The organism is Brevundimonas sp. (genome assembly GCF_027484365.1).
Lineage (GTDB): Bacteria > Pseudomonadota > Alphaproteobacteria > Caulobacterales > Caulobacteraceae > Brevundimonas.
In genome coordinates, this window is the sequence record NZ_JAIXTC010000001.1 from 1 (window position 1) to 46,158 (window position 46,158).

Genomic DNA, 46,158 nt, shown 5'->3' on the forward strand with positions numbered 1-46,158 from the left:
GACGCGCCAGTTCGGGTTGAACCGGTAGCCCAGACGCGCGAACGCGGCCCAGCCGTCGTTCACTTCGGCGTTCCAGTTCACGCCGTTGCCGGACGCTTCCAGGTTGATGTCGTCGATCTGATGGTAACCGGCGTCGATCGCGCCGTACCAGCCGTCCGGCTCAGCCGAAGCAGCGCCAGCGGACAGGGCGAGAGCCGCCGCCGCGCTGGAAGCCAGGAACAAGGTCTTGAAACGCATGGGTGTGAGCCCTCCGCAGCCATAATTGATCATTGCGGCGGTCTCACCGCCTTTCGGGGTCATAACAGCGTTGCCGCAGGAGGTCGATAGGTTCCGGAGGCCTTCGACCGCTCAAACTGCAAGCGTGACGTTGAAGCTACAGGAGAAATCGGCGGCCGGGGTTTCACGAACACCGTTCTGTCCGCCGTCTCCTCCGGAGCGGCCGTCCCGCTATCTCGACGCGCCGAAGCCCGCTATGCCCGTGTGGCATGATGGGGACCATCAACGAATGATCGGGCCGAGCGCGACCATAGGGGTCTTCACCGCCACGCGGGCGGAGTACGGACTGCTGCGGCCTGTGCTTGCCGCGATGGAAGCCTCGGCGACAATTCGCCCGCTTCTGATCGTCGCCGGGGCCCATCTGTCGTCCCGGCATGGCGCGACACTGGCGGAAATCGAGTCGGACGGACGGCGGCCTGCGGCCCGTGTTTCCTCGCCCATGGCGGGCGATGACGGCCTGTCGGCGGCCAGGGACATGGCCGCGACGCTTGCGGGCTGCGCCGAGGCCTACGCGGCGCTGGATCTGGACGCCGTGATGATCCTGGGCGACCGGACCGAGGCCCTGGCGGCGGCGGCGGCGGCGGTTCCCCTGGGCCTGCCCATCCTGCATCTGGAGGGCGGACACCGGACCGCCGGCGCGGTCGACGATGCGATCCGCCATGCGATCACCAAGCTGGCGGCCCTGCATTTCACCGCCGCCGAGCCCTATCGCCGCCGCCTGCTGCAGATGGGCGAGGCCCCCGGGCGGGTCTTCACCGTCGGATCCACCGGCGTCGACAATCTGAAGGCCTTCGGCCCCAGCACGCCGGCGGAGGCCTCTGCATTGACCGGCCTCGACCTTCCGTCCGGCTTCCTGCTGGCGACCTTCCACCCCGAAACCCTGGGCGCCCTGTCGCCCAGCGAACAGATCCAGGTCTTCCTCGCCGGTCTGGCGAGCGTCGAGGGTCGGGTCATCCTGATCACCCTGCCGAACGCCGATGCCGGGGCGGGGGCGATCCGGGACGCCATCGCCGCCTTCGCCGCGGCACGGCCGGACAGCGTGCGGATCGCAGAGTCGCTGGGTGCGCGCGGCTATGTCGCCGCCCTCACCGCCTGCACAGCCGTGATCGGCAACTCGTCCAGCGGCATGATGGAAGCCCCGGCCGCCGGCGTGCCCGTCGTCAACGTCGGAGATCGCCAGGCCGGGCGGCTGCGCAGCCCCGCCGTGATCGATTGCCCGCTGGACGCCGGTGCGGTGGCCGCCGAGATCGCCCGCGCTCTGTCACCCGATTTCCAGGCCATGGCGCGAAGCCAGCCCGCCCTGTTCGGCGACGGCCATGCCGGAGAGCGGATCGTGTCCATACTCGAGGCGACGGATCTGAAGGGGCTGGCCCGAAAGCCCTTCGTCGATCTGGACGGGATCCAGGACTGATCTAGCGCCGCACGCTGTCCAGCGGTCCGGCCGCCTCGCCCCGGACATAAGGCCACAACGCCTCGCAGACGGCGAAGTCGAAGGTCGTGTCCACGTCCCAGCCCCGTTCGGGCGGCATCACATAGGCCAGTGTGTCCGGACCGACGAAGGTGCGTCGCTCCAGCAGAATTTCCGGCCGCCCGACATAGACGGCTCCGTTGACGACCACCGGTTCGTCAGGACGCGGCGTGTCCGGACGGAACAGTCCCTCCGCATCCACGCGGCCGTAGAAGGTCTGGGGTTTCAGCACGGGCGAGACTCCGATGACTGCGGAAGCTCCGCTGCCGTGGCAGAGTTCGACCGCCGCATCGATGTCGGCGCCGAGCCGCAGGGGTGACGTCGGCTGCAGCAGGACGACATAGTCCCAGGTCCCGCCGATCGTCTCCAGCGCATGGGCGACGGCGTCGATGACCGAGGCCTGGGCCCCAGACAGGCTGGCGGGACGGCGGAACGGCGGCGAAAAGCCCATTTCGGTTGCGACGACCGCCACCGCGTCGTCGTCCGTGGAGACGACGACGCGGTCCAGCACCCGCGATTCAAGACAGGCCTCGAGGGTCCAGGCCACCATCGGCCGGCCGGCCAGCGACCGAACGTTCTTGCCGGGAAGCCCCTGGGATCCGGCGCGCGCGGGAACCAGGCCCAGAACCCGCCCGGCGGATTCGCCTTCGCCTATCATGTCCGTCTCCGTGACGCGCCAGTAAGGGTCCTTTAGACTCTGATTCGGACGGTCCGGGCGCAATCACGCCGCCGGACAGCGTCCACAGCGGGCGGCGGGTCTTTCGTGGACGTCGAGGCGATCAATCAATCCCTGAAAGGCCGGCGGGTGCTGGTCACAGGCGCAGGCGGCTTTATCGGCAGCAGGCTGTGCGAATGCCTTGTCGAGGCCGGGGCCGAGGTTCGCGCCCTGGTGCGATACACGTCCGATGGCGAGGCCGGCTGGCTGGACCGCTCGCCGATCCGGGGCGAAATCGACGTCCGGCGCGGCGATCTGGCCGACCGCGACAGCGTCCATGACGCGATAAGGGACCGGGAGGTCGTATTTCACCTCGGCGCCCTGATCGCCATTCCCTATTCCTACCTGGCGCCCGAAAGCTACGTCCGGACGAATATCCTCGGCACCCTCAATGTGTTGCAGGCGGTGCGCGAGCTCGGCGTCGGGCGTCTGGTGCACACCTCGACGAGCGAGGTCTACGGCTCGGCCCAGTTCGTGCCGATGACCGAGGCCCATCCGCTGGTCGGCCAGTCCCCCTACTCCGCGTCCAAGATCGGTGCGGACAAGCTTGCCGAGAGCTACCACCGCTCGTTCGGAACGCCGGTCGTGACCCTGCGCCCCTTCAACACCTTCGGTCCGCGCCAGAGCGCGCGCGCGGTCATACCCGCCATCACGGTCCAATTGCTCGCCGGTCGGCCGATCAAGCTGGGCGACACGCGTCCGACCCGCGATTTCGTCTTCGTCGACGACACCGTCGAGGCGTTCCTGAGGGCCGCGACCGTCCCCGGGATCGAGGGACTGACGGTCCACACCGGCGGGGGCCGCGAGATCGCCATCGGCGACCTGCCCGCCATGATCGGGACCGCCGCCGGACTCCCGGTCGAGGTCGAGGCTGATCCGCAGCGGATGCGTCCGGCCGCCAGCGAGGTCGAGCGTCTGCATGCCGACGCTGCTCTCGCGAAGGAAAAACTGGGCTGGACGCCCTCGATCACCGTCGAGGAGGGCCTGGCGCGCACCGTGGCCTTCATTCGCGACAATCCGACCCTGTACCGTCCGGCGGAGTACGCGGTGTGACCCCGGCGGGAGACATCGCCGGGAACCTCATGGGGGCCGACGATCCCCTGCTGGACGCGATCGCCCGGCTGGACGCGGTGCGGCGCAAGCTGATCGTGGTCGTCGACGGGGACAGAAAACTGGTCGGTAGCGTGACCGACGGCGACATCCGTCGCGGCCTGCTGCGTCGCCTGCCGATGGATGCGCCGATCCGGGAGGTCATGAACACCGCGCCGGTCGCGCTGCAGGTCGAGGGGTCCGACGTCGTCGCTCTTCAGCGGCTGGAGGAACGGGGCGTCACCCTGGCGCCGCTGCTCGACCGGTCCGGCCGGGTCGTGGGTCTCTATCCCGACACGGTCGGCACGCCCCGCGCGCGGGACAATCTGGTGGTCATCATGGCCGGCGGGCGCGGGGTCCGGCTGGCCCCTCTGACGCAGACCTGTCCGAAGCCGATGCTCAAGGTCGCAGGCCGCCCGCTGCTGGAAACCATCATCGAGCGGCTGAGGGCCCAGGGCTTCAGCCGTTTCCGGCTGGCCGTGAACTACCTGGCGGAGATGATCGAGGACCATTTCGGCGACGGCGCGTCGATGGGCGTCGAAATCGAATATCTGCGCGAGGACCATCCTCGCGGCACGGCCGGCGCCCTGTCGCTGGTCCGCGATCCGATCACCCGTCCGATGCTGGTGATGAACGGCGACGTCCTGACGCGTATGGCGTTCGGCGGCCTGATCGATTTCCACGAAGAGCACGGGGCCCGGGCCACCCTGTGCCTGCGCGAACACCAGTTCCAGGCGCCGCATGGTGTGGCCGAGGTGGACGGCGTGCGGATGACGGCGCTCCGCGAAAAGCCGACCTTCCGCTGGCTGGCCAACGCCGGCGTCTATTGTCTCGACGGATCGGTGCTGTCCCGCATCCCGGCGCACGGCCCCTACGACATGCCCGAACTGCTGGCCGGCCTGGCGTCCGACGGAGAGATGGTCGGTGCCTATCCAATCCACGAATACTGGCTCGACATCGGCCGCCCCCCCGACTTCGAGAGCGCCCAGACCGATTTCGGCGCGGTGTTCGCCGCCGATTGAGGCGGGCCGTGGCTCCGGCGCATCCCCGGCTCCGTCATGGATGACGGAACCGCGCTGGGGCCTTGACCTCCGTTCCCCCCCGGCTCATTCAGCCGTTTGCTCCGGCCTGCGGCCGGGCTTGGACCGCGAGAGTACAGGACAGATGGTTTCAGGCGCGATCGCGCGGCATTCCCGGGTTGTCGGCGCCCTCGTGATGCGCGAGATGACGACCCGTTACGGACGCCAGGGCCTGGGTTTCGCCTGGGTGATCGGCGAGCCGTTGGTCTTCTGTTTCGGCGTCCTGATCCTGTGGACCGCCACCAAGCCCGCCTATGAACACGGTGTCCGGCTCGCCCCGTTCGTGATGACGGGCTACATGTCCCTGATCCTGATCAGGCATTTCCTGTCCCTGCTTTCCTCTGCAATTCAGGCGAACCTCGGCCTGATGTATCATCGCCAGGTCGCCCCGCTGCATCTGCTGTTCTCGCGGATTGTGTTGGAGTTCGGCGGCGGCACGGGTGCCTTCATGGTGGTCTACGGGATATTGCTCGTGCTCGGCCAGGTGGAGCTGCCCCATGACTATCTGAAGCTTTACTGCGGCTGGCTTCTGCTGGCCTGGACAGCCTCCGGATTTGCCCTGGTCATGTCCGGCCTCGCGATGCGCTACGAAATCATGGAACGGCTCGTGCCGGTGATCAGCTATGTTCTGATCCCGATCTCGGGAGCGTTCTATATGGTGTCGTGGCTGCCCGCAGTCGCGCGCGAATACGTTATGTACATTCCCTTCGTGCACGGGATCGAGATGATCCGCGCCGGGGTGTTCGGCGAGTTCGTCCCGACCTACTACGACGCCCCCTATGCGCTTTTCATCGGCGCGATCATGAACATTATTGGTCTTTTGATCATCTCGTCCTCGCGCGACCGCATCGAAGTCGAATAAGAACAAACTGCCCGGAACAAGACCCCCGAGGGGTCCAGACGGATCGAATATGGCCGAAGCTCAAATCAACTACCTGGGTCCGATACCCGAGGCGCTCACCTTCAGGGAGGAGCGCAAGCCGTGGTGGCGTCGGCTGCCGGTCGGCTTCCTGATGGTCGTGGCCCTGCCGACCCTGCTGGCGGCGATCTATTATCTGCTGATCGCCACGCCCCGCTATGTGTCGGAGGCGCGCTTCATCGTCAGGGCGTCAACCCAGTCTCAGCCTTCGGCCATCGGCATGGCCTTGCAGGGCGTGGGACTGTCAACCGCCCCGTCCGACGCCTTCGCGGTCCACGAGTACATCAAGTCGCGCGACGCCCTGCGGGAGCTCGGTCGCCGCTATGACATCGGGGCCATCCTGAATCCGCCGGGCGCAGACGCCTTCTCCCGCTACCCTCGCCTGTGGGACAGCCGCGGCGAGGAAGGGCTCTACAAGGGATTCAACCGGTTCGTCGTGGTCGGGTACGACTCGACCACCGGCATCTCGACGCTTCGGGTCGAGGCTTTCCGGGCCGAGGACGCCCGTCAGATCAACCAGGCCCTGCTCGCCTCCGGCGAACAGCTGATCAACCGTCTGAACGAACGCGCCATGGGCGATGCGGTCACCGAGGCCCAGGCCGCACGGGACGAGGCTCGCACCCGCGTAACCGACATTCAGCAGCAGTTGACCGCCTTCCGTAATCGCGAGGGATTCATCGATCCCGAACTGGCGGCCCGCGAGAGCTCGTCCCTGATCGGCGGCCTGATGGCGACGGTCGCACAGCTGCACGCCGATCGGGCCCAGCTCGTCGGCGAGGCCCCGCAAAGCCCCCAGCTGCCGATCCTGGACGGTCGCATCGCCGCCTATGAGCGCCAGATCGCCGCGGAGCGCGCCAAGGTCGCCGGCGCCTCGACCTCGCTGGCGCCGCGCGTCGGCGTCTATACGGATCTGGAACTGCAGCGCGAACTGGCCAACCGCGAACTGGCCGAGGCGACCTCGGCCCTGCTTTCGGCCCAGCAGGAGGCTCGGCGCCAGAAGCTGTACCTTGACCGGATCGTGAATCCGAACCTGCCCGACAAGCCGACCCTGCCGCACCGCTGGACCGCGATCCTGACCATCTTCGCCTCCGCCATGCTGATCTACGGCGTGGGCTGGCTGGTCTGGGCCGGCGTGCGCGAACACCGCCAGGACTAATGGCCGACGCCGCCAACGATATCGTCGAGGCGCCCGGCCTGCGGGTCTCGCACCTTGGAAAGACGTTCCACGGTGCGACCAGGCCGGTGTTCTCCAACATCGACTTCACCGTGGGGCGGAGCGGACGGCTGGCCATCCTCGGCCGTAACGGCCAGGGCAAGTCGACCCTGATCAAGATGCTGGGCGGCATCCTGCCCCCGACCGAGGGCGAGATTGCCTGGAACATGACATCATCCTGGCCGATCGGCTTCGGCGGCGGCTTCCAGGGCAGTCTCTCGGGCCTGGACAACATCCGCTTCCTGGCCCGTCTGTATGGTCGCAACTATCAGGACACCCTGGAGCGGGTGGATAATTTCGCCGAACTGGGCCGTTCGCTGCGTCTGCCCGTGAAACACTATTCGTCAGGCATGCGGGCCCGTCTGGCTTTCGGCCTGTCCCTCGCCATCGAATTCGACTGCTATCTGATCGACGAACTGGTGGCCGTCGGCGACGCCCGGTTCCAGCAGAAATGCCAGGAAGAGCTGTTCACGCTCCGCAAGGACCGTGCCTTCATGATGGCCTCGCACGACGTTCACATGGTCGCCCACTACTGTGACCGGGCGATCATCATCGAAAGCGGCAAGTGCAAGATCTTCGAGGACGTCCAGGAAGCGGTTGATATCTATTCCTGGCTCAGGGCCGCCTGATGTCCGAGGCCGGCCTGTGCGTTCTCGTCACGCCGTCCGCTGCCGGAAGCGCATGGCAGGAGGCGCTCATCCTGCGCGCTCACCAGCTAGGATGGGGCGTAGGCGACACGGGATCAGATAGCCCGGCGCCCCCCGTCGGCGGCCTGGTGTTCGCCCACAGTCACGCGGCCATGCTGGACTTCCCGCATTCAGCCCGGGCGGTCATCGTCGACACCACCGCGACCGACCCGGTCGATCCAAGCCAGCCCGGCACGCCCGAAGCGATCATGATCCGCTCGCACATGCTTGCGGAGGCCGAGTCAGCCGCAGCAGGCGGCGCCGTCGTCCTGAACGCAGCCCGCTATGTGCTCGACTTTCCGGCCCTTGGCAGGGTCGAGCGTCGTGAGGGCTCGCCGTACCGGATTCACCCGTCCGTTTCGGAATCACCCCTGGCCCTGTTCGACGAGACCGCTCCGGGAACCACGGCGAACTGGCATCCACGCTGGTTCGCCTACAGCGGCGGCTTCGAGGGTTCGGTTGACGAGCCCCGGATCGACATGACCGGCAGGATGCGGCCGATGGTCCACGGCCCCTACATCCGCCTCCCGGCCGGACGCTGGAAGGTGGACCTGGACTTCACTGTCGACCCCGAAAAGGCGCACGCCCCCCTCCTGTTCGAATGGGGCTCAGGTGCGGATTATTGTCGCATCATGGCGGAGATCCGGTATCGCGGCGTCTACAACGTCAGCCTGGATCGCATCTGGCCCGAAGCCGATGCCGCACAGTTGCGCATCTGGCCCGCCCATCCGGTGTTCGAGGGTCAGTTCGGCTTCCGGGGTTGCCGCGTGACCCGTATGGCCATGGATGACCCCGCGCCGCTGACCCCCACCGACCGGATCGTCGACGCCGGGGTCATCTAGGCCCGACCGTTGCCGCAGACCGGCAAGCGAAGGCCTGGCGGGCCGACACCGGGCTTTTCCGTGGATGCCGCTGTGCGGATTTCCAAGTGACACCAATCCGGCTATCGGAAATTCCTGTCGTCGGGCGATAGCGTGTGCGGGCCGCACGCATTTCATGCTCTGGACGGCCGCCAACGCTTTCGGGCATTAGGGAACGCAATGAAATCTCCGGCCGTCCGCTATCTAGCGCTGTTCCTGCTGTTGACGATCTCGATCTTCAGCGTCCTGGCGACGCCGTGGGCCGAACGCGTGTTCGTGCTGCCCTTCACCCAGATGCTCGTCGACCTGTGCGCCCTGTTGATCGGTCTTTTCGATAGCCGGGTCGAGACCATGGGCGACATTCTTCGGTTCAACGACGGCCTCGGCGCTGTGCAGGTCCTGAGGGGGTGCAATGCGGTGGAGGTCTGCGCGCTTCTGTGCGCCGCTATCCTCGCCTTCCCGGGCCGCATCCAGTACGGCCTGATCGGCGCAGCGGCCGGGATCGTCGCGCTTCAGGTCATAAATCTGTTCCGGATCATCAGCCTTCTGTACCTGTCCCGGGGCTCTCAGCCGGTGTTCGATTTCTTCCACAACTACGTCTGGGACGCGATGATCGGGCTGGAGGGTCTGCTGATCTTCTTCCTCTGGACCCGGTGGCAATCGAAGCAGGCCCCGGCCGTGACGAGCAAGGGCGTCGATCAATGAGCCTCTTCGCCCGATTTCAGGCCAGTACGCCCGAAGAGGCGGCCCGGCGGAGATTCGCGATCTGGGCCTGTGCGGGGCTGATCCTGTTCCTGCCGTCCTGGTGGCTGTGGGGTGCCGATCTCGCCGCACAGATACTCAGGCCTCTGGCCGGCCTCGTGATGAGCCTCCTCGGCCTGACAGGGCGGATCGATGTCTCGCCGCAAGGCGATTGGTCGATCGGCACCCGATTGACCCAGGCAGGACAACCCTTTGTCTACGAGATGTCCGCCACCACCCTGAGGCGGCTGCTGCTCGGCTTCCCTCTGGTCGCGGCCTTCATGATCGCTCCGCCCCGCACCGAACGACCGTGGCGCGCTGCGGGCGTCTCCATCGCCGTGCTGAGCCTGATGTTCGCGCTCGGGGTCGTCGCGGTCGTCTGGGGCGACGTCGGTCCGGGGCTTCAGCCGGACGCCGCAGCCGCCACCGCCGCCCAGGCGGTCGTCGGTCGCTTCGACCAGTCTGCGATTCCCGGTGTCTTGGTCCAGATCGCCGTCGTGGGCCGTTACCTCGCCCTTTCGATCGCCCCGTTGCTGGCGGCCGCCATGTTGTGGGCGATGTTGAACCCTGCCGGCTTCCGGACCCTGGTCGCGGAAATCACCGAATAGCCCGGCAGGTCGTCACCCGGTCGGGAGGCTTTCCAGAACAAGCGGTCCGCTTCCTTCATAGGCGAACGGACTTTGCAGCAACGACAAGGGGCCCAGCCGACCGTCCTTGTCAGAGAGGATCGCCCCGCCCGCAGGCAGGGGCCAGTCGATCCCAAGATCCGGGTCGTTCCATGCGATCCCGTCTTCGGTCGCCGGATCGTAGGGCGCCGAAACCTTGTAGGAAACCGTCGTTTCGTCGACGAGGGTGACGAAGCCGTGGGCGAACCCGATCGGGATGAACAACTGTTCGCCGGCGTCGGTAAGCTCGACAGCCATGCTCTTGCCGAATGTCGGAGACCCCACCCGGATATCGGCGACATAGTCGAGGATTCGGCCTGCCAGACAGGAGACCAGCTTGGCCTGCGCGCTGGGCGGGTGCTGAAAATGCAAACCCCGGACAGTCCCGGCCCTGGCCGAAAAGGACTGGTTCTCCTGAGGAAAACGACAGTCGATTCCGAGAGCCGCAAGGCGGCGGGCGGAGTAGGTCTCCGAGAACCAGCCCCGGTCGTCCCTGTGGCGAAGCGGCGGTATCAACAGCAGACGCGAAGGCGTGACGTTCGACCCGTCGCCTGATCTCACGGAGCCGGATCCTGGACGGAAGAGGGGGCGGGCGTGTCGGCGCTTCCGCCGCCCAGGGCCGCGAAGGCGCGATCGAGCGCTTCAATGCGGGCAAAGACCAGACCTCTGGCCGGGGCGGGGGCGGGCGCAGCGACCGCGCCGGGCGTGGAGGCCCCTCCCAGGGCAGCCCCGTAAAAGATGTGGGCTCCGATCTGGCGAACCCGCTCCAGGCGCGCCCCCCATGACGGTCGAACGTAGCTGGCGTGATAGTTGACGGACGTTCCGGGCAGCAGGGTCGCGGCCCGTCCCTCGTACACATCGCGCGCGATCCGCTCGGCTCGAGCCCATTTCACCATATCGACCGGACTACGACCGATGGCGCCGTCGCAAGTAAAGGTGAACTGGCAGGTCCGGCTGTTGCGCTGATAGACGACCTGACAGATGTCGCGGGGGTAGCCGGCGCTGCGAGACCGGTTGATCACAACTTCTGCGACGGCGGCCTGCCCCTCTTCGCTCTCGTTGCGAGCCTCGTAATAGATCGCCTGGGTCAGGCATTCGACAGCGCTGGTGGGGATGCGCGGCGGTGTGGTCAGGTCGAGCCGCGGCGGGGTGTATCCGCGCCCACTGGACCGGATCGGCCTGGCCCCGGGCCTGACCGGCGGCGGGGCGATCGTCGAAACATCCGCAGAGGCCGTGGCAGGGGCAGCGCTCTCAACGGGGGCCGAACGGGGCGACGGCCGCGCGGCGGCGGCCCGCGGCGGCGGCGTTCGCGTCGACGCGGCGGAGCGACGCTGCTGCGGCTCCGACAGACGAGCGCCCTCCCCCGAACGCAGCATCTCGAGCATGCGGGCGTTCAAGGCCCTGCGACGGTCAGCGTCGGACGGGGCAGGCGAGGTTGCAGAGGCGGAGGGCGCGACGGGGTCCGGACGCACCGGTACGGCGGCGCCCTGTGCGCCGGCGGTCCAGAGCACAGCGGCCAAGCCGCAAATCGCAACCGTCGCAACAACTAGCTTCAAGGCCAACCCCGTTGCAGGCCTCATATCAGCCGGATGTATGATGTCCAAGCGGAGCCGACCGGTCGCCGTCAACCTCTCCGGCTCACCGGGTCTCGATTCTTGGTTCAGGGCGGCCTAAGAGGCGGAATGACCACGCGGCGGCCCGGGTTTTCACTGATCGAGGCGCTCGTCGTTCTCGCGGTGGGCGGCATGGCGATCGCCATCATCTTCACCATCGGCGTAAAGGCCGGCGACACCGGCTTCAGCCTCGGCCGGCGGGCCATGTCCGCGGCTGAGCGGGACATCGCGATCAGCGATCTGCGCGCCTCGATTCGAAGCCTCACGGTTCGGCCGGGCGCCACCTTCGACCCGGCGCTCGACCGCGCGATGGTGGGAGAACCCCGTCGCCTCGTGGCCGAGGTGGTCATGGAACGCGCGACCCAGTGCGCGCCTCTGGGCTGGGCCGGGCCCATGACCCTGACCATTGAGGAGGTGGACGGCGGGACAACGCTCTTCTGTGAGGCGGCCGGCCGCAAGATTTCTCTGCTGACCGGAAACCCGAAGGACGCCGAGTTCCGCTATTCACGGGACGGCCAGACCTGGTCGCCGTCCTTCACCAATGCGCCGACGCCGGCCGATCGCCTGAACGAACCGCGCCATGATGCGGTCGTCGTGCGCTTCGCGGGATCTGTCGACGTGATTGAACGCGCGGACTCAGGATGGCCGAACAAGTGGGTGAGACTTGATGGCGCCTTCTGACCGTTCGATGCGCGCGGGCTTCGCCCTCCCGGCGGTGCTCGCCGTCACCGGCGTGGTGACGCTGATCTTCCTCGTCGCCATCACCGCCCTGACCAGCCTCAACGCGGAAACGGCCGCCGCGCGGTCGCGGGTGCGGTTTCTGCAGAACGCGCTCACGGTCGAGGCCGGGGCCGTCTATCTGGCCACGACCGAGCCGTTGGACACACGCAGCATTCGTCCGGGCCGAACACGACTTCTCGGCGACCGGGACAGCGGGGCGACCACGCCGGATTCGTCGCCCGAAGTGCGTCTCGACGGCCGTCCCTACGCCGTGACCGCCGGCGCTCCGATGACCCTCCGCCTTCAGGACGAGGCCGGCTTGCTCAATCTGGCCAAACTCGACGCCAACGGCTTCACGCGGTTCATCACGAAGCTCGGCGGCAACGGTCAGACCGCAAGAGAGCTTTTCAGTCGATACCGGGACTACACGGACAGCGACGAACTCAGACAGCAGAACGGGGCGGAAGCCCCGGACTACGGCGCGGCCTTCATACCCAACCGGCCACTGGCCCGTCCCGGGGAATGGCTTTCGATCCTGGGGGCCCGCGACGGCATCGATGCGCGCAGATGGCGGGCGCTCCGGCCGACCGTGATCAGCGAATCCGCGGTCGGGACGATCAACATCAACACCCTGACCTCCGAGGCCTTGCAGGTGACCTTCGACATGACGGAGAGCCAGGCCGAAGCCGCCATCCGTGCCCGCGAAGCGATACCGTTCATCGGAGTGGAGGAACTGGCTGCGGCATCCGGTGCTCCGGTCGTCGGGGACGGGGACATGATCTACACCTTCCCCTCCGGCCGGCTCGTGTACGTGATCCGAGACGCGACGTCCGCTTGGGTTTACAGAGGCCGTATCAGCCTCACACCCGCCGACCTGGAAAGACCCTTCTGGATCGATCAAACGGAACTGTTCGAGGCCGCCGGGCGGACGACAAGCGACACCACAGATGCACCTGAGCTTCCTTACTCCGCCCGTCGTCAGACTTCGCGCTGACGGGTCTTTCGAGACGCTCCACGAGGGCGGCCTGCTGGGTCGTCTGAGACCGCCTGTCGTGCTTCTGGCGCGCAGCCTGTGCGCGTTCAAACTGTTCGAGGCCGGGGCGATCCCGGCGAACCGGCGGCGCCAGGCCGCGCGTCTGCATGCGCGCGTCGCCGCCCCCTACATCATCGCGGGTACGGCGCTGGTGAAGGCCGGTGCGGATTTCGGCGTCTGGTGGTGGGACATCGAACACAACGCCGGACCGATCCAGGCCCGATACGGGACGAAGCGCGTCGCCGTTCGCCCGGAGAGCCTCGCCCAGCCTCCGGCCAACGGCTGGCGCGTCGTCAAACTGGACGAAGGCTACGAGAGCCAGCTCTGGCGCGCCGGTGATCTGATCGCATCGGCCTGGCGGCCGTCCAGGCCGGATGCCGGCGGCTGGGCGGCCTTTACCCGGCTCCAGCGCGGCGACACCCCCGCAGAGGACTCGCCGCCGGCTCCCCAGAGCCTGCCCATAGCCTACGACAGTGAGGCCTTTTCCATCACCCGGATGGAGATGTCGCGGGATCAGCTGCTGGCGCTCGCCGGCGGCGGTTTCGTTTTCGCCACCCTGGTGCTTGCGGCCTTCTGGACCGGACAGGCCGCCACGCTCCAGTCCCGAACTAAGGCCATCGCGGCCGAAACGGACGCCGTTCGACAGGCCGTGGCCACGCTCCCGCAGGCCGGAGATGTGCAGGGAGAGCGCCGCAAGCTGATCGGCTACCGGACGCTGGAGGAACAGACCAATCCGCTGACGGCCGCCGGGGCTGCGGTCACCGTGCTCGCACTCCAGGACCTCAGCGCCTCCCAGCTTTCGGTGGAGGAGGATGTGCTGACCCTGACCCTGCCGTACGCCGCCGGCCGGCGGTCCGATCAGCTGGTCGAGGAATTCGAAGGGTCGGGATATTTCTACGACGTGCGGCCCAGCACCGACGCCGCCCGCACGACCTACAAGCTCGAGATGAAGATCCGGGAAGACGCGGCGCCGCTCACTGTACTCGAATGAAGCGGCAGGTTGCGTCCTCGGTCCGCAGCTTCATGATCACCGTCTCGCCGCTGAGCAGGTTGACCGACGAGGGGGAGCACACCCCGCCCTCGTCGATCTTCAACGCCGGAGCGATCGTGTAGCGCCAGGGCTCGCGCAAGGCGATGACGCGCTGACCCGCCGCCGGATCGAGGGTGGCCGCCGGGTCGATCAGTTCCAGCGGCAGGCCCGTGCGATTGGCCTCGCGGCGCATGGCCGAGACGTCGCGCTGAAATTCGAAGAAGACGGCATGGGCGGTGGCCTGATCCAGCATCCGCGAGGTGTTGGGCATGATGATCGCCGTCGCGAGGCCGAACAGGGCCAGCACGACAAGCATTTCCATCAGGGTCACTCCGGGCCGTCGTGCGGCCCGGCGATCCCTGTCAGCGAGGCTGATCAGAGGTGACATCCGCATTGACGCCCTCGCCGCCTTCCTGTCCGTCGGCGCCGTAGCTGATCACCCTCGGGCGCAATTCCGGCGCGCCGGGTGCGTTCGTGGCCGACGCGGGGGGCGCGACATAGACGTAGGGGCGAGCCCAGGGGTCCGCCGGCAGGGCCTTGTCCAGATACGGGCCGTACCAGCCTGTAACGACCGCGGGATCGGCCTGCACCAGCAGGGCCAGCCCCTCTTCCTGGGTCGGCAACCGGCCGATATCGAGACGCATGGTCTCGACCGCCGCCTCGAGGGAGCGGATCTGGAGACGGGCCGTGTTGGTCTTGGATCGGTCCAGCTGGGCGAACAGCCTGGGGCCCACGACCGCAGCGATCAGGGCGATGATGGCCAGAACAACCAGAATTTCGAGAAGGCTGTATCCGGAGCGTCGACGACCCCGCGTCCGTCCGCCGGAGCCGGCCGGAATTTCGCGTTCGACCGCCTGTCGAAGTCGCGTGGAGCGAGTGATCAGCAACACGTTTCCCCTTCCAATCCGAGTTGTTAAGCCCCCAGACCGGCTGCTATAGCTCAGGCTTCCGGGACGGTCGATGCAAAATACGGCGTGTCGCGAATGCGGACTGACGGTAGGCCTTTGCCCGGATTTCTTCTCGCTTTTCAGACGTCCGTTAGCGGTTGGTCCGGCGACATCCAGCGACGCCTGGCGCGGACTACCCCGCGTGAGCGCCTGTTGCTGATCGGTCTGGCCGCGGGCGCCTTGATCTATGCGCCCATCGCAGCCGCAGGTTGGCGTGCGGAGCAGGAAGACCTCTATATCGAAGCACTCGCCGAACGAAGCTCGGCCCGGATCGCGGCAGCGGCGGCCCGCCGCGTGGCGAGCGCGCCGATCGACGACGCGGCGCTTGAGGACATGCGCGGTTGGGGCTTCGAGGGAACCAATCTGGACGTGATCAAGGTCCGGATCGAGCAGCGACTGACCCAGGCCGCCGCCACTGCGGGAATCGTCAATCCGCAAATCGCCTTCAACGAAGAGGTCGAGGTCGCGGGCCCCACCTCCTGGTTGCGAGCGGACATCGAGGCCGACCTGGTCTGGTCTCCGACCTTCACCTTCCTCGACGCCATCGCGGGCTGGCCGGAAGGCTTCCGGGTCGTCGGTTTCGAATATGACGGCTACGAACAGCCGGCGGACCCGGCCAGCGCCTCTGGCGATGAGGACGCCGCGGCTGCCCGACGTCCCCGCTCGGGTCCGCCGAAGCTTCGGCTTGCCCTGGCATTCCCCCTGGCGGACACGATCGAGGCGGAAGCGCCATGAGGTGGGCCGCCATCCTGATCCCGCTGGTCGTTGCGCTCAGTTTCGTGCTCGGCTCGCTGTTCCCGGCGCCGCCGCCCGAACCCCTCGGCGTCCGTCGCGGCGGAGGCCCTGAGGGCACCGGACTGGTGCTCCGCCCGGGCGAGAGCACGGTCGGCGCCGTCCGCGCCCTCCGGACGCTTCTCTACGACCCCCCGCCGCCTCCGCCGCCGCCCCCCCCTCCGCCGCCGCCACCGCCGCCGGACGTGTCCATCGGTTTCCGCCAGGGGTTGCGGGGGATCAGCGAGGATCCCGAGACCGGAGTGTACGCCGTTCTCGTCCAGAACCCTTCGGGCGGCAGTCCCCAAGTTATCGCCATAAAGACTGGCGATACCTACATCGACGGGTGGCGAGTCAGTCAAATTTCACTAAACGCCGTTACCCTTTCCAAGGGTCGTGAGACACGCACAGTGCGTCTCTACGGCGGGGACGCGAGACCGTAATGATCCAGTTCAGCCAGGCCCGGACGCCGTCGAGGCGGAACCCTCTCGCCGCCGTCACCGTCTGCTTGACGCCGCTTCTGATGCTCGGTGGCTGCGCGGCCTTTCCCACCTTCTCCACGACCGCAGACCGTCCTGCGACCGCGGTGATCGGTGATACGGCCCAGCCGGTCGGTCTGGATCCGTCGTCGAGCGAGGTCAGACAGCCGCAGTCCCTCCAGATCCCGCAGGACGGTGCCCGGGCGGCGCCGCCCCAGGTTGCGGCGACGGAAGCCCAGATCGCGGCGCTCGTCCCGGACGAAATGGTCGACGCGACCCTCGTTCCGCAACCGATTCCGCAATTCATCGCCTCCGTCTTCGGCAACCTGATCGGCGTTCCCTACAGCCTGTCGGCCGAGGCCGCCGGACGCAGTGAAGTCATGGCCGGTGGGACGGGCGGGACGATCAGCAAGCGCGAGCTGTTCAGACTGACCCAGCGGGCGCTCCAGGAATATGGCCTGGAAGTCCAGATCGACGGGCAGTTCGTCAGGATCGGGGGCGCCCAGGCCGGGGCGGCAGGGTCCGAGATCGTCCGTGGGCGGATCGCTCCCACCGGCGGCGGCCGGGTCGTCCAGTTCTTCCCCGTACAGACGATCGAGGTCTCGGCCCTTGAAGGACTGATCCGCGACCTGTTCCCGACCGACAGCCGGGCGCGCGTCACCCTGGATCAGCTTTCGAACAGCCTGATCATTTCGGGCTCCTCGCGCGATGTCGCCGAAGTCGTCCGGCTGGTGCGCGAGATCGACAAGCCGCGGTTCGCGGGAGCCGAGGTTCTCCGGATCGAGCCTGCGTTCCTGTCCGCCGACAACCTGACGACCGCGCTCGAGCAGGCCTTGAACGCGGAGGGCTATGTCGTCTCGCGTCAGGCCGTGGCCCGCCGGTCGATCACGATGCTGACCTTCGCGACGGCGAACCAGATTCTGGTCTTCGCCGAGAACGAGGAGTTGCTCGACCGCGTCCGCTTCTGGGTGGCCGCTCTCGACCAGCCGACCACCCTGGGCGAGCGGGCCAGCACCTTCGTTTATCAGGTACGGAACACCGACGCGGGATCCCTGGGGCAGCTCGCCTCCGGCCAGGCGCCCAGTGTGACGGTCGCCCAGGCCCCGGTCGGCGTGCCGGGCACCGCCCCGCTGAACGACAACGCCGTGACCCGTCAAGGAACGCCGGGTCAGTCCGGCCAATTCCTCGGCGGACGGCTCCTGACCGATCCGATCGGAAACCGTATTCTGTTCACCGGCACGGCGAGCGATTACGCCCAGTTGCGGAACCTGTTGCAGACCCTCGACCAGCCGGCTCCGCAGGTGGTCATCGAGGTGATCATCGCCGAGGTGACCCTGACGGACAAGAGCGCCCTCGGCGTCAATATGTTCGGGACCGAGACGCGCGGGGACGGCCTGCTTTCCGGGGGCACCGAGGGGGTGGAAATCGGCGCCGGAGGGCTGCTGGTGACCTTCTCCGGGCCCGAGTTCCGCGCCCGGCTCAACGCCGAGGCCTCCAACAACCGCATCAATATTCTTCAGCGCCCGCAGATCGTGGCCCGCAGCGGCGGAACCGCACGATTCCAGGTCGGCACCGATGTGCCGATCATCACCTCACAGCGCGCGACCGACACCCAATCGGGCAATGGCGGGACGGACATCCTTCAGAGCGTCCAGTACCGTCAGACCGGCGTCATCCTGGAGATCCAGCCGGTGATCTTCGGCGATCGTGTAGACCTGACGATCAGCCAGGAAATTTCGTCGGCGGGCGAGCCCCCCAATGCGGCGATCGCGAGCCCGACGATCCTGAACCGCAGCATCACGACCCAGATCGCCCTCACGGACGGCTGGACCGGCGTGCTCGGCGGCCTGATCAGCAACAACTATTCGACCAACAACACGGGCGTGCCCTACCTCAAGGATCTGCCCATCGTCGGTCAGGCCTTCCAGAGCAATTCCCTCACCGGCGACCGGACGGAGTTGCTGGTCATGATCACGCCCCACATCATTCGCAATGACGAGGACATGGCGGACCTCGCCGACCAGTACTCGAGCGACATGAATGCCGCCTTCCGCACCGGGCGGGGCTGGTCCTACACCTTGACTCCGTTCTCGGCAGGCTCGCGGATCAGGGGCATCGGCTTCGACCTGCCGACGCCGGGCCGGGCCTCCGAGGCTCCGCCCCTGTTTGGAACGCGTCCGGCGCGCGGGGCCGCACAGACGGCGGATGAACCGGCGTCCGACGACGAGACGCCTCCCGAGGAACGCTAGTCAGAACGAGTCTGGCAGGGCGACCTGGCGCCATCCCACCCGGTCGAAGACCAGGGGGGCCGGAGCACGACCGGCGTCTCGTTCGATCGTGACCGTCACAGTGAACAGCTGGACTTCGAACCGGCCATCGCCCTCGGGCAGGCCGGCATTGATCCGGGGTTCGGTCAGGGGCTCGGACTCCCAACGGATCGTGTCCCCGTCCGGCAGACGGATGGAGCCTTCGGGCTGGGCCATGGGATTCAGGTCGCGCGTCAGGGCCAGGGCGTTTTCCTGGGCGGCGACCTCATCGAGCCCCTGGGACGCCCGCTGCTGGGCGCGCACCATCTGGGTCTGGAGCTCGAAGATCGCAGTCAGGGTCATGGCCGCGATCGACAGGGCGATCAGGGCCTCGATCAGGCTGAAGCCTTCGCGCCGCCGGGTCACACGACGCCTTCGTAGACGCTGGACAGGGCCAGGACGAGCGACAGGGCCACAAATCCGACCACCAGGGAGATCACCGCGATGGCCATCGGCTCCAGCAGTGCAGTCATCCGCTTCATCCGGTCGCGCAGGCGGTCTTCATAGTTCTCGGCCATGAAGCCGAACATGGCGCCGATGGCCCCCGACTTCTGGCCGGCCCGCAGCATGCTCAGGTCCATGGCTTCGAGCCCCGTATGGGCCGCCAGCGACGCGTCGAGCGTCAGACCCGCCCGCAGGTCGCTGTCGAGCAGGTCCAGCCCCTTGCGGAACGGGCCGATCGGCACCGCGGCCCGGGCCAGTTCGGCAGCCGACAGGATGGGCACGCCGCTGTTCAGGGCGAAGGCCGTCAGGCGCGCCCAGGAGGCGATCTCGCGGGCCTGGAGCACCGGCCCGATGACGGGCAGTCCGTGAGCGACGTCATAGGCCCGCACCCGGATGGTCGGGTTGGTCACGATCAGGACGCCCAGACCGACCAGGGCGGCGGTCACGATCCCGACCATGCCCAGGTTGGCGTTGGCGAACTCGCCCGCCGACAGAACCCAGCGCGACATGGCCGGGACATTGGTGCGGTCCTCGCCGATCATCGTCGCGAACCGGGGGACCACCTGGGTGAAGATGAAGCCGATCGCCGAGATTCCCGCGAAGCCGAGGAAGGCCGGATAGGTCATCGCATTGGCGAACTCGCGCCTCAGCCGGTCCTCATAGGCCATCTGTTCGGCGGCCTGCTTCAGGACCTCGGCCACCTTGCCGGAGGCCTCGCCGACCCGCGCCATGGCGTAGACATAGAAGGGGAAGCCCGGGACGAACTCGCTCAGGGCGTTGCCGAGGGAATCGCCGCGCCTCAGGGCCGCGATAGCCTCCATGAACTGGGCCCGGCCCTTGCGGGCCTGCATGCCCTGGGCGACGGTCTCGAGGGTCTCCAGCAGCGACACCCCCGCCTCCAGCATCAGGGCCATCTGGCGCAGCACCAGAACGCGCTCGGCGGGACGCAGGGCGCGGTCCTTACCGTCGGCCTTGGGAGCGGCGGCGGGTCCGATCTTGAGGACCGTCAGGCCGTCGGAGGCCAGACGACGAACGGCCGAGGCCTCGTCGCCGGCGGTCAGGAGTCCCTTGGCGAGGGTCCCGTCCCGGGCCACCGCCTCGTACTGAAAGGACGACGAGGGTCCGGCGCTCACTCGGCGCCGCCCACGACCCGATAGGTTTCAGAGAGGGCCGTCTCGCCGCGCCGGGCCTTGATCATGCCGTCGTCCGCGAAGCTCAGGAACCCGTCGGCGCGCGCCAGTTCGGTCAGCCGCAGTTCGTCAGCGCCTTCGCGCAGGGCCGCAATGATGGCGGGCGAGGCCGGCGCGACCTCATAGAGGCCGACACGACCCCGGAAGCCGCTCTGGCCGCAGCGAGGGCAGCCGACCGGCTCGCGCCAGCTCGCCGGTTCGTCGCCGACGGCCGCCAGGACATGGGCCGGGAGGGCGGCCTCGTGGACCTCGGCCTCGGCCGGGGTCGAGGGTCGCGCGCAGTCGGAGCAGAGGCGGCGGACCAGGCGCTGGCCGGCGACGCCGCGCAGCACATCGGCCAGCAGATAGTCCTCGACGCCGAGGTCCAGCAGACGGGGCACAGCGGCGAGGGCGGAGTTGGTGTGGACGGTGGAGATGACCAGGTGGCCGGTCAGGGCGGCCTGGACCGCGATCCGCGCCGTCTCGGGGTCGCGGATTTCGCCGATCATGATGACGTCGGGGTCCTGGCGCAGGATCGAGCGGAGGCCGGCGGCGAAGGTCAGGCCGATGTCGGCGCGGACCCGGACCTGGATCACGCCCGGAAGGTCCAGTTCCACCGGATCCTCGACCGTGATGATCTTGCGTTCGCCGTCGTTCAGATGGGTCAGCAGGCGATAGATGGTGGTCGTCTTGCCCGATCCGGTCGGGCCGGTGATCAGGAAGACGCCGTTCGGCTGTTCCGCCAGGCCGATCAGGGTCGCTTCCTGGTCGGGGCTGACCCCCAGTTCGCTGAGCAGGGGCAGCCGGCTGGTCTTGCCCAGCAGTCGGAGCACGATCGATTCGCCCCATGAACACGGCAGGGTCGAGACCCGAAGATCGACTTCCTGACCCGAGACCCGGATCGACTGGCGGCCGTCCTGGGGCAGGCGTCGCTCGCCGATATCCATGCCGCTGAGCAGTTTGATCCGCGAGCAAACGGCATCGAAGGTCGACCGTGGCGCGGCGCGGGCGGTGGTCAGGACACCGTCGATCCGCATACGGACAAGGAACCGGTCCTCATAGGGTTCGACGTGAACGTCCGACGCCCGGCGGCTCAGGGCCTCGGCGAAGACACTGTTCACGAAGTCGATCGTGGGGGCTTCCTGCGCCAGTTCGCGCAGACGGGCGGCGTCCGAGCTGCCCGACAGGGCGCCGGCGTCGGCCATGGCGGCCTCGGCCCCCACGTCGCCGGTCAGGGCCTCGATCAGGGCGCGCTGGGCGAGGAGGAAGACGACGGGGTCCGTGACGCCCTGGGCCAGGCGTTCGGCCAGCATGGGGTCGAGGGGCTGGACGGCGGCGCACAGGATCCGCCCTCCGCCTTCGGGCGCGGGGTCGCGCCAGGCGACGGCCTCGCGGTTGGTCCACCAGCTGAGCGGGGAGCGGAGTTCGTCCAGCAGGGCGGCGATCTGATCGGGGCTCGGACCGTCCTCCGGAGCCAGGACGCCCAGACCGAGCTGATCGGACAGGACCTCCAGAAGCTGGGCCTCGGACACGGCGCCGAGGCGGACGAGGTTCATCCCCAGCAATCCGCCGTTCTGGGCCTGGAGGGTCAGGGCGTTGGCCAGATCGCCGGGACGGATCAGGTCGCGCGCCATCAGTTCCTCGCCCAGGCGACGCCGGGCAGGCTTGATGGTGGGGAAGTGGGGAACGATCAGGGCGGCGGTCAGGGGAGCACTCCGGGAGCGATCCTGTGTAGCGGTTTCAGCGGCGCGCGTCACCCGGTGCGCCCCGGGGGACAAGGGTCGGATTGAGCCGTCATGCGGCCCATGATAGCCCATCCCCCATGCACGGCGACCTCGACTTTCTGAAGCTGGACCAGTCCCGGCTCGACGACCTCGTCAGCGAAAGGGCCGCCGACTACCGGTCGGCCAGTCCGTTCGAACACACGGTGATCGACGACTTCCTGCCGCCGGCGATGGCGGAAGCTCTTCTGGCCGGGTTTCCGGACCCGGAGGACCCGGTCTGGCTCGACTGGCGAAAGCGGAGCCTGGAGAATCAGCCCGGAAAGCTGGGGCTGGGAGAGGTCTTCGCCCTCTACGACCTGCGGCACCAGTCTTCCCTGCTGCTGACGCCCTTCAACTCCGCGCCGTTCGTGCGGTTTCTGGAGGGGCTCACCGGAATCGAGGGACTGTGCCCGGACCCCTATTTCATGGGCGGCGGCATGCACCAGATTCTGCCGGGAGGCCTGCTGCGGGTCCACAGCGACTTCAACTATCACGCCCGGCTCAAACTGTTCCGGCGCATCAATGTCCTGATCTATCTGAACAAGGACTGGCGGCCCGAGTACAAGGGCGCCCTGGAACTGTGGGACACGGCTTTGACGAGGCCCGAGAAGGAAATCCTGCCGGTCTTCAACCGGGCGGTGATCTTCAACACGAAGCGGGACGCCTTCCACGGTCATCCGAGAGCGCTGAAAGCGGCGATGGGGATGACCCGCAAATCGGTCGCGCTCTACTACTATACGGCCGCGCCGGCAGAAGGGGACGAGACGCCCCGGCTGGGCCAGTACCACAGCGTCGGAGACGAGCGGACCTCCGCCGACATCGGCGGGCCGGGCTATGTGGCGCCCGAATAGTCCCGCCGACAGAATGCGCGCCCGGCCCTGACGGCGCGCGCACCGCGTCGGGATCCTTTCGGGCTCAGCCTTTGGGCTTCACGTCCGCGGTGCTGGTGGCGCGATAGGTCATATTCGCCGGCCGCACGGTCGGGAAGGCCTGCGGTCGCAGCTGCGGCAGCAGCCCCTGGACGACCGAGCTCATATTGCTGGCGTCAGAGCTCATGGTGCGCAGAAATTCGACGGTGTTCATGGCCGGGCCGTCGAAGACGAACCGGGACTGGATGAAGTCGACCTGACGGAATTCCGGCGGGGTCCCGCCGTTGTAGTGCAGTTCCGCCCCGAGGAATTTCACATTGGTGAACGTGTTGCCGTCCAGATCGACGCGGTTGGTCAGGGTGGTGTTGGCATAGGCCGTCAAGAGAAGGCTCCGGAATGCAGGGAGGGGCGGACGCGCCGCGCCCCGGACAGGTGTCTTGAAACGAAAAAGGGAGGGCCGAAGCCCTCCCTTCCCCGAGATACCGAAGTATCCGGTCTTAGTAGGATTCGTCCGTCTCGAGCAGACGGCCGAGCGAGGTTTCGACAACCGTACCGGTCGACGAGCGCAGGCGAGCCTTGGCGGTCAGTTGGTCCGGAGCGGCCTGGATGGTGAAGCGAACGTCGCCGTTGGCAACCGACGTACCGAAGCAGGTGCGCAGGTCGGCAACGTCGATTTCGATCCGGCCGTTGGCAGGAACATTGGCCAGCTTCGACAGGTCGGTGCTGTCGCAGGTGTCCGACGAGCCGCTGCTGGGGCTCAGCAGGGTCAGGATGACCGGGCCCGTCACCGAGCCGTGGTTGCTGATGCGAACGGTCGAGCTGTTGTTCGGGTTGTTGATCGCCAGCCACGGAGCCACGAAGTTCGTGCCGCCGAGGGTGATCGGATCGATCAGGCCCGTCGCCGTTTCGTCGGTGAAGATCGAGGTCAGGTTCAGGGCAGCCGAAACGCTGACCGTGGCGCCTTCGATCGTGCCCGAACCGTCGGCGATCGCGATCACGAAGCTGTCAGGATCGGTGAAACCAGCCGAGACAGTCACGTCGCCGCCGTCGAAGTTGTCGGTGCCGCCGGCGGAGTCGTCGATGCCGAGAGCGAAGTCGGCGTTAACGCCGTCGATCGTGCCGGTCAGGCCGGCGAAGCTGCCGGTCGGGGTCGTCACGGTGATCGTGACGTCCGTGATGTCGCCCACGGCGACCGGGACCAGCGCCTGGGTGACGTCGCCCAGCTGCCAGAAGTCCTTGTTCACCGTGGTGTCGATGTCGAGGTCGACGTCGCCCAGGATCAGGTCCTGGGTGAAGGAGCCGCTCGTGATTTGCAGGTTCGAGTAGACCGGCACGGCGTTGACGTCGGCGACAGCGCCCAGAACGCCGTCGTCGTCGACGGTGACCAGGAAGCCCGAGGCGAAGGTGATGGCGCTGGCAACCGAAGCGGAGCCGCCGTCGATCGGGGTGCCTGCTTCGGTCGTGAAGACCGTCGACACCGACACGGTGTTCTTGTCGTTGATCTCGACCGGGATTTCCAGTTCGATCGGGTTGGCGTTGTCGCAGCCGCTCATGTTGGACAGCAGGAACTGGACCGAGGACTGGCCGGCGCCGCCGCCGGAAACCACGGAGCGCGTCGGGTTGCAGTTGCCCGGCGTCTGCAGAACCGAGGCAGCCGTCACGGTGGTGCCGAAGGTGTCAGAGCCGAGGCTGACGGTCAGCAGGGCGTTGCCGAGCGGCAGAACCGCCGAGGTCGTCGGCGTCAGGGCCAGCTCAAGCAGGGTGTCGATGCCGGAGCCCGGAATGGTCAGCTCGTTAGCGATCTTGAGCGGAGCTTCGATGCCGCTGTTGGCGGTGCCGTCAACGTTCGAGAGCGACAGGACGGCTTGCGCCTGGGCCGAGGTCGCAACAAGCGCGGTGAGCGCGGTCGCGGCGAGAAGGAAGGTCTTAGTCATCTGGATGGGGTCCCCCAAAGAAACCGGTTGTGTGGACGTAGCCAACGATTGAACGCCTTTCGGCCACAGTTCAAGTCTCGGGATGAGACAGGGCTGCGCCCACGGCACGCACCTTGTATCCCGCCGTCTTTTGGAGCGTCAAGCCTTATCGCTGCGGCCACGCCGTTCGCTCTGTCCGAAAAATGTCATTCATCTCGGCTGCTTAGCCTTCTCCCGGCAGGCGAGTGGTCAGGGCTCGCGCAAACGCAACATCAGGGCCGCCGCCCCCCTGTCGCCGGCCGCGCTTTTGGCCCCGCTTCACCGTTTCGCCTTGATCCCACACGGTCCGGGCGTCATTGCGACAAGGTTAAACCCCGGTATGTGAACGCTTTTCGGTCGACCGCCGCGGTGCCGGGGGCGACGCGGCGGTTCACCCGCGCTGCAACCGGGCGCCGATCCGGGCATCTCGCCATGCGCCAACCGGGACAGCATCGCTTCGCGACAGGGGCGAACCGCCCCCCCCCGGCCTTCCCCTCCGCACGAGAGGCGAAGTCCGTGGCGCAAGTGACACAGGTCAAGGAGGACTGGCCTGCGTTGCGTCCGCCGGCCTCAATGTCCATAAGGGCGCCGTGCCCAAGCCCGTCATTATATCCCTCCACCTGCCCAAGTCGGGCGGAACCTCCATGCGCATCAGCCTGGAGCGGCAGTTCGGCGAAAGGGCGCGCTTCGACTACGGCCGGGGCCCTCTGGGACCGGACATCGATCTGGTCGAAACCAGCCTGCCGCCGCACATCGCCCTGGTTCACGGCCATTTCCGCCCGGCGCGCTACCTCGCCGCGGTCCCGGACGCCTTCTGGTTCACCTTCCTGCGCCATCCGGTCGATCTGCTGATCTCCATGTATTTCTTCTGGCAGACGATGCCGTTCGAAGGGCAGGACCTCCACCGCCGCTTCCTGGACGAGCAGCCGGAGATCGAGGCCTTCGCGACCTGGCCCCGGATCCAGAGGTTTTCGTCCGAGACCTTCTTCGGCGGCCACGACATGGGGCGGTTCGACTTCATCGGCTTCCACGAGACGCGCGCCGACGACATGGTGCGGCTCAACACCCTGGCGGGGCTGACGCTGGACCCCGGCCTGCACGAGAACCGCACCCATTCGCGCGACGACCCCCGCGCCGCGCTCGTCGCGAACCCCGTGCGGATGGCCCGCCTGCACGACCTGCTCGCCGACGACGTCCGCTTCTATGAGACCGTGCGCGCGACCCGCGCGGCCTGATCCCAGGGTAAGGCAGGATCCTGGAGCGGGGGCCTGAGCCGGTCGAACGGGCGGCCGGTCCGGTCGAAATGGGGATTGAACCCGGCGTCCTCGCCGAATCGCTCGCCCCACCGTTGCCTCAACAGGGCCTGGGCCGCCAGGGAAGTCGCCCGATCCTCGCCGGACACGCTGAAGCCCCGGGTCTTGGATTCCAGGTGGTAGAGGGTCGCATAGGGGTCGTAGATCACCGACAGGCCCTCGGCCCGGGCGCGGTAACAGAGGTCCGCATCATTGCCTTCCAGCGGGAAGTTGGCGGCGTCGAACCCGCCCAGCGCACGGAACACCCCGGTTCTGACAGCCATACAGGCGCCGGTGACCACCGGGCTGGCGTGAAGCAGGGCGTGCCGGCCCAGATAGCCGCCGTCCGATCCTGCAACCCCGACACCGTCGTGGATCAGGAAGTCGGGCGCGTGGCCGCGGGAAATGAAGCCCGCGTGCTGGATCGTGCCGTCCGCATACAGCAGCCGGCAGCCGACGACCCCGACCTCGGGCCGCAACGCCTGCGACGCCAGCTCATCCAGCCAGTCGGGCGTCAGGACCACCGTGTCGTTATTGAGGAAGACGAGCACCTCCCCCGTCGCCCGGTCCGCCGCCAGGTTGTTCATCAGGGCCCAGTTGAACGCGCCATTGAACGGCAGGATCGTGATGTCGCCGGCCGCGGCGAGCGGATCGAGGTAGGCCCGGGTCCCAGGCTCGCGGCTCTCGTGGTCGATCACGATCAGCTCGAGCGCGCAGCGATTGGCGGGCCGGTGCGCCAGAATACTGTCGATGCAGGGCTTGAGCAGATCCAGACGGTCGCGGGTCGGAACGATGACAGAGACACGGACGTCTTCGCCGGGGAAGCGCACGCGGACCGCGCCCGGCACGACCGCGCCCAGCGCGTCATCCCGAGGCTCGACCGTCGCCGGCGGAACAGACGTTGCGAGGTCGCGGGCCACGCAGCGCGCCCAGATCGTTCCGTCCGCGTCGTTCACGGCCGGACCCGAACGCGTGCACAGGACGGACGCGACATGGCCGACCGCGCCAGGCGTGGCGCCGATGCGCAGCAGGGCGTCGCAGCCGTGAAGTCCGCCGCAATCTTTCTGCAGCCCCGCCGCTTCCAGCGCGCCGGACCGGAAGGCCAGCACCGTGCCGACGTAGGGTAATTGTTGCAACATATCCCTGTCGAACCCGGCCTTCAGGATCGGGGCGCAATGCCGCTGGACCGGCCGTTCGCGGCCGTCTTCCGGATCGAAGGCGTCCTCATCGGCATACAGGGCCTGGAGGCCGTCCGATCGGGCGAAGGCCGATGCAAACTCCGCCAGCGCCCGGCCGGACAGGACGGCGCCTGAATCCGTCAGCAGAACGAACGGCGTCCCCGGTCCTGACGTCAGCGCCTCGGCTGCGCGTTGACCGGGATCGGCCGTCCGGGTGACGAGGACGACCGGGTTCGACCGGCCCCGCCCCCGGCTCCGCGCCGCGATGTCGGCAGCCGCATACTCGAGCGTGGAATCGACCAGAAGCACCAGACGGTCCGGGGCGGTCATCTGGCCTTCAAGACTTGCCGCGGCCCAGAACAGGGACTGGTGCGAACGGCCGACGCCGTCCAGCAAGACGGTGAAGCCCTCTCCGTCCGGCCGGACCACGTCCGGACGCCGGTAATGGTCCTCGAAATAGTCGCCGTAGTCGGCCAGCGGCCGGCCCATCCCCGAGATCACGGCGGGCAGCATGCGTTCCAGCCGGTCCAGCGTCGCGCGAACGGACGCGATCTCCTGTTTCAGGGCCCCGAGCCCCGTCGCCGGAGCAGGCTGGACATGGATTTCGCCCCGGCCGAGCACCCGCCCGTCGGGTGCGGCCCGCACCTCGATCCGCGTCGGCCCGGAGTCCGTCCGGCTCGGCAGGGGGATCTCGAAACCCACCAGGCCGTCGCCGCCGAACTGGTCCTGAACGTTGCGGCGGAACCGGTCCGCTCGCCCGGCCGCCATAAAGACGCCGTCCCCGTAAACCTCGACCAGCACGGGCCCCGCGCTCGCCTCCGCCCCCCGCGCCATCGCCCAACCGATAACGAGCGCGGAGTCCAGTCGGTCCACCGCGCCGCGGACCGAGGCGAGGCTTCTGAGGAACTGCAGCCCGCGCTGGGTCACCGTTTCGCCCGACCGGAACGCAGAATCGGAGAGGATCGCAAAATACGCCCCCGGCCAGGAATCGCCCCATGCTCTCAACGCTGCGCGCCCCTCAGCAGTCAGAGGCAGGGCCTTGGAGGCCCAGTCCAGCTGTTTGGCCGTCGGCCCCGGCAAGACGCCCCAGATGTCCCGCCCATGATCGGCCGCTTTCACCACACGTTCGGCGAACTCGGCAGTAGCGAAGAATCCGGCGGCCAACTCCGCTCGCGTGAAGACGAGCGCCTTATCGACAACGACTTCGGATTCGGGCTCACGATCGAGCACGAAGCGATACATCTGGACGACGTCATTCCGGCTGGCCAGCCGATTGGCGCCAGAGGCGAGAGGCGGGCTCATACGATGCTCGGCATTGAACTGAGCGAACCCTAGCCGCGCCCTTTCGCCTCGTCGATAGCCGGTTTCTCGGGCTCTTCAGCCAAAGCCGCCTTGCCTGTTGAGGGTCAACGGCTATGGATCGTCCGGCAGATCGTGCCTGAGTGCGGAGCGATCCCCTTACTGCGTCGAGACACCGAATGAAGCCGGCACGCCCACGCTCCAGGACCATCGCGCGACCGGCAGCGACCTTCATCTCTGTCGCCGACCTGGTGTCCTTCCTGCGCTTCCATACCACCCTGTCCGGGATACAGCGGGTCCAGGCGAACGTCGTCACAAGCCTGGTGAAACAGGGTCGGACCGACGCCCGCTTCATCCTCACCGGCGGACCGGAGTCGGGCACCACGCCGTTCCGGGAGATTCCGGTCGAGCCGCTCGTCGCCATGATCGCCTACGTCAGCGGTTCCGTCGTCGACCGCGCCGGCCTCGACGCTGCGCTGGACCGATGCGAAAGCGCCAGCCGACCCTTCGCTCCGCCTCCGGGCAGCACGATCATCTTGCTGGGCAGTTTCTGGAGCAACGACAACACCGTCGACCGCTACATCGAGATCAAGCGCAGCGGGGTCCGCATCGGAGTCTATATCTACGACCTGATCCCGATAACCCACCCGCAGTTCTGCGACGCCTACCTGTGCCGCACTTTCTCCGCCGCCCTGCTGGACCTCTGCCTGCTCGCCGACTTTTATCTCACCATTTCCGCCCACACCAACCGCGAGCTCGGCCGATTCCTGGCCGCGGAGGGCGCCCGTCCCGTGCCGATCCGGACCGTGCCGCTGGCCCACTCCATGGAGAGCCGGACCGGATCGGAGCGGGCGTGGCCAACGGCACTGAAACGGCTGCGGGGTCGCGAGTTCGTCGCCTATGTCTCCACGATTGAGGGTCGCAAGAACCACCTCTACGCCGTCAACCTCTGGCGTCAGCTCATCAAGGAAGGGCGGACGGTCCCCGATCTGCTCCTGGCCGGCCGCAAGGGTTGGCGGATCGCCGGTCTGATGGATCTTCTTGAAGCCACCGACAATCTCGACGGACGGGTCCACCTGGCCCACGGGCTTTCGGACTCTGACCTCAGAGCCGTCTATGTAGGCAGCCTCTTCACCCTGTTCAGTTCATTCACCGAGGGGTGGGGCCTGCCGGTCGGCGAGAGCCTGGCCTGCGGAACACCATGCGCCGCCTCCAACGCGGCATCGATCCCGGAGGTCGGCGGCGAGTTCGTCGACTACTTCGACCCAACCAACCTGCAGGATGGCGTACGGGTCGTCGGCCGCCTGATCGAGGATCGCGGCTACCTCGCGGAACGGCGCCGCCATATCGTCGAAGACTTTGTGCCCCGAACATGGGACGACGTAGCCGGAGATTTCATGACTCAGGTGGACGAGTTGAAAAACACCCCGCCCCTGCCGCTCGACTTGCCGGTGCTACGCCCCGGAGGCTTCTACCGGCCAGGGGACCTGTTCGATCCGCCCTCCTCCAAACAGGCGCACGACGCGCGGGCGACCCGCTTCCTAATCGCAGGTTCCTTCTACGCCCCCGAGAACATCGGGGCGTGGATGAAAGGCCCTTCGGGCGAGATCGCCTTCAAGACCGGCCTGACCCCGGGCGAACCTGTGATCGTCTACGTGTCGCTGTTCTCGACCGGGCTTCTTGCCGACTGCAAAATCAAGATCGGGCTCGACACCGCGCCGGGTCTCAATGAGTTAAAGCCGATCGCCATTGGCGGCGGCGCCTTCAACACCTTCGCGTCCCGGATGCCCACGGCGCACCTTCAGGTGCGCGGACACGTCGGAAACGATGGTCTGTGCCGCCTGAACCTCGAGATTGTAGGCGACTACGCCCGCCCGCCGGCCGACACGCGGGATCTGGGTCTGGGAATCGCCGGCCTGGGCTTTGCGGCAGCGGCCGATGTCGCAGCCCGGACCGATATCCTCGAGGCCCTGACGTTCAAACAGGCGACCGAGGAGGCGGCCCGGCGGCCCGGTTCCTGAAACACCCGGGTACAGCAACATCCTCTCGCAGGATTATTCCCGCGCTGGCTTGGCCGCCGTCCGGGACGGGCGCGAGGAGCAGGCCTTGAGGTCGACGATACTGTCGCGTTCGGGGGCTACGAACCAGGGATCCGCCGCCGAACTGAACAACGATCCGGAGCTTCGCTCCTGACGTGTCGCCTATGCGAGAGCCCCGGGGTCTGTGGCCGAAAAAACGCTGTCAGGCCGGCAGTGCGATAACGACATGCGCCGCATTGCCAACCGTCGTCGAGCCTGTAAGAGGTCTGAAATCCCAGATACTTTGGTGATCCAGACCGCCGCATGCAGGCTTCGATCACTAGCGAGGAGTTGACGAAATTGCGTTGGAAATCTTTGTTGCGCGGCAAATCCGTGAACCAACGCAAGATCGGCGATGGTTATCGGGATGCTCACGAGTGGACACACGCGGCGGCGGCCTATCGAGAATACCTGAACACCCATCCCAAGGATGCTGGCATCTGGGTTCAGCTCGGCCACGCGCTGAAGGAGAACGGCGATCTGGCCGAGGCCGAGCAGGCCTATGAGACGGCCGTGTCCGTGGCTCCCAATGACGCGGACGGATACGTTCATCTGGGCCACGTCCTGAAGCGACAGGACAAGAATATTTCAGCTCTTGAAGCCTTCCGTGGCGCGTCCCGGGCAGGCGCAGGCGAGCATGTCAACAGCGAGATCGAAATCCTTATGAAAGCCGTCCAAAGCGATTTGCCGCTGACTAAAGCAAGCAACGCCTATCTGATGTCTATTCAGGATCTGTTCGTATACTTGCGGGCCCATCCAACCATGTCGGGCATTCAGCGGGTTCAGGCAGGTCTCGCTCTGGCGCTGATGGAAATGGAAGATGTCGATGTCGGTTTCATCCTGACCGATTTCTCCGAGTTGCTGGAAACGGGCAGCTTCTGGCTTCTTCGGCACACCGACGTGAAGAGGATGATCGAGTACGCTGCCGGAGCGCGCGTCGATCATCAGCGCCTGCGGAAACTCCTTTCAGCCTGCGAACACAATGCTTCACCGATCTTCGCAGGCGAGGGAAATACGATCGTCCTGTCGGGCGCCTTCTGGGGTCTCGACAACACATGCGACCGCTACCTTCCGGCCAAGCGGAAAGGCGCACGCCTCGCCGTCTACATCTACGACATCATCCCGATCTCACATCCGCAGTACTGCGATGAGGGTCTGGCCAGGGATTTCACCACCGCGCTGAGCGAAATCGGTCTGATCTGCGACTATATGCTGACGATCTCGGACTACACGCGCTCGGTCCTGGACCAGTTCCTGTCCGACCACGGCGGGCGCGCCATTCCTACGGCGACGGTACCTCTGGCCCACTCGCTCACCGGACCGCCCAGCGATGTCATGAGCTGGCCTTCGAGCATGCAGCGCCTGCGCGGACGGGAGTACGTCACCTATGTCTCCACCATCGAGGGCCGCAAGAACCACGCCTATGTCGTGAACGTCTGGCGCAAGTTGATCGAACAGGGCGTGGATGTTCCCGACCTGGTCTTCGTCGGCCGCAAGGGCTGGCGCATCAACGGCCTGCTCGATCTCCTGGATGGCACGAAGAACCTGGGCGGCAGGATTCATATCGTCCACGATCTGACCGACGCCGAACTCAATGCGGTCTATGAAGGCAGCCTGTTCACCGTATTCACCAGCTTCGTCGAGGGTTGGGGATTGCCGGTCGGCGAGAGCCTGATGCACCATATTCCGTGCGTCGCTTCGGGCAGTTCTTCCATCCCCGAGGTCGGAGGCGATTTCGTCGACTATATCGACCCCGAAAATGTCCAGAGCGGGGTCGAGGTGATCGGCCGCATGATCACCGACCGCGACTACCTAGCTTCCCGCAAAAAGAACATCATCGACAATTTCCATCCGCGTGGTTGGGATGAGGTCGCCGCCCTATTCGTGCAGCGAATGGTGGACTACTCGGACCTGCCGGTGGCGGAAGCCAAGGTTCCGATGCTGACCGAGGGACAACAGCTTCGCCCGGGCGACCTTGTCGACCGGCGGTCGGCCCTGATCGGCTATGTGGGCAGCCCCTCGCGCCTCATGATCGTGGAGGATTTCTATCCCGCCGAACACTGGGGCGCCTGGATGCGCGGCGGATTCGGAGAGGTTGTCTTCCGGACCAACCTGCTCGAGGGCACGCCGATCATGGTCTATGTGAAAATCAACCCCGCCCCATGGTACGGCGAATGCCGAACCACGATCTGTCTCGGCGACGGGCGAGCCGCCGAAACACGGCCGCTATCGGCCCACGATATCGACCGGAGCGGCGGCCTGTTCCGCCTTAAGGGTTTCGTCGGCGGGAACGGGATCTGCCGCGTCAGCATCGAAGTGGACGGCGAGTGGACGGTGCCGGAAGGCGACGTTAGAAACTTCACGGTCGGCCTTGTGGGCTTGGGTTACGCGCGAACGACGAACGTTGAGGCCCGTGCTGATCTGCTTGAATCCTTCACGTTCGGTTCCGCATCGGTGGCCCGCGATACGAACGCCTAGAAGACAGCGCAAGCGATAGCAGCTAGGTCGAGGCTGATATCGCTTGCCTCACGGCGCGCCTTCTGGCTTTTCCCGCCTGACGATCGTCGCGCCCGAATGTGAACCCGAGAGACCCATGCAAAGTCCGTTCTGGCACTACAACACGACCTTCGACGCTCAGGAGATCATGCGTCGATACGCTGTCGAGACACCGAGTCCGCGCGAGGGCCTTCTGGTCAACTTCCTCGACGTCGCTGTCGACCCCAAAGTTCTGCCGTCCATTCTCGCGCCTATGGCGGGGACGGTCGAGGACCTACCGATCCCAGCGAACTGGCATGCAGACATCGCCGAATGGGGCGCAGCCCTGCGCGCCGTCGATCTGTCTGGTCAGCGTTTCACGATGATTGAACTCGGTTGCGGCTGGGGCTGCTGGATGAACAACTCCGGCGCCGCCGCGCGTAGCACTGGCCGAGAGGTTCATGTCATTGGCATCGAAGGCGACCAAGGCCACCTGAAGTTTGCCGAAGAGGCTCTGGACAGGAACGGCTTCGATCGTTCGCAATGGACATTGGTGTCTGGCATCGCGGCGGGCAAAGCCGGCACCGCTCTGTTCCCGATCCAGGACCAAGCTGGCGGATCATGGGGTCTGGAACCCGTTTTTGGTGCCGATGAAGAACAGACGCAAAAAGCTGTCGACAGCGGGCGATTCGAAGCCTTGCCCATGGTGCCGCTGAGCGACGTCGTCCGCGACCACGATCGTATCGACCTACTGCACATTGACATTCAGGGCGGTGAGATCGGCTTTGTGTCGGACTGTCTCGATGTTATGAATGAGAAAGTCGCATACTTGGTCATCGGCACGCACAGTCGCCAAATCGAAGGCGAGCTGTTCGATATTCTCGGCGGCGCTGGTTGGCTTCTCGAGATGGAACGCCCGGCCGTCCTGATGCTGACGGTCGATGGCCCGATCACGACCGTTGACGGCCTCCAGGGTTGGCGGAACCTTCGTCTTCTGCCCTGATCCCGACAGGCCCAAACTGATTCGCTTAATCCGTGCGCGGCGGCACCCGTCTGACACAGGCGCAGAATCTCGAGATTCTGCGTGTCGTTTCCCCGATACGCGCGACCTTCACTCTTTCGTTGGCGGGGGCGATTGCCAGGTCGAAGATCGTCGCCTGTAGCTGTATCTGTCAGTGCTACCGCGTTCGTACGCCACAGCTCTTCGGGCAAATAGCTGTTGTCTGTCGGCATCTTGCGCGGCTAAACAGTGCCCCACTCGAGGCTCCCAACAAGGCTGGACGACATGGCTAAAAAATGCGCGGTGATCACCGGGGTAACCGGTCAGGACGGGGCCTATCTGTCGCAGCTGCTGCTCGGCAAGGGCTACCGCGTGATCGGCGTGGCCCGGCGTTCCAGCCACTACGGCATGGCGACGCACCGCCTGGACTGGCTCGGCATCGGCGGTCAGGTCGAGGTGGTCGACGGCGACCTTCTGGACCTCGGCGGCATGGCCCGCATCATCCGCGACGCCCAGCCTGACGAGGTCTACAACCTCGCCGCCCAGTCGTTCGTGAAGACCTCCTGGGACCAGCCGGTCCTGACGTCCCAGGCCACCGGCGTCGGCGTCACCAACATGCTGGAGGCCGTCCGCCTCGAGGCGCCCGGGGCCCACTTCTACCAGGCGTCCTCGTCGGAAATGTACGGCCTGATCCAGGAGCCGATCCAGAGCGAAAAGACCCCCTTCTATCCGCGCTCGCCCTATGCCGTGGCCAAGCTCATGGGCCACTGGATGACGGTGAACTACCGCGAAAGCTTCGGCCTGCATGCCTCGTCGGGCATTCTGTTCAACCATGAGAGCCCCTTGCGCGGCCTGGAGTTCGTGACGCGCAAGGTCACCGACGCCGTCGCGCGCATCAAGCTCGGCCTCGCGACCGAGTTGCGCATGGGCAACATGGATGCGACCCGCGACTGGGGTCATGCCAAGGACTACGTCCGCGCGATGTGGCTGATGCTGCAACAGGAGACGGCCGACGACTATGTCGTCGCGACCAACCGCACGGTCAGCGTTCGCGCCTTTGTCGAGGCAGCCTTCGCCCACGTCGACCTGAACCCGGACAAATACATCGTCATCGACCCGGCGTTCATGCGCCCGGCCGAGGTCGAGGTTCTGCACGGCAATGCCGACAAGGCCAAACACAAGCTCGGCTGGACGCCCGAAATCACCCTGGAACAGATGATCGGCGAGATGGTCGACGCTGACATGGCCCGGCACCGCAAAGCCGGGGCCTGAGATCGATGGCCGCTGACCGGGCGGACCATCGGGTTCTGGTGACGGGCGCGGCGGGCTTCGTCGGCTCGCGACTGATGCGACGGCTGGAGCAGACCTCCGCCACAGTCATTGGCCTTGTCGGCCCCAACGGCACGAATGATCCGGTCGCGGTCGATCTGACCGACGCCCCGGCCCTCGCCCGCGTGATCGCGGACTTTCGGCCCTCTACCGTCGTCCATCTGGCCGCCATGTCGTCCGTCGGCGACGGCAGCGTAACGCCCGACACGGTCTGGACTGTCAATTTCGACGGCACCCGCGCCCTCGCGAAGGCGATGCGCGCTCTTCCGGAACCGGCCCGTCTGATCTTCGCCTCCAGCGCCGAGGTCTATGGCCGTCACTTCAACGCCGGCCCCCGCGACGAGACCTCGGCCCTGGCCCCCGCCTCGCCCTATGCCCGCACCAAGGCCGCCTGCGAGTATCTGCTGTCCGATATGGCCGGCGAAGCCCTGTCGGTCGTCGTTCTGCGGCTGTTCAACCACACCGGTCCGGGTCAGGACGAGAGGTTCGTGGCCCCCAGTTTCGCGGCCCAGATCGCCCGGGCGATCCGCGACGGCGGCGACAGTATCTCCGTCGGCAATCTGGACGCAGTGCGGGACTTCAGCGACGTCGACGACGTCATTGAGGCCTATCTCGCCGTCATAGAAGACGGCGCTCCCCCGTCGCCGTTCGAAGTCTACAACGTCGGTTCGGGCAGGCCGGTCGCCATCCGGACCATCCTCGACGCCCTGGTCGAACAGTCGGGAAGGCCGATCAAGGCCGTGCCTGCGCCGGACCGTATGCGTGCGTCCGACGTGCCGCGGGCGGAAGGTGTCTTCGACAAGTTCCACGACCGTTACGGCTGGTCGGCGACCACACCGCTGCAGACCACCGCCGCCGCTGTCCTGAAGCACGAGATGGGTCGCCACTCCGCCTGACCCTTGCCCGAGCCGCGGCTCCGGGAAGGGTCAGGCGACGGCGAATCACATCCAGTCGCTGTGAACATGGCCATTGTGCAGGGCGTCGATGACGCCGGCGTCCGGCAGGCTCGCAACGGGCATGAACTCTTCGGACGGCAAGATCCAGCTTGGCGCGGCAGCGAAGATACCGCGCGCGGCGATCGGCTCAAGGTGGTCGAACACGATGTTGCCGCCACCGACCGGCAGTATGAAGTCGTCGGCCAGGGACAAGACCTGGACAAAATCGCCAATCGTAACCGGAACCGTCTGCGGCCCCATGTCGATCACGTCGGTATCGAAATGCAGACCGACCTGCGCGTCGTCGACCAGCGGAGAGACCTGGGCGCCGGCGTCCTTGGCGTCCTGATGCAGGCCGAGGGAGGAATCGATCAGCGGGGAGACCTGCGGGCCGTCATGCTTGGCGTCGACCGGATCAACCGGGCTGCCGACGTAGCCGTCGTAGCGAATACCGCCAGACCAGGATGCAGCGGTCAGCGCGATATGCTCGGCGCTCTCAGAGAAACCGATGACCACCTGCGCCCGACTTGTTCCGCTCGCTAGCGTGTTAACCCACGCCGCAATGCCTGCAGGATCGCCTTCACGGTTCAGGCAGAATCGGTAGAGCTGCTCGACGAAGGCCTGGTTCGACAAAGCCCCATAACGCGCCTGGAACTCGGCCGAGGCGACAAAGGCTCCTGCGATCGTGGCCAGGCTCGTGCCGCTCTCATATGCGGCAACCCAGCCGGCGAGCCCGCCTGGATCGGGCAGACGATCAAGAGTGGCGTCATAGAGGCGCGCGATCACCTGGGCCTCGGCGTCCGGCACCCACAGCCCGGCGGCTAGGGTCGCCGCCGTGCGTAGCTGGTTCTCCGGACTCTCGGAGAAGCCGACCACGACCTGCCCCCGGGACATGCCGCCGTTCAGGGCCGCCACCCAGCCGGCGATTCCGCCGGGATCGCCGGTTCGGCCCAGGGCGAACTGATAGAGTTGTTCCACGAACGACTGGTTGTTCAGCGCCCCGAACCGGGCCTGAAACTCTGCGGAGGCGACGAAGTTGTTAGCCAGGCCTTGCAACCCCACGGCCCCGAGCGCCGCGACCTGTGCCTCCAGCCCGCCCTGATCGGGAGCCCGGTTCAGAGTCGCGCTGTAAAGCCGCATAACCTGGGCGGAGGCGCTCGTCGCATCGAACGTCAGTATCCCGTCGACGAAGCTCAGGTTCTCGATTGAGGTCAGTGTGTCCGTGCCGTCGCTGGCGCCGCTGACCGAGGTCGAGCTGGTCGTATACTGGCGGCGCAACCCGCTGAAACCGGCAGTATCGATCCCGTCTCCTCCGTTCAGCGTATCGTTGCCGGTTCCGCCTGCCAGGGTGTCATTCGCCGACCCTCCAGTGAGGGTATCGTTGCCCGCTTCGCCGTAGAGCGTTGATCCCGTCAGGGTCAGGGGCACGACCGCATGGTTGGCGACCGAGACGTGCAATGTATAGGTGCCGCCCGCCGTCGGCGCGACGCTGGAGGTGGAGCCCGTCCCGGTGGACGACCACTGGCCCACGACGACGTAGTAGACGCCTGCCGTGGTAGCCGTGAACGTCAGGTTCGAATCCGTGGCCGGGCCGCCGTCGGGCGTTGAATCGTCGTTGCTGGCGACTTCCGCCCCGCCGGGCCCGATCAGGTTCAGGGTCGTGTCAAACGAGCCGTTATCGATATCGAGGGTGATTGTCTGACCCGCCGCGACGGTGAAGGCGTAGTATTCCATGCCGCCGTGGGTGGTCGCAGTGACCGTCGCATGCGGAATGGTCGTCGAATTGGCGATCTCGGTGCTGGCCAGAAGATCGAACGCCCCATCCAGAGAGATGGCGGTTCCTGTCGTGGCATTGGCCGTAGCCCGCGCCTTGACCACATCGGGAGCCCCGCCAGTCTGGGCGCCCGCGCCCGCTGTGATCACGTCGTCTCCCGCGCCGCCGCTGATCGTGTCGTTGCCGCCGTTGCCGTCCAGCCGGTCGTTTCCGGCGCTGCCGGTTATGGTGTCGGCGAAGGTGCTGCCGACAACCCATTCGACGCCGGTCAGGGTGTCCGCACCCGCACCGCCACTTGCCGTTCCAGAGGTCAGATTGACCGTCACACCGGCCCCGGCCGCGGCGTAGCTGACCTGGTCGACGCCATTCCCGCCGTTAAGGGTGTCGTTGCCCAGGCCGCCGGTCAGGATGTCGTCTCCGTCGCCGCCCGAGATATTGTCGTCGCCCGAACCGCCGTCCAGCCTGTCATTGCCACCGAGGCCGGACAGGACGTCGTTGCCGCCGAGGCCGTTCAGGGTGTCGGCAGACGCCGTGCCGGTCATCGTGTTGTTGAGGATGTCGCCGCTGACATTCAGCCCGCCGGTGAAGGCGGCTGCGATCGTCTGGTCAGCGAAACGCAGGAACTCGACGTTCGAAATTGTGTCGGTGCCGTCGGGACCCGAGACCGTCGCCGTGTTGCCGCTGTAGGTGATGGTGTACTGGGCGCGGTTGCCGCTGAACACCACGGTGTCGGAGCCGAGGCCGCCGTCGATCCGGTCATTGCCGGCGCCGCCCGTCAGGACGTTGTCGCCGGAACTGCCGAAGAGAGTGTCTGCGCCAGAGCCGCCGATCGCATTCTCGATCACGGCGCCGATCGCGATGGAGACGTTGCCGATCAGGGCGCCGACGTTGGAGAAACTGCCCTGGCGCAGGTCGATGACCTGGGCATTGCTGTAGCCGGAGAAGTCGAACGTGTCGGTCCCGCCGGCGTCCCAGACCGCGAAGATCAGGGCCGTGGTGTTGGAGGTCGCGCTGAACCAGGCCTGGCCTGCGTTGGAGTTGAAGCCGTAGGTGTTGTTACCCGTGCGGGTCGTCATATTGGCGCCGTACAGGCGCTGGGCCGCGGCGATATCGTCCAGGAGCGGAGCAGAGGAGTACCGGCCAGAACCGAAGCTGGCCCCGGTGTTGGTCTCGCTGAAATAGCTCATGATCGAGTACTGGCGGCTGTCCTCGAAATAGCCGGCGTTGGCGGCATAGGTCAGGGACTGGCCGGGCGCCGCATTGTAGGCCGCCGGGTGCGACAGGCCGATCGCATGGCCGATCTCGTGGGTCAGCACCTGCTGACCGTAACCCAGCAGGACCGGCGTGGCGTTGTAGGACAGGCTGTTGTTGATCCAGACGTCGCCGCTGTTGCTGGTGTCGGACCGGGTGGCGGGCAGATAGGCGAAGGCGGCCGCGCCGTCGGAGCCGGACGAATAGTTGCCGAACAGCATGGTGGCGCCGTCCGAGAAGCCGTCGCCGGCGTCCACCCGGGTGAAGGTGATGTTGGCCACTTCGGACCAGGACGCCAGGGCCAGCAGGGTGGCGGCGATCTGCGCCTCGGTGAACCGTGAGAAGCCGGTCGTATCCGACGGCATGGTCGTCGGCGCCGTCGAGCGGAAGGCGAAGGTGACCGTCCCCGGCTGGCCCAGCGTCGTGGTCCAGGCCACGTTCGAACGCGTGATCTGCGCTCCGGCGGCGCCGGTCGTCAGCGACACCCGGCCATTCGGGCCGAAACCGCCGCGATCGTCGGCGTTCAGCAGGGACAGCGGCCCGCCGCCCTCCTCGAAGATCGCGTGGAACCCTCCGCAGCAGCCGCACGGGGTATAGCCGCCGACATCGCCGAAACTGCCCTGACCCTCCGTGCCGAACAGGCGGGCGTTGCCCAGTGAGTAATTCAGTCCTTGCAGCGCCAGGGCAGGGGTCATGATGTTCACACTCTGCTTACGAGAGACCCCACCCTAACGGATGCACGGCGGGTCACAAGCGGGGCAGGTGGTTTATGGAACAAGTAAGGGTGATCCGCGTTGCCGCGTTCTACCCGAAGCTGATGTCGGACATTCCCTTCAGCCCCTCGGCCCGCCCCGTCTCGGCCAGCTGACCGAAGGCGGCGGCGATATGGTAAAGCGAGCTCGCGGGCGCCGGCTCGTCGATGAAACCACCCTGCGGCAGGCGCTTGTCGCGCCATAGCCCGTCAGGCGTCAGGTAGAGCCACAAGGCTCTGAGCGCTGTCGCCGCATCCTCCAGCAGCTGCTGACGTTCGCCGTCAATGGCCGACTCTGCGAGGATCAACGAGGCCTTGAGCCATTCGGTCTGGGGCCACAGCCGGGCCCGCCGGCTGCGCACGGTTCCGTCGTCGTTCAGCGCATCGACAGCGATCATCGGGCGATCAGAGACGCCCTTCCGACCCGCAGCGTAGAGACGTCGGGCTGCCTCCGTCACATCGGCCCGCCCCCGCGCCCGACCCACACGGGCCAGCAGCCAGGCCCATTCGAACTGGTGTCCCGGTTCGACCAGCCGACCGTCCTCCCCTGCCGCCGGCGCCCAGTCGGGGCCGAAGAATTCGCGCAGGAAGCCGCCATCGGGATCGATGAATTTCGTCAGGGCCAGGTCGACGACCCGGTCGGCCAGCGCCATCCACCCGGCGTCGCCGCCGGCAGCCTCCCAGCCGAGGCAGGCCTCGAGCAGGTGCATGTGGGCGTTGGACTGGTAAGGCTGGTCGCCTGCCTCGATCAGCCCCCCGGTCTCCGGCGCATGGGCGAGGAGGGAGTCACGCAGGGCGACCGCCCGTGTCTCCAGGGCGGGATCGTCGATCCCTGCGCTCTTCGCCGCGGACAGGGCGAACAGGACGAAGGCCTGGTCATACAGATAGGCCGTTTCGTCGAGCGGCGCCCCCTCGGGCGTCAGCGTGGTCCGGCACAGGCCGTCAGGCCTCAGATAGTCGGCGTACAGCCGCTCGAGGCCGCGCTCGACGATGCCGCGCCATGGTCCCTGCCAGCCGTTCAGACCGGCGTTGGCATAGACGAAGATCTGGCGCGCCTGCACGCGCGCGCGCCGCGGCAGCGTCAGCGTCCGCCCGTCCAGCGACAGGACCTCGGCGAAGCCCCCGTCCGCCCCCTGGCCCAGGGTCGACCAGACCGGCAGGGCTCGGAGCCGCATCCAGTCGGCGAACCGGACCGCGCCCCCGGCCAGATCCTCCTGGGGCGCCGGCGCGAAGTCGAGATGGCGCGGCGAGGTCGCCTTGATCCGGTCGACCACTTTCTTGACGCCCTGGGACTGCGACAGGTCGCAGACCAGGACCGCGTCCTCCTCGACCACAATGGCCAGGTTCCGCACGCCGAGGGCCGCGACCAGGATGCCGTCGGGCGCACGCACCAGACAACCCTCGGCGTCCTCGAAGATGTGCTGGCCCGTGCCGCCTTCACCCGAGGCGGCGATGGAGTCCCAGGCCCCGAGATCCGACCAGGCGAAGTCAACTTCCAGCACCGAGGCCCGGACGGTCTTTTCCATCACCGCATAGTCGATCGAGATTTTCGGCGAGGCTGCAAAGGCCGATCCCAGCGTCTGCACCGTCCCGGACGCCTCGTCCGGCAAGGCCGACCTGACGGCGTCCAGAACCGCCGGCGCATGGGCGGTCATTTCGTCAATCAGTGCGGCGGCGGAGACGATGAAATTGCCGCTGTTCCACAGATAGCCGGCGTCGATGTAGGCCTGCGCCTGGGTCCGGTCCGGCTTTTCGACGAACGAATCGACCGCCGACAACCCGCGCCCGGACGGCTTGATATAGCCATAGGCCTGCGACGCCTCCGACGGCATGACCCCCAGGGTCACGATCCGCCCTTCGGCGGCTGCGCCGGCCGCGGCGGTCACCGCCTCGCGGAAGGCCTCATGGTCGGGAATATGGTGGTCGGACGCGACGAAGGCGATGATCGCGTTCGGGTCGTGTCGCGCGGCCCAGGCGGCGGCGGCGGCCATGGCGGCGGCCGAGTCCCGCGCTTCGGGCTCGAGCAGGACCTGGGCCTCGATCTCGAGCTCGGCCAGTTGATCGACGATCCAGTCGCGGTGACGCACGCCGCCCACGACGATGAGCTTTCCGTCGTCCCCGGCGAGGGGCGCAACGCGCGCTGCGGTCTCCTGGAACAGCGAGCGGTTGCCCGCAAGCGGGATGAACTGCTTGGGCCGCGAGGGTCGCGAGGCCGGCCACAATCGGGTCCCGGCTCCGCCGCACATGATTACAGGATAAAGCGCCATGAGGGTGCTTTAGCCGGATTGAGCCGTTTGGCAAACGGCTGCGCCACGTTGTGCAACGGCCTCGACTGGGGCAAACAACGTGTCGTGCGATCAGGGGGTTAGGCGAACCATGAAGACGGCACTGGTCGTACTGGGAATGCACCGCTCGGGGACATCGTCCGTAGCCGGAGCTTTGACCCTTCTGGGCGCCGCGGCCCCGCGGACCCTGATGGCCCCGGCCGCCGACAATCCGCGTGGCTTCTGGGAAAGCCATGTCGTCATGGTCCTCAACGATGTCCTTCTGGCCGAGTCCGGATCGAGCTGGAGCGACTGGCGTCGCCTGCCCCGCATCCCCGACCCCGCAGCCGCCCGCGACCGCATCGTCCGGACCATGGCCGATGAGTTCGGCGATGCGGACACCATCGTCCTCAAGGACCCGCGCATGTGCCGACTGTTCCCGGCCTGGCGTGACGCACTGGAACAGGCCGGCTACCGCCCCCTGGTCGTCACCCCGCTGCGCACGCCTTCCGAGGTCGCCGCCTCGCTCCAGGCCCGCAATCCGGTCTCGCGCGAACAGGGTCTGCGGCTCTGGCTGCGCCATGTTCTGGACGCCGAGGCCGCGAGCCGGGGCCTGCCCCGCCATTTCATGCCCTGGGCGTCGTTCATGGCGGACTGGCGGGCCGAGGTCGCCCTGATCAACGCCCGCCTCGGCACGGCCCTGGCCCCCGCCGCCGGCGACGACGGAGCCGGGATCGACGCCTTCCTGACACCCGACCTGCACCGCCAACGCGACGGGACCCCGCCTCCGGCCCTGGTCGCCCGGGCCTGGTCCGTGCTCGGCGATCTGGCCCGCCACGGTGAGCATCCGGATCTCCACGCGGCGCTCGACGCCATGCGCCGCGCCTTCGACCAGGCGGAAGACCTGTTCGCCGACGCGCCCTGACAGGACCCGGGCGCCCGATCCTGCGTGACACGGCGAAGCCTCGCCGGTATCAGCCCCGCCATGGACGAGAACGAGCGGCAATCCGAGGAACGCGGCTGGGCCACGGCGAAGACCCTGGCCGAGGCCCTGCCCTATATTCAGATCTATGACCGCGAGACCGTGGTCATCAAATACGGCGGCCACGCCATGGGCGAGACGGCCGTGGCGAGACAGTTCGCCGCAGACGTCGTCCTGCTCAAGCTGATGGGCGTGAATCCCGTCGTGGTGCACGGCGGCGGACCCCAGATCAGCGCCATGCTCGACAAGGCCGGGGTGAAGTCCAGCTTCATCGACGGCCTGCGCGTGACCGACAGGGACACCATGGCCGTGGCCGAGATGGTCCTGTCGGGCGCGGTGAACAAGGAGATCGCCCACTGGATCTCGGTCGCCGGCAAGGAGGCTGACGTGCGCGGCATCGGCCTGTCCGGCAAGGACGCCGGCCTGCTGACCGTCGAGAAGACCACCCGCACCAAGCGCGACCCCGACAGTCTGATCGAGCACGAGGTCGACCTCGGCTTCGTCGGCGAGCCGACGAAGGTCGATCCGAAATTGATCGCCGGACTGATCGCCTCCGAGACCGACGACTGGGTTCCCGTCATCGCCCCCATCGGCGTCGCCGAGGACGGCCAGACCTACAACGTCAATGCCGACACCGTGGCCGGCGCGGTCGCCGGTTCGCTGAACGCCAAACGCATGCTGCTGCTGACCGATGTGAAGGGCGTGCTCGACAAGAACGGCGACATCATCCGCCAGATGACGCTCGCCCAGGCCCAGGCCCTGATCGACGACGGCACCGCCTCCGGCGGCATGATCCCCAAGCTGGAGACGGCCATGGCCGCGGTCCGCGCCGGCGTAGAGGCCGTGGTCATCCTCGATGGCCGCCGCCCCCACGCCATGCTGGTCGAGCTGTTCACCGAATATGGGGCGGGCACTCTGGTGAAGGCGTGAGCGGGCCCGTCTCCCGACCGGACCTGGGCCATATCAACGCCTGGGTCTTCGACCTCGACGACACCCTCTATCCGCCCGAACAGGGGGTGATGTCCCTGGTCCAGGCCCGCATCAACGCCTTCATGGTCGACGCCGTCGGTCTTCCCGCCGCGGAGGCGAAGGTGCTGCAGCGCCAGTTCCTCAACGAGCATGGAACCACCCTGGCCGGTCTGATGGCCAACTACGCCGTCGATCCGGAGAAATTCCTGCGCGAGGTCCATGACGTGCCCCTGGACTCGCTGGAGCCCAGCCCGGCCCTGGCGAAGGTGATCGCCGCCCTGCCGGGGCGGAAATTCGTCCTGACCAACGGTGCCCGCAGCCATGCGGCGCGGGTGCTCGACCGCATCGGTATCAAGGACCTGATCGACGGCGTCTTCGCCATCGAGGACATGGACCTGACGCCCAAGCCCGCCCCTGCGACCTATCGCCATTTCCTCGAGCGGTTCGGGATCGATCCAGCCCACGCGGTCTTCTTCGAGGACACGGCCCGAAACCTCCAGCCGGCCAGGGCGATGGGCATGACCACCGTCCTGATCGGAACGCCCGACCATCTCGCGACGCGCGGCCTGGCTGGCGGCGACTGGATCGATGCGATCGCGCCCGACCTCCTCGACTTCCTCACCCCCTATGCCCTGAAGGACGCCGCATGACCGACCTCGCCCAGCTCGAATCCGTCATCGAAGCCGCCTGGGAGGCCCGCGCCGACCTCTCGCCCTCGACCCACGGCGAAACCCGCAAGGCCGTCGACACCGCCATCGGCCTGCTGGATTCCGGCCAGGCCCGCGTCGCCTCGCGCGGGGCCGACGGCGTCTGGACCACGCACCAGTGGCTGAAGAAGGCGGTGCTGCTGTCCTTCCGCCTCAACGACAACGAGATCATGCGCGCCGGAGAGCGCGGCCTGTCGGCGCCCTCCTCCAGCGGCGGCGCTCCCGCCGTCGGGCCCTGGTACGACAAGGTCCCCAACAAGTTCGCCGACTGGACCGCCAACGAGTTCAGGGAAGCCGGCTTCCGCGCTGTTCCAGGCTCGATCGTGCGCAAGGGCGCCTTCGTCGACCGGAACGTCATCCTGATGCCGTCCTTCGTGAACATCGGCGCTTACGTGGGCGAGGGTTCGATGGTCGACGGCTGGGCCACGGTCGGCTCCTGCGCCCAGATCGGCAAGAACGTGCACCTGTCCGGCGGCGTCGGCATCGGCGGCGTTCTCGAACCCTTGCAGGCCAACCCGACCATCATTGAGGACGGCTGTTTCATCGGCGCCCGATCCGAAGTGGTCGAGGGCGTGATCGTCCGCGAAGGCGCCGTCCTGGCCATGGGCGTCTATCTTTCCGGGTCCACGAAGATCGTCGACCGTGCCACCGGCGAGATCACGCGCGGCGAGGTGCCGCCCTATGCCGTGGTGGCCCCGGGGGCCTTGCCTGACCCTAACGGCGGGCCATCGCTCTACTGCGCCGTGATCGTCAAGCGCGTGGACGCCCAGACCCGTGCCAAGACCGCAGTCAACGAACTCCTGCGGGACTGAGGGACGTCCCTGCCGGGGTAACCGACGGCCTTGCCTGACCTCGGCCCGATGAGAGCCGCCCTGCGCGACGGAGGATCCCCTGCGTGTTCCACTTCCACCACCATCCGGACCGCGCGCTCGCGAACCTCGGATGAACGGCGGTTCGTTGTCTTGCTCGTCATGGCCTCTTCCCCTCAGGAGTTGAGGCCTCCGGAAAAACCGGGGCTTTTCGGATTGTCTTCTGAAGGTCGATGTATCTTCTGGAAATCGTCTTCA

Annotated in this window: 38 protein-coding genes and 1 pseudogene; 25 read left to right on the forward strand and 14 right to left on the reverse strand. The window is 67.0% G+C overall.

What is annotated here, in order from left to right; all coding sequences use genetic code 11:
• Positions 1–237, reverse strand: a pseudogene (locus Q0044_RS00005) (outer membrane beta-barrel protein); the annotation flags it as partial.
• Positions 238–505: 268 nt separating this feature from the next.
• On the opposite strand from Q0044_RS00005, the gene neuC reads away from it, so the two are divergent.
• Positions 506–1,687, forward strand: coding sequence for a UDP-N-acetylglucosamine 2-epimerase (neuC, locus tag Q0044_RS00010; RefSeq protein WP_298158064.1), 1,182 nt, complete (start codon positions 506–508; stop codon positions 1,685–1,687).
• Between the two features lies 1 nt (position 1,688).
• Here the strand turns inward: neuC and Q0044_RS00015 are convergent, their stop codons facing one another.
• Entirely contained in the window at positions 1,689–2,402 is a 714-nt protein-coding gene (locus tag Q0044_RS00015) for an acylneuraminate cytidylyltransferase family protein (protein WP_298158066.1), read from the reverse strand.
• 105 nt (positions 2,403–2,507) lie between these two features.
• On the opposite strand from Q0044_RS00015, the gene Q0044_RS00020 reads away from it, so the two are divergent.
• The 8 genes from Q0044_RS00020 to Q0044_RS00055 all read left to right on the forward strand — a co-directional run bounded on the left by Q0044_RS00020 (position 2,508) and on the right by Q0044_RS00055 (position 9,654).
• Positions 2,508–3,512: a GDP-mannose 4,6-dehydratase gene (locus tag Q0044_RS00020; RefSeq protein ID WP_298158068.1), complete on the forward strand. Its 1,005-nt coding sequence runs from the start codon at positions 2,508–2,510 to the stop codon at positions 3,510–3,512.
• The gene (locus tag Q0044_RS00025) at positions 3,509–4,570 is read left to right on the forward strand and encodes a nucleotidyltransferase family protein (protein ID WP_298158070.1); all 1,062 of its coding nucleotides are present in this window, start codon (positions 3,509–3,511) and stop codon (positions 4,568–4,570) included. Before Q0044_RS00020 ends, Q0044_RS00025 begins: the two co-directional genes overlap by 4 nt.
• A gap of 142 nt (positions 4,571–4,712) precedes the next feature.
• Entirely contained in the window at positions 4,713–5,489 is a 777-nt protein-coding gene (locus Q0044_RS00030) for an ABC transporter permease (RefSeq protein ID WP_298158072.1), read from the forward strand.
• Positions 5,490–5,538: 49 nt separating this feature from the next.
• Positions 5,539–6,702: a KpsE/RkpR family capsule polysaccharide export protein gene (locus Q0044_RS00035; RefSeq protein WP_298158074.1), complete on the forward strand. Its 1,164-nt coding sequence runs from the start codon at positions 5,539–5,541 to the stop codon at positions 6,700–6,702.
• A complete protein-coding gene (locus Q0044_RS00040) occupies positions 6,702–7,388 on the forward strand; it encodes an ABC transporter ATP-binding protein (RefSeq protein WP_298158076.1) in 687 nt (228 codons plus the stop codon). The genes Q0044_RS00035 and Q0044_RS00040 overlap by 1 nt, the downstream gene beginning before the upstream one ends.
• On the forward strand, positions 7,388–8,287 hold the full coding sequence (locus Q0044_RS00045) for a hypothetical protein (protein ID WP_298158078.1): 900 nt from the start codon (positions 7,388–7,390) through the stop codon (positions 8,285–8,287). Before Q0044_RS00040 ends, Q0044_RS00045 begins: the two co-directional genes overlap by 1 nt.
• A gap of 198 nt (positions 8,288–8,485) precedes the next feature.
• A complete protein-coding gene (xrtH, locus tag Q0044_RS00050; RefSeq protein ID WP_298158079.1) occupies positions 8,486–9,010 on the forward strand; it encodes an exosortase H in 525 nt (174 codons plus the stop codon).
• Entirely contained in the window at positions 9,007–9,654 is a 648-nt protein-coding gene (locus Q0044_RS00055; RefSeq protein WP_298158081.1) for an exosortase H-associated membrane protein, read from the forward strand. Before xrtH ends, Q0044_RS00055 begins: the two co-directional genes overlap by 4 nt.
• 12 nt (positions 9,655–9,666) lie before the next feature.
• Here the strand turns inward: Q0044_RS00055 and rfbC are convergent, their stop codons facing one another.
• Complete coding sequence (gene rfbC / locus Q0044_RS00060; RefSeq protein ID WP_298158083.1) at positions 9,667–10,272, reverse strand: dTDP-4-dehydrorhamnose 3,5-epimerase; 606 nt, start codon at positions 10,270–10,272, stop codon at positions 9,667–9,669.
• Complete coding sequence (locus tag Q0044_RS00065; protein ID WP_298158124.1) at positions 10,269–11,222, reverse strand: cell wall hydrolase; 954 nt, start codon at positions 11,220–11,222, stop codon at positions 10,269–10,271. Before Q0044_RS00065 ends, rfbC begins: the two co-directional genes overlap by 4 nt.
• A 171-nt stretch (positions 11,223–11,393) precedes the next feature.
• Between Q0044_RS00065 and Q0044_RS00070 the strand changes: the two genes are divergently transcribed.
• From Q0044_RS00070 to Q0044_RS00080, 3 genes are read left to right on the forward strand one after another with little or no spacing between them, the layout of a single operon-like run.
• The gene (locus Q0044_RS00070; protein WP_298158085.1) at positions 11,394–12,005 is read left to right on the forward strand and encodes a prepilin-type N-terminal cleavage/methylation domain-containing protein; all 612 of its coding nucleotides are present in this window, start codon (positions 11,394–11,396) and stop codon (positions 12,003–12,005) included.
• Positions 11,992–13,038 carry a type II secretion system protein GspK gene (locus Q0044_RS00075; protein ID WP_298158087.1) on the forward strand — a complete coding sequence of 349 codons (1,047 nt, stop codon included), beginning with the start codon at positions 11,992–11,994 and terminating at the stop codon, positions 13,036–13,038. Before Q0044_RS00070 ends, Q0044_RS00075 begins: the two co-directional genes overlap by 14 nt.
• Positions 12,992–14,068, forward strand: coding sequence for a hypothetical protein (locus Q0044_RS00080; protein WP_298158089.1), 1,077 nt, complete (start codon positions 12,992–12,994; stop codon positions 14,066–14,068). Before Q0044_RS00075 ends, Q0044_RS00080 begins: the two co-directional genes overlap by 47 nt.
• On the opposite strand, the gene Q0044_RS00085 is transcribed toward Q0044_RS00080, so the two are convergent.
• Together Q0044_RS00085 and gspG are read right to left on the reverse strand one after the other, a co-directional pair.
• A complete protein-coding gene (locus tag Q0044_RS00085) occupies positions 14,052–14,501 on the reverse strand; it encodes a pilus assembly FimT family protein (RefSeq protein WP_366941087.1) in 450 nt (149 codons plus the stop codon). The genes Q0044_RS00080 and Q0044_RS00085 overlap by 17 nt on opposite strands.
• On the reverse strand, positions 14,470–14,997 hold the full coding sequence (gspG, locus tag Q0044_RS00090; protein WP_298158093.1) for a type II secretion system major pseudopilin GspG: 528 nt from the start codon (positions 14,995–14,997) through the stop codon (positions 14,470–14,472). Before gspG ends, Q0044_RS00085 begins: the two co-directional genes overlap by 32 nt.
• Positions 14,998–15,207: 210 nt before the next feature.
• Here gspG and Q0044_RS00095 point away from each other — a divergent pair, with 210 nt between their 5' ends.
• Complete coding sequence (locus tag Q0044_RS00095; RefSeq protein WP_298158095.1) at positions 15,208–15,789, forward strand: hypothetical protein; 582 nt, start codon at positions 15,208–15,210, stop codon at positions 15,787–15,789.
• Between the two features lie 478 nt (positions 15,790–16,267).
• Positions 16,268–18,553, forward strand: a complete 2,286-nt coding sequence (locus Q0044_RS00100; protein WP_298158097.1) for a secretin GspD/PilQ domain-containing protein — start codon at positions 16,268–16,270, stop codon at positions 18,551–18,553.
• Here the strand turns inward: Q0044_RS00100 and Q0044_RS00105 are convergent, their stop codons facing one another.
• From Q0044_RS00105 to Q0044_RS00115, 3 genes are read right to left on the reverse strand one after another with little or no spacing between them, the layout of a single operon-like run.
• The gene (locus tag Q0044_RS00105) at positions 18,554–18,976 is read right to left on the reverse strand and encodes a type IV pilus modification PilV family protein (RefSeq protein ID WP_298158099.1); all 423 of its coding nucleotides are present in this window, start codon (positions 18,974–18,976) and stop codon (positions 18,554–18,556) included.
• Positions 18,973–20,187 (reverse strand): type II secretion system F family protein, encoded by a 1,215-nt coding sequence (locus tag Q0044_RS00110; RefSeq protein ID WP_298158101.1) that lies wholly within the window; start codon positions 20,185–20,187, stop codon positions 18,973–18,975. Before Q0044_RS00110 ends, Q0044_RS00105 begins: the two co-directional genes overlap by 4 nt.
• A complete protein-coding gene (locus tag Q0044_RS00115; RefSeq protein ID WP_298158103.1) occupies positions 20,184–21,980 on the reverse strand; it encodes a GspE/PulE family protein in 1,797 nt (598 codons plus the stop codon). The genes Q0044_RS00110 and Q0044_RS00115 overlap by 4 nt, the downstream gene beginning before the upstream one ends.
• 65 nt (positions 21,981–22,045) lie before the next feature.
• On the opposite strand from Q0044_RS00115, the gene Q0044_RS00120 reads away from it, so the two are divergent.
• Positions 22,046–22,837 (forward strand): 2OG-Fe(II) oxygenase, encoded by a 792-nt coding sequence (locus Q0044_RS00120; RefSeq protein ID WP_298158105.1) that lies wholly within the window; start codon positions 22,046–22,048, stop codon positions 22,835–22,837.
• A 64-nt stretch (positions 22,838–22,901) separates the two neighbouring features.
• Here Q0044_RS00120 and Q0044_RS00125 read toward each other — a convergent pair whose 3' ends face one another.
• Both Q0044_RS00125 and Q0044_RS00130 read right to left on the reverse strand, forming a co-directional pair.
• Complete coding sequence (locus Q0044_RS00125; protein WP_298158107.1) at positions 22,902–23,237, reverse strand: hypothetical protein; 336 nt, start codon at positions 23,235–23,237, stop codon at positions 22,902–22,904.
• A 115-nt stretch (positions 23,238–23,352) separates the two neighbouring features.
• Positions 23,353–24,789: a hypothetical protein gene (locus Q0044_RS00130; RefSeq protein ID WP_298158109.1), complete on the reverse strand. Its 1,437-nt coding sequence runs from the start codon at positions 24,787–24,789 to the stop codon at positions 23,353–23,355.
• A 608-nt stretch (positions 24,790–25,397) separates the two neighbouring features.
• On the opposite strand from Q0044_RS00130, the gene Q0044_RS00135 reads away from it, so the two are divergent.
• Positions 25,398–26,042 (forward strand): sulfotransferase family protein, encoded by a 645-nt coding sequence (locus Q0044_RS00135; protein WP_298158111.1) that lies wholly within the window; start codon positions 25,398–25,400, stop codon positions 26,040–26,042.
• Here Q0044_RS00135 and Q0044_RS00140 read toward each other — a convergent pair.
• Positions 26,009–28,579 carry a glycosyltransferase family 2 protein gene (locus tag Q0044_RS00140; protein ID WP_298158112.1) on the reverse strand — a complete coding sequence of 857 codons (2,571 nt, stop codon included), beginning with the start codon at positions 28,577–28,579 and terminating at the stop codon, positions 26,009–26,011. The two genes, Q0044_RS00135 and Q0044_RS00140, sit on opposite strands and share 34 nt — an antisense overlap.
• 176 nt (positions 28,580–28,755) lie before the next feature.
• On the opposite strand from Q0044_RS00140, the gene Q0044_RS00145 reads away from it, so the two are divergent.
• The 5 genes from Q0044_RS00145 to Q0044_RS00165 all read left to right on the forward strand — a co-directional run bounded on the left by Q0044_RS00145 (position 28,756) and on the right by Q0044_RS00165 (position 36,354).
• The gene (locus Q0044_RS00145; protein ID WP_298158114.1) at positions 28,756–30,597 is read left to right on the forward strand and encodes a glycosyltransferase family 4 protein; all 1,842 of its coding nucleotides are present in this window, start codon (positions 28,756–28,758) and stop codon (positions 30,595–30,597) included.
• Positions 30,598–30,918: 321 nt separating this feature from the next.
• Positions 30,919–33,132, forward strand: a complete 2,214-nt coding sequence (locus Q0044_RS00150) for a glycosyltransferase (RefSeq protein WP_298158115.1) — start codon at positions 30,919–30,921, stop codon at positions 33,130–33,132.
• Positions 33,133–33,247: 115 nt separating this feature from the next.
• Entirely contained in the window at positions 33,248–34,132 is an 885-nt protein-coding gene (locus Q0044_RS00155; protein WP_298158116.1) for a class I SAM-dependent methyltransferase, read from the forward strand.
• 282 nt (positions 34,133–34,414) lie between these two features.
• Positions 34,415–35,401, forward strand: coding sequence for a GDP-mannose 4,6-dehydratase (locus tag Q0044_RS00160; protein ID WP_298158117.1), 987 nt, complete (start codon positions 34,415–34,417; stop codon positions 35,399–35,401).
• A 5-nt stretch (positions 35,402–35,406) separates the two neighbouring features.
• Positions 35,407–36,354 (forward strand): NAD-dependent epimerase/dehydratase family protein, encoded by a 948-nt coding sequence (locus Q0044_RS00165; protein WP_298158118.1) that lies wholly within the window; start codon positions 35,407–35,409, stop codon positions 36,352–36,354.
• A 45-nt stretch (positions 36,355–36,399) separates the two neighbouring features.
• Here the strand turns inward: Q0044_RS00165 and Q0044_RS00170 are convergent, their stop codons facing one another.
• Both Q0044_RS00170 and Q0044_RS00175 read right to left on the reverse strand, forming a co-directional pair.
• A complete protein-coding gene (locus Q0044_RS00170) occupies positions 36,400–40,113 on the reverse strand; it encodes a DUF4214 domain-containing protein (RefSeq protein ID WP_298158119.1) in 3,714 nt (1,237 codons plus the stop codon).
• Between the two features lie 109 nt (positions 40,114–40,222).
• The gene (locus tag Q0044_RS00175; RefSeq protein ID WP_298158120.1) at positions 40,223–42,436 is read right to left on the reverse strand and encodes an AGE family epimerase/isomerase; all 2,214 of its coding nucleotides are present in this window, start codon (positions 42,434–42,436) and stop codon (positions 40,223–40,225) included.
• A 109-nt stretch (positions 42,437–42,545) separates the two neighbouring features.
• Between Q0044_RS00175 and Q0044_RS00180 the strand changes: the two genes are divergently transcribed.
• From Q0044_RS00180 to dapD, 4 genes are read left to right on the forward strand one after another with little or no spacing between them, the layout of a single operon-like run.
• A complete protein-coding gene (locus Q0044_RS00180) occupies positions 42,546–43,358 on the forward strand; it encodes a sulfotransferase family protein (protein WP_298158121.1) in 813 nt (270 codons plus the stop codon).
• Between the two features lie 60 nt (positions 43,359–43,418).
• Positions 43,419–44,345 (forward strand): acetylglutamate kinase, encoded by a 927-nt coding sequence (gene argB / locus Q0044_RS00185; RefSeq protein WP_298158125.1) that lies wholly within the window; start codon positions 43,419–43,421, stop codon positions 44,343–44,345.
• Positions 44,342–45,034, forward strand: a complete 693-nt coding sequence (locus Q0044_RS00190) for a pyrimidine 5'-nucleotidase (protein WP_298158122.1) — start codon at positions 44,342–44,344, stop codon at positions 45,032–45,034. The genes argB and Q0044_RS00190 overlap by 4 nt, the downstream gene beginning before the upstream one ends.
• Positions 45,031–45,903, forward strand: a complete 873-nt coding sequence (gene dapD / locus Q0044_RS00195; RefSeq protein WP_298158123.1) for a 2,3,4,5-tetrahydropyridine-2,6-dicarboxylate N-succinyltransferase — start codon at positions 45,031–45,033, stop codon at positions 45,901–45,903. Before Q0044_RS00190 ends, dapD begins: the two co-directional genes overlap by 4 nt.
• Positions 45,904–46,158 lie beyond the last annotated feature (255 nt).

Excerpts from the sequence above, each read along its gene's own strand:
- neuC (WP_298158064.1), top strand. The coding sequence starts at position 506 with ATGATCGGGCCGAGCGCGACCATAGGGGTCTTCACCGCCACGCGGGCG.
- Q0044_RS00015 (WP_298158066.1), bottom strand. The coding sequence starts at position 2,402 with ATGATAGGCGAAGGCGAATCCGCCGGGCGGGTTCTGGGCCTGGTTCCC.
- Q0044_RS00030 (WP_298158072.1), top strand. The coding sequence starts at position 4,713 with ATGGTTTCAGGCGCGATCGCGCGGCATTCCCGGGTTGTCGGCGCCCTC.
- Q0044_RS00035 (WP_298158074.1), top strand. The coding sequence starts at position 5,539 with ATGGCCGAAGCTCAAATCAACTACCTGGGTCCGATACCCGAGGCGCTC.
- Q0044_RS00040 (WP_298158076.1), top strand. The coding sequence starts at position 6,702 with ATGGCCGACGCCGCCAACGATATCGTCGAGGCGCCCGGCCTGCGGGTC.
- Q0044_RS00045 (WP_298158078.1), top strand. The coding sequence starts at position 7,388 with ATGTCCGAGGCCGGCCTGTGCGTTCTCGTCACGCCGTCCGCTGCCGGA.
- xrtH (WP_298158079.1), top strand. The coding sequence starts at position 8,486 with ATGAAATCTCCGGCCGTCCGCTATCTAGCGCTGTTCCTGCTGTTGACG.
- Q0044_RS00055 (WP_298158081.1), top strand. The coding sequence starts at position 9,007 with ATGAGCCTCTTCGCCCGATTTCAGGCCAGTACGCCCGAAGAGGCGGCC.
- Q0044_RS00070 (WP_298158085.1), top strand. The coding sequence starts at position 11,394 with ATGACCACGCGGCGGCCCGGGTTTTCACTGATCGAGGCGCTCGTCGTT.
- Q0044_RS00075 (WP_298158087.1), top strand. The coding sequence starts at position 11,992 with ATGGCGCCTTCTGACCGTTCGATGCGCGCGGGCTTCGCCCTCCCGGCG.
- Q0044_RS00080 (WP_298158089.1), top strand. The coding sequence starts at position 12,992 with ATGCACCTGAGCTTCCTTACTCCGCCCGTCGTCAGACTTCGCGCTGAC.
- Q0044_RS00085 (WP_366941087.1), bottom strand. The coding sequence starts at position 14,501 with ATGCGGATGTCACCTCTGATCAGCCTCGCTGACAGGGATCGCCGGGCC.
- Q0044_RS00100 (WP_298158097.1), top strand. The coding sequence starts at position 16,268 with ATGATCCAGTTCAGCCAGGCCCGGACGCCGTCGAGGCGGAACCCTCTC.
- Q0044_RS00120 (WP_298158105.1), top strand. The coding sequence starts at position 22,046 with ATGCACGGCGACCTCGACTTTCTGAAGCTGGACCAGTCCCGGCTCGAC.
- Q0044_RS00130 (WP_298158109.1), bottom strand. The coding sequence starts at position 24,789 with ATGACTAAGACCTTCCTTCTCGCCGCGACCGCGCTCACCGCGCTTGTT.
- Q0044_RS00140 (WP_298158112.1), bottom strand. The coding sequence starts at position 28,579 with ATGAGCCCGCCTCTCGCCTCTGGCGCCAATCGGCTGGCCAGCCGGAAT.
- Q0044_RS00145 (WP_298158114.1), top strand. The coding sequence starts at position 28,756 with ATGAAGCCGGCACGCCCACGCTCCAGGACCATCGCGCGACCGGCAGCG.
- Q0044_RS00150 (WP_298158115.1), top strand. The coding sequence starts at position 30,919 with ATGCAGGCTTCGATCACTAGCGAGGAGTTGACGAAATTGCGTTGGAAA.
- Q0044_RS00155 (WP_298158116.1), top strand. The coding sequence starts at position 33,248 with ATGCAAAGTCCGTTCTGGCACTACAACACGACCTTCGACGCTCAGGAG.
- Q0044_RS00160 (WP_298158117.1), top strand. The coding sequence starts at position 34,415 with ATGGCTAAAAAATGCGCGGTGATCACCGGGGTAACCGGTCAGGACGGG.
- Q0044_RS00165 (WP_298158118.1), top strand. The coding sequence starts at position 35,407 with ATGGCCGCTGACCGGGCGGACCATCGGGTTCTGGTGACGGGCGCGGCG.
- Q0044_RS00170 (WP_298158119.1), bottom strand. The coding sequence starts at position 40,113 with ATGACCCCTGCCCTGGCGCTGCAAGGACTGAATTACTCACTGGGCAAC.
- Q0044_RS00175 (WP_298158120.1), bottom strand. The coding sequence starts at position 42,436 with ATGGCGCTTTATCCTGTAATCATGTGCGGCGGAGCCGGGACCCGATTG.
- Q0044_RS00180 (WP_298158121.1), top strand. The coding sequence starts at position 42,546 with ATGAAGACGGCACTGGTCGTACTGGGAATGCACCGCTCGGGGACATCG.
- argB (WP_298158125.1), top strand. The coding sequence starts at position 43,419 with ATGGACGAGAACGAGCGGCAATCCGAGGAACGCGGCTGGGCCACGGCG.
- dapD (WP_298158123.1), top strand. The coding sequence starts at position 45,031 with ATGACCGACCTCGCCCAGCTCGAATCCGTCATCGAAGCCGCCTGGGAG.